The organism is Cupriavidus sp. D384, assembly GCF_001652915.1.
In the GTDB taxonomy this organism is placed as follows: domain Bacteria; phylum Pseudomonadota; class Gammaproteobacteria; order Burkholderiales; family Burkholderiaceae; genus Cupriavidus.
The window spans coordinates 172351-229842 of sequence record NZ_BBQI01000102.1 but is presented as its reverse complement, the minus strand read 5'-3'; the positions used below and the strand labels follow the sequence as shown (position 1 = coordinate 229842).

Genomic DNA, 57492 nt, shown 5'->3' with positions numbered 1-57492 from the left:
GCACAACGCCCCCAAGCCTGGCTCGCCGCCGATGCCCAGCGCGACACTTCCTGGATCGTGCGCCTGACCGCCGCCGACGTGACCAGCTTCGACAACGCCCTGGCGCATGCCAAGGCTGCCGGCAAGGCCCCGCTGGACATGACCCGCGACGACTTTCCGCTCGATGAGGGCGCCCGCCAGGCGCTGGCGCGAGCCGTGGACATCACGCAGGGCCGCTGGGGCATGTGCCTGGTCAAGGGCTTTCCGGTGGACCGCTGGAGCGAGGACGACACCCGCCTGGCCTACTGGGGCATGGGCCTGCATATGGGCGTGGCCCGCACGCAGAACCGCACCAGCGATTTCATGAACGATGTGCGCGACGTGGGCGCGGCCTACAAGACCACCAACGGCCGCGGCTACAACACCAATGCCGGGCTCGACTTCCATACCGATTCGGGCGACATCGTCGGCCTGATCTGCCGCCGCGCCGCCAAGTCGGGCGGCGAAAGCAAGGTGGTCAGTTCGATCGCCCTGCGCGATGCAGTGGCCCAGCGCCGCCCCGACCTGATTCCCGTGCTGCAGCAGCCGTTCTATTACAGCTACCAGGGTGCGCAGGACCCATCGCAGCCGCCCTATTACCCGCTGCCGATCCTGGGCAGCCACCCGTCGGCCTTTGCGTTCCGCATCAACCGCAAGAACGTGGTGGCCGCGCAGCGCGACTTTGACGACGTGCCGCGCCTGACCCAGGCGCAGACCGACGCACTGGACCTGCTCGACACGCTGCTGACCGACCCCGAACTCTGCTTCGCCATGCAGCTCGAACAAGGTGACATGCAGTTGCTGAACAACTACGTGACCGTGCATTCGCGCACCAACTTCGAGGATTACGAGGAATTCGACCGCAAGCGCCATCTGCTGCGCCTGTGGCTGGCCGTGCCCGGATCGCAGCCGCTGCCCGATGACTGGGCTGTCTATTTCACCGACGTGCGCGCCGGTGCCGTGCGTGGCGGCCTGCGGGGCAGCGCGCGCAGTGCCGCATTCGATGCCTTCGAGCAGCGCCAGGCCGCCACGCTGGGCATGCCGCTGATGCCCTGGCCGGCAGGCGCCGGAAATCGGGCCGCCGCCGGCACGGAGGCCGCCACCGCCTGATACCGCAACCAGACGGCCGGCGCCCTCCGGCCGCGACGTACCCCGCACGGCGTCCGCCTGACGAGGCGCCGGCCTCATAAAGAGAAACGGAGACAACCCATGCAACGACGCGACTTTCTGGCGCTGCTGTCCGCAGCGCTGGTGTTGCCCCCCGATCTTCACGCGGCCCCGTCCGTGACCAAGCTGCTGGTCGGCGCCACGCCCGGCGGCGGCACCGATATCGTCGCCCGCTCGCTGGCGGCCGACCTGGAGCAGCGCCTCAAGCATCCGTTCATCGTCGAGAACCGTGGCGGTGCGGCCGGCAATATCGCCGCCGTGGCCGTGGCAAAGGCCGAGCCCGATGGCGGCACGCTGCTGCTCAGCTACACCAGCCATGCCATCAACCCGGCACTGTTCGAGAAGAAGCCGTTCGATCCGATCAAGGACTTCACGCCGATCTCGCTGATTGCCAGTTCCCCGCTGATCCTGGTGGCGCGCCCCGGGCTGGAGGCGAACAACGTGCGCGAGCTGATCGCGCTTGCCAAGGCCAAACCCGGCAAGATCAGCCTGGCCGTGGCCGGCGTGGGCAGCGCCAACCACCTGGCCGGCGAGATGCTCAAGCACGAGGCCGGCATCGATATCGTCAGCGTGCCCTACAAGGGTGCCGGCCCCGCCGTGGCCGACGTGGTGGGCAGCCAGGCCGACCTGCTGCTGGGCAATGTCGCCACCGTGCAGCCGCTGCTGCAGGCCGGCAAGATCAAGGGCCTGGGCGTCAGCAGCCCGCAGCGGCTGCCGGCCTTTCCGAACCTGGCGCCGATTGCCGACGTGATCCCGAATTTCGACTACCGGTCGTGGTACGGCCTGCTTGGCCCGGCTGGCATGGCGCCCGAGACGGTAAAGGAACTGGAGGCCGCCGCCGCAGCGGCCGTGGCCTCGCCGGCCATGCGCAAGCGCCTGACCAGCGAAGGGCTCGACCCGGTTGGCAACAGCGCCGCGCAGTTCACCCAGTTCCTGCAGGGCGAGATCACGCGATGGGCCAAGGTGGTATCGGTGACGCACACGCGCCTGACCTGACGCGGCGCCACAGGCGCTGCCCTACGGCGCCTGTCTGCGGCGCGCAACTGCCCGTACGCAAGCGGGATGCACGCGCTGCCATCGCGGCCGTATGATGGGGGCTTCCGTCGCCCCCGCCCTTGCCGCCATGCCACTCGGGTATCTGCGCAGTCTGACCGCCCACCGCCGCAACCCGGTGTCCAACCGCCGGCTGGCACGGGTGCTCTGTTTCGTGGCGGGCGCCGCCAACGCGGGCGGCTTCCTGGCGGTGCATCAATACACCTCGCACATGTCCGGGGTGGTCTCCTCGATCGCCGATGAACTGGTGCTGCATCGCTACGGCATGGTGCTGAACGGCATTGGCGCGCTGGCGTCGTTTATCGGCGGCGCGGCCTGTTCGGCCATGCTGATCCACTGGGCACGCCGTGCGCGGCTGCGCAGCGAGTACGCCATTCCGCTGCTGTTCGAGGCATTGCTGCTGCTGGGCTTCGGCCTGCTCGGCACGCACCTGGACGACATGGAATGGCTGTTCGTGCCCGCCACGGTGATGCTGCTGTGCTTCATGATGGGGCTGCAGAATGCGCTGATCACCAAGCTGTCGAATGCCGAAATCCGGACCACGCACGTCACCGGCATGGTGACCGACATCGGCATCGAGCTTGGCAAGCTGTGCTACTGGAACGGCCTGGCACGCCCCGGCGCCCGCCCGGGGCCGGGCCCCGTGACGGCCGACCGGCAAAAGCTGCGGCTGCTGGCCGTGCTGGTGGGGCTGTTCTTCCTGGGCGGGCTGGTTGGCGCACAGGCCTTCAGTGCCATCGGCTATTCGGCCACCTTGCCGCTGGCCGCGCTGCTGCTGGTGGTGGCGATCATGCCGGTGGCCGACGACGTGCTGACGCGCGCCCTGCTGCGCGGGCACCGGCACCATCTGGTCAGGCGCGCGCGCCGCTGGGGCGCGCGGCGCCAGTTCATCGGGCCGCCGACACCACCTCGAGACTGATCAGGTTCGACACGTAGCGCCCCGCCTTGCCGTCATTGGGGATCACCAGCCGGGCCAACCCGTTGGTGGTCAGCGGCGTGCCGTTCATCGCATAGGCAACCCAGTGGCCGGGCGGGCCACGGCGCGCCGCATACCATGCACGCCTTCCCGCAAATTGCCTCTGGTCCGTCGTTATGTAATCGTGTATATAGCGATTAACGATGACAGAAGCCGGCCGGAAAGACAACGGGCCGCCACACGGAATCCCAACCAGGAATCGCGATGCAAGCTGCCGCTGCCGCCCTTGATGCCGTCTCCGCTGTAGACCCGAACGACCCCTACTTCACCAAGCACACCCACTATTCCGACTGCATCGAGATCCGGGGCGATCTGCCGGGCGTTCGCCGCTTCGACCGCGACGCGCTGCTGGCCCTGCCGCGCACATCGGCCGGCCCGGCCACGATCGAGTGCTTCACGGGCCGCCATATCCGCGACGTGCACGAGCAGCGCGGCGTGCTGCTGACCGATCTGCTCGACTTGGCCGGCATGAAGGGCCTGCCGCGCGCGCAATGCAAGCAGCTGGTCATCGCGGTGCATGCCGCGGACGGCTATGTGTGCCTGTTCACCTGGCACGAGCTGTACAACTCGCCGATCGGGCGCGGGGCGATGCTGGTGGTGGAGCAGGATGGCGAAGTCCTGCCGGCCCCCGGTGGCGGCGTGCAGTTGACCTCGCTGGAAGACCTGCGGCTGGGGCCGCGCAGTGCCGTGGCGGTCAAGGCCATCGAAGTGCGGCGCTGGGCGGCCGCGCCGCGATAAGGCTGCGGCCGGGAGAAAGCCGGGCCTGCTACAGCGGCTCGGATTGCGCCGTCTCCACGGCGGTGCGGATGCCGGCGGCCAGCCGCATCAGCCGGGGCGCCAGTTCGCGCGCCATTTCCGCGACCGATGCGCGGGTGGACAGGCTGACGTTCAGCACATGCACGGGATAGTGTTCAAGCGCCAGCGGCGCCGAGATCGCCACCACCTCGGGCTGCCAGCTGGCCGCGCACCAGCCGTGCTGGCGCACATGCGCCACTGCCGCCTCGATCTCGGCCCGCAGTGCAGGCCAGTGCGCGGCGCGACCCGGGGCATGCCCCGACGCATGGCCGGAAAACGCCGCCATGCGCGCCACATATTCGGCCTCGGGGGCCGCCGCCAGCCATGCGCGTCCAAGCGACGTCTGCGCCATCGGCACGCGCTGCCCCGCCACCACGCTGCGCAGCGACGCCTTGCGGCCATGGCGGATCGATTCGAGGTACACCATTTCATCGCGGTCGGCCATCGCCAGGCCCACGTTCAGGTGTTCGGCCTGCGCCAGTTCGCGCATCATCGGCGCGGCCAGCTGCAGTACCGTCGACCCGCTGCGCATGGCGTGGGCCAGGCTCAGCACCGGCACGCCCAGCCGGTAGGCACGCAGCGCCGGGTCGTACTGGAGAAATCCCGTGTCGACCAGGCTTTGCGTCAGGCGGCTGACCGTGGAGCGCGCCAGTCCGGTGCGCTCGGCCAGTTCGCCGTTGCCAAGCACTTCCGACCCCGGCCGAAACGCGCGAAGGATCTCGATGCCGCGCTCCAGCGACCGGTTTGCCAGCAGGTTGGCCGGGCGGCCGCGCGCCCGGCGCTGCGCATCCTGCGCATCCACCGGCTCAGCCCGCCTGGCGTGCCAGCCAGTCCAGCAGCAAGGCGTTGACGGCGTCGTGTGCCTCGTATTGGACCCAATGCCCGGCGCCATCGATCACCACGCCCTGGCGATGTGGACGGCCATCGACCAGCGCCGCCAGCACGGCGGCAGGGTCGGCCGTCACATCATGCTCGCCATAGGCGATCAGCACCGGGCGGCCGGCCTGGGCCTGGAACCTGTCCAGTGCAGCGGCCAGCCCCCCTGCGCGCGAAATCTGTTTGCTGCGGAAGCGTGTGTGCCGGCACGACTCGGTGTAGGCCAGCAGCGCCAGCGCATCGATCCTGTCCGGGTCCGCGATCATGAACGCCGCCACGTTGTGGTGCATCGCCTCGGCCAGCGCGGCCGCATCGCCAGCGCGCCGCCAGTCCACCAGGTTGATGGTCTGGCGCCGCACGCCGCCGTGACCGCCCGGCCCCAGCAGCGCCAGGCTGCGCACGTTGGGCAACGCGCTGGCCAGGTACGACGCGGTCAGGCCGCCGAAGGAAAAACCGACCAGGTCGACCGCGCCCTGCACCGGCAGTTGCGCGAAACCGGCGGCCACCGTAGCCACCAGCGTCGACATCTCGCCATCGGCCGGATCGCCCGAGGCGCCAAAGCCCGGCAGGTCGGGGACCCAGACCGTATGCCGCGCGGCCAGCGCCTCGATATTGCGCGCCCAGTGCAGCCAGCTGCCGTGGCCGCCATGCACCAGCAGCACATCTGGTCCCGAGCCGAAGCGGCGCCACACGATGCGGCATCCGCCGACTTCGGTGGTATGGATATGCCCGTGCTGCGTCAGCCCGTGCACGAACCCGGCTGCCTGGCGCACGTCCGTCGTGCCCGACGCTGCCAGGTTGTCGATCGATTCCGCTTCACTGGCGGCCACTTCCGTCATCCTGCGCTCTCCTGTCCGTTACGCGCCGAGCACCGCCACGCCGTCCGCCGCGCGAACCCCCTGGCCCGCCGGCAGCACGAAGACCGGGTTGATCTCGGCTTCCACCAGACGCGGCCCCAATGCGGCCGCCATCCGCGAAAACGCCACGATAGCATCGACCAGCGCATCGACGTCGGCTTTTGGCCGTCCCCGGTAGCCGTCCAGCAGCGGCCAGGTCTTCAGCTCGCGCACCATCGACAGCGCTTCGGCAGGGGTCAGCCCCCCTGACTCGGGCAGCAGCCGCAATGTGGTGTCCTGGAACAGTTCGGCAGTGACACCGCCCATGCCGAGCAGGATCGCCGTGCCCAATGCATCACGATGGGTGCCCAGGATCAGTTCGACGCCACCGCCCACCATTTCCTGCACCACAAAGCGGTCGGGCGCGTGGCCGGTATGGCGGCGCACATCGTCGGTCATCGCCTCCAGCCGGGCGCCGATGGTCTCGGGCGTCACGTTGACAGCCACGCCGCCGACATCGCTCTTGTGCGTGACCGATGCCGACAGGATCTTGAGCACCACGCGCCCGCCAAGCTCGCGCGCCGCCGCTGCGGCGCCCGCCGCGTCATGCACCACCGTCTCGCGCACGCCGGGCACGCCAAAGCGCGCAAACAATTGCTTGGCCGCGTGTTCGTCCAGCGAGCCTGACGGCAGGCTGCCCGGATCGACAGTGGCGTGCGACGCATCGGGCGCCACCGCCGGCCGCTCGCCAGCCGCCAGCATCGCCGCAAAGGCCACCGCGCAGCTTTCGGGCGCGCTGAAGGCGGGCACCCCGCGCTGGTTCAGCACCGCCGCCACCTGCGGTGCATGCGGGCTCACGTACGCCAGCACCGGCTTGTCGCTCTCGGGCAGGCAATCGTTGATGGCGTCGGCCATCAGGCCGGGCATGGCAAGGCCGGACGAGCCGACGATGATCGTCACGGCGTCGTAGCTGGGGCTGTCCAGCAGCGCGCGAATCGCGCCGCGCAGCAGGTCCGGCTGCAGGCCGGCCAGTGTGACGTCGATTGGATTGCGATCCAGCGCGGCGTGATCCCCCTTCTGCAGCGCGCGCAGCCGTTCGGCTGTCCGGGCGTCGGGCGCGGGCGTCTCGAAGCCCGACACCCCCAGGCTGTCGGACACCAATGTGCCGGCCCCGCCGGTGGACGTCAGCACGGCGATACGCCGGCCATGCAGCACGCGCCCCGTGGCAAGCGCCGCCGGAATGTCGATCAGGTCAGAGAACGTCTGCGCGCGGATCACGCCAACCTGGCGGAACAGTGCGTCGTACATGCGGTCGGCGCCGGCCATGGCCCCGGTGTGCGACACCGCCGCGCGGGCACCGGCCTCGGAGCGGCCGATCTTGAATGCCACCACCGGCTTGCCAGCGGCCGCTGCCTTCAACGCCGCCGCGCGGAAGCGCTCGACGTTGCGCACGCTCTCCACGTACAGCGCAATCACGCGCGTGGCCGGATCGTCGGCCAGGTAGTCGATGAAATCGGCCAGTTCCAGATCGGCCTCGTTGCTGGTCGACACCAGCTTGGACAACCCGATGCCGCGCGCCGCGGCCCGCGACAGCAGCGCGCCCAGGATGCCGCCGCTCTGCGACACCACGCCGATGCTGCCCGCCGGGAAATGGTCCATGGCGAGCGCACCGCTGGCCGACAGCGGAATGTTGTCGGTCAGGTTGACCAGCCCGATCGTGTTCGGCCCCAGCAGGCGCATGCTGCCCGCGGCCTCCACCAGCTCGGCCTGGCGCCGGGCGCCCACGTCGCCGGTTTCCGTATAGCCGCTGGCCAGCACGATGGCCGCGCCGGTGCCCCGTTCGGCCAGTTCGCGCACGGCCTGGTGCGCGCGCTCGGCACCCAGCAGCACGATACCCACGTCGGGCACCTGGGGCAGCGAGCCGATATCGGGATAGCAGCGGATGCCGTCGATGGCATCGACCTTCGGATTGACCGGATAGATCTCGCCGGCAAAGCCGTGCCGGGTCAGGTACGACACCGGGCGGCCGGCTGTCTTGTTCGGATCGGCGGACGCGCCAATCACGGCCACGCTGCGCGGTTTGACGAGCCGGGCGATGGCGGAAGGATGTGCTGCCATGATGCTCAACCCTTGTTGGCGGTCTTGGCCAGGAACGCCAGGACCGATTCGCGGTGTTCGCTGCTGGTGTAGCAGATGCCCTGTGCCTGGCTGCCCTGCGCAAACACCTGGTCGGCCGTCAGCTCGAAGGACTGGTTCAGGATCGACTTGCCCAGCCCCAGCGCCGTGGCCGAGCCGTGCGACATCTCCGCCGCCCAGGCCACCGCTTCATCGACCAGCGCTTCGGGCGACGAGCTGAGCCGGTCGGCGATGCCAAGCTGCAGGGCCTCGCCGGCCTCCACCTTGCGGCCGCCGAAGATCAGCTGCTTGGCCTGGGCCAGGCCCACGCGGCGCGGCAGGAAGTACATGCCGCCGCCATCGGGAATCAGGCCGCGATGGATATACGACCACGTGAAGCTGGCTGCCGACGACGCGATCACGAGATCGCAGGCCATCGCCAGATCGGCACCCAGGCCGTTGGCACCGCCGTTGACCGCGGCAATCACGGGCTTGGGCATGTTGTGCAGCAGGGCCACCGAATGATGCACGCGCTGCTGGCGCGTCCAGCCATTGAAGCCGACCTCGCCCGGCGGCGCGTCCATGCGGCGCTGCATCCCGGCCACGTCGCCGCCCGCGCAGAAGCCTTTGCCGCTGCCGGTCAGCACCAGCGCGCGGATCTTGCGGTCGGCGGTCACGCGCTCCAGCGCGTCGATCAGTTCGGTGCGCATGTCGTCGCTGATGGCGTTGCGCTTCTCCGGGCGGTTCAGGGTCAGCACGGCCACGCCATTGCGCACTTCGAGCTGGATCAGGGTGTATTGGGTCATGGTGAATGGGGAGTGATATTCGATGTGACGTTCGGGGGCTCAGTTCAGCGTGATGCGGGCGTCCTTGACGACCTTGCTCCAGCGCGTTTCTTCGCCGTGGACGTAGCGCCCGAACTCGTCCGGCGTGCCCGGGCTGACGATCAGCCCTTCGGCGTCGGCACGCTTGCGGAATGCTTCGGCGGTGACGGCCTTCCTGGCGGCCGCGTTGAGCCGCGCCACCACGGCCGGCGGGGTGCCGGCGGGCGCGAACAGGCCGTACCAGCTTTCCGCCGCGTAACCGGGCACGCCGCTTTCGGCAATCGTCGGCACCTTCGCCAGGTCCGGGCTGGTCGAGCGCTGCGAGGTGGTCACGCCCAGCGCGCGCAGCTTGCCGGCTTCGAGCAGGTTGCCCACGGCCGAGGCGGTGGCGAACATCATGTCCACCTGTCCGCCCAGCAGGTCGGTAATGGCCGGGCCGGCGCCCTTGTACGGGATGTGGTTCAGGTCGACCTTGGCGAGGCTCTTGAACAGTTCGCCGGCCAGATGTGCCGATGTACCGGGGCCTTGCGATGCAAACGAGATGGCGCCCGGCCTGGCCCTGGCGGCGGCGATCACATCGCGCACCGACTTGTACGGGCTGTCGGCGCGCACCACGAGCACGTTCGGAGAACGGCCCACCAGCATCACTGGCGTGAACGCCTTCTCGGTGTCGTAGGGCAGCCTGGGCTGCAGGCTGGGGTTGACGGCATGGGCAAACGTGGCCATCACGAGCGTGTAGCCGTCCGCCGCACTCTTGGCGACGTTGTCCGTGCCGATGATGGTGCCGCCACCGGGCTTGTTGTCGATCACCACGGGCTGGCCGAGGTCCTGCGCCATGGCGACGCCCATCGCGCGGGAAATCAGGTCGGTGCCGCCGCCGGGCGAGAACGGCACGACGATGCGGATGGGCTTGTCAGGATAGGCGGCGTGCGCCGGCGCGGCGGCGGCGTCCAGTGCGGCCATCGCCGCGAAAGGAAAGACCAGCGCGGCCAGGCGGCGCGCGGCGCGGATTGCTGCGGTTGCCAAGGTTGTCTCCTGTCGTTTTCGTATGACAGGAGGTTAGGCCGATGGCCCGGCTGGCGCAGCCGGTTAATTCCGCCACATGGAAATGACGGAAGATCGTCTCCCCGCTCCCGCCGTGCGGTACAGGGGAGACAACCAGCGCCAGGCGACTAGACCGCCGACGCTTCCTTGCCCTGCTTCACCTTGGCATCGAGCACCGGCGGCGCGGTGACGATCGACGTCAGCGCGGGCTCGGCAGGCTTGAGCGCGGCCAGGTCCGGCAGCGGGCGGCGCAGCGACGGAATGGCCGCAAACGCCTGCTCCATCGCGTACGAGACGCCCAGTGTCTCGTGGTCCTTGCGGAAGCCGCCCACGATCTGCAGGCCGAACGGCATGCCCGCGTGATCGCGGCCGCATGGCAGCGACAGCGCCGGATGCGTGGTCAGCGTCACCACGTAGGTCAGCGACAGCCAGCGGTAGTAGTTCTCCTGGCGCACGCCGTTGATCGATTCGGCGTAGAGCGACGTCCACGGGAACGGCGACACCGGCGTGGTCGGCGACAGGATCACGTCGTAGTCGCGATACAGCTGCTGGAACCCCTGCAGGATGCGCGTCTGCTCGGCCTGCGCCCAGGCGCTGTCCACCAGCGACATCCGGGCGCCCATCTCGTAGTTGGCCCGCGTGTTCGGGCCCAGCTTCGACGGATCGCGCTCGTAGGCGTCGCGCATGCCGGCCACGAAGCTCTCCGCACGCAGCACGTCGAAGCAGCGGTGCGCTTCGCCCAGGTCGATATCGATGGCGTCGCAGGTGCGGAACAGGTGGCGCATCGCGGCGATCTTCTCGCGGAACGTGCGGCGGATGCCGTCGTCGACATCGCAGCAGCCAAAGTCCTCGGTGTACGCCACGCGCAGGCTGCCCAGGTCCACCGGCATCGGCGTCAGGAACGACAGCGGATCGAGCGGATAGGTCAGCGGATCGCCCGCCGACACCCCGGCCGACGCGGCCAGTTGCAGGCAGGCATCGGCCACGGTGCGGCCCATCGGCCCCACCACCGAAATCGGCGTCCAGCCCAGCAGCTTGCGCGAACTCGGCACCACGCCCGGCGACGGCCGGAAGCCCACCACGCCGCACTTGGCGGCCGGGATGCGCAGCGAGCCACCGGTGTCGGAGCCCGTGCAGACCGGCAGCAGGTCTGCCGCCAGCGCCGCCGCCGAGCCGCCCGACGACCCGCCCGCATTGAGGTTCGGATTGAACGGATTGCCCGTGGCGCCCCAGACGTCGTTGCGCGAATTGGCGCCAGCGCCCATCTCGGGGATGTTGGTCTTGCCGGCCACGATGGCACCGGCCGCACGCAGGCGCGCCACCAGCACGTTGTCTTCGGCCGGCACATTGTCGCGATACAGCGGCGAGCCATAGGTGGTCAGCAGCCCGGCGGTGGCCTCCAGGTCCTTCACGCCGAGCGGCAGGCCGTGCAGCAGGCCCAGCGGCTTGCCATCCAGCACGGCACGTTCGGCCGCGCGGGCCTCGTCGCGGGCGCGGTCGAAGCAGGTGGCCGTCACTGCGTTCAGGAACGGGTTCACCTGTTCGATCTGCGCGATGCAGGCATCCAGCAACTCGACCGGCGAGATTTCCTTGCTGCCGATCATGCGCCGCAACTCGGTGGCGGGGCGCGCCACCAGCGTCTTCTGTGCTTCGTTCACTGCTGTCTCCAGAGACCTTCTCAATCGGCCGTAATATTCGCACGCTGCGCCGTGGCGCGCATCAGCGGCAGTTCCTTGCTGATCAGTGCCGACACCGCCGCGCCGTTGCCGTCCAGCGGTTCGAAGCCGGCGTTGGTCAGCGCCTTGCGGGTGTCGGGATCGGCCATCACTTCGGCCAGCGCCTTTTCCAGCTTCTGCTTGACGTCGGCCGGCAGGCCGCGCGGCGCCACCAGCGCCAGCCAGGTATCGGCATCGATGCCGGGATAGCCGGCCTCTGCGGCCGTGGGCACGTCAGGCAGCAGCGTGGAGCGCTTGGCCGTGGTCACGGCGATGGCCTTGACCTTGCCCGACTTCACCTGCGGGATCGCGGCGGCCACGGTATCCACCGTGAACGGGATCTGTCCGCCGATCAGGTCGGTCATGGCCGGTGCGCTGCCCTTGTACGGCACATGCAGCAGCTTCACGCCGGCCAGGTTGAACAGCATCTCGCCCGCAAACTGGGCCGTGGTGCCGCTGCCGAACGATCCGTACGTCAGCTTGCCCGGCTGCGCCTTGGCGGCGGCCACGAGCTGCTTCAGGTTGCTGACGGGCTGGTCCTTGTTGGCAAGCAGGATCAGGCCGGTGCGGCCCGCAAACCCGATCGGCTCGAAGCTCTTCACGGGGTCGTACGGCAGCTTGGCGTGGATGGCCGGGTTCACCGTGAACGTGGTGCCCGAACTGGCCAGCAGCGTATAGCCGTCCGGCGCGGCCTTGGCAACGTAGCTGGCGCCGACGATGGTGCCGGCACCCGGGCGATTGTCGACCACCACGGTCTGGCCAAGCTTGTCGCCAAGCTTCTTGCCGACCAGGCGGCCGATCACGTCGGTGGCACCACCCGGCGGGAATGGAATCACAAGCTGGATCGGCTTGGACGGAAAGGTGTCCGCAAACGCCAGCGAGGCACCGGCTGCGAGGCTGCACGCGACAGCGGCGTGGGCGATTCGGGAAGGCAAACGGGTCATGATGAAGCTCCGCAACGATGCAATCGAAAGATTCGGATTCGGGTCAGGGGACAAGTCAGGCGGCCAGCGCCGCCCCGCGCTCGGCAAAGCGCGCGTATTCCTCGGGGGGCACGAACAGGCCGCCGGTGGTCCACACCAGATGGGTGGCATTGACCATCGCGCCATCGAGCTTGTGCTGCGCCAGGTAGGCGCGGCCGGCTTCGGTGCCGGTCAGCATGGCCGGGCCGCTGAAGCCCGCGGCGGCCGACGGCTCGATACGCAGGCCTTCGGCCTCACGTACGCGATGGAGATTGGCGAACAGCGTGTCGTCGGCCACGGTGCAGACGCCGGCCAGCAGCGGGCGCATGGCCTGCGCGGCCAGTTCCGACGCCTGCGGCACGGCCAGCCCGTCGGCCTCGGTCCGGTTGGTCAGGCCCACGTCGTACACCGACGCGCCCGGCGCCAGCATTTCCACCAGGAAGCACGGCGACTGCGTGGGCTCCACAAACACCGGATGCACGTGCGGGCCATAGAGCTGGCGCAGGCCGAACGCGATGCCGGCCGGCGCACCGCCCACGCCGCAGGGCAGGTAGACGAACAGCGGGTGCGCGGCATCGACCCGTACGTCCGCATCGGCCAGTTGGTCGTGCAGGTGCAGCGCGGCGGCGCTGTAGCCCAGCATCAGCGACAGCGACCGCTCATCGTCGACAAAATAACTGTACGGGTCGGCATCGGCCTCGCACCGGCCAGCCGCCACGGCGGCCGCGTAGTCGCCCGTATGCTCGACCACGGCCACGCCGCGCGCCCGCAGGCGGGCCTTCTTCCATTCCTTGGCATCGGCCGACATATGGACGGCGGCCCGGAATCCCAGCGCCGACGCCATCACGCCGATGCTCAAGCCGAGGTTGCCGGTGGAACCCACGGCCACCTGGTAGCGGCCGAACAGCTCGCGCGCCGGGGCTTCGGCCAGCACGCCGTAGTCGGCGTCGCGCGTCACCAGGCCGTGCTCCAGCGCCAGCGATTCGGCAAACTCCAGCACTTCGTGAATACCGCCGCGCGCCTTGATGGAGCCCGCTACGGGCAGGCTGTGATCGGCCTTGATCCAGAGCGCGCCGGCCGAGGAAGGCATATCCAGCGCACGCTGCATGGCGGGGGCAGGCAGCAGATCCGATTCGATCCGGCCCGCGCTGCCCTGCAGTTCGGGAAACAGCCGCGCCAGCAGTGGCGCGAACCTGTCAAAGCGCGCCCGGGCGGCCTTCACATCAGCTAGACTAATGCCGCACCCGTCCACGACGGTCGTTACGGCGGCTGCGTCGCTGCGGTCGGGGTTGCCCCAGAAGACCGGGCGAGCGGCCTGCAGATCGGCGAGCAGTTGTTGCGGCAGTGCGGAAAAATCGGTCGGCATGAAGCAATGGAAGCGGGATGTGGTGACCCCATTCTTGTCCCATTACACCGTCGTGACAAACCATTTGTACTGATCCAAGCATTAGCCTGACTAATGGCAAATACGCTTTCTGCATCATTATTGGGCTGGCTGCGCTGTTTTGAGGCGGCGGCCCGACATTGCAACTTCACACAGGCCGCGGCAGAGCTGTGCGTCACGCAGGGCGCGGTCAGCCAGCAGGTCAAGCAACTGGAGCAGTGGCTGGACCGGCCGCTGTTTCTGCGCACGCCGCGTGCGCTGGTGCTGACGCCGGAAGGCGAGCGCCTGCGCTTTGTGCTGCGCGAGTCGTTCCAGGCCATCGAAGGCACGCTGACCCAGTTGCGCAAGCCGCGCGACAAGCAGCCCATTGCACTGTCGTGCTCGCCGTCGTTCGCAATGGTCTGGCTCACGCCCCGGCTGGGCGGATTCTTTCGCCAGCATCCGGATATCGGCCTGCGTGTCTACGGCGAATTCCACGCGCTCGACCGCTCGCGCATGCTGCGCGATGGCACCGAGGCCGCCGTGCGTTTCGACCCAGGCGGCTATCCGGACCTGAAGGCGCACCAGTTCCTGGAGGAATGGCTGATCCCGGTGGCAAGCCCGGCGTATCTGGAGGCGCACCCCGCGCTGCAATCGCCCGCTGGCCTGCGGGCCAGCATGCTGCTGCACGATGTGAGCCCATGGGATGGGGCCGGCGAGTTCGAGGAGTGGCAATGCTGGCTGCGCCATGCCGGCCTGACGCTGCCCGATGAATCGGACGGCCAGCGTTTCAACCTGTCGCAACTTGCCATCAATGCCGCGCTGGCCGGACAAGGCGTCGCCATGGGACGCTCCGCGCTGGTGCTGGAAGACCTGGAATCTGGCCGCCTGGTGGACCTGTGGGGCATCCATGCACGCAGCCAGGCGTCGTATCACTTTGTCTGCGCGCACGGCCAGACCGCCCAGGTGGCCGAGGTGGAAGCCTGGCTCGTGGCCGAAGGCGCGGCATTCGATGCCGCGCGCCGGCGTGTGCTGGGAATCGGCTAGCGCGGGGCTCAGGCCTGCAGCGTATCGATACGGATTTCCGATTGCAGCGTGCGATGCACCGGGCATTTGTCGGCAATACTCATCAGCGACGCACGCTGGTCGGCCGACAGTTCGCCGCTGATCGCAATACGCCGCTCGATACGGTCCACCATGCCCACCTGGGTTTCGCACGTGGCGCAGTCCTTCGCGTGGATCTTTTCGTGCCGCAGCTGCACCGCCACGTGTTCCAGCGGCAATGCCTTGCGCTCGGCATACATGCGCATCGTCATCGACGTGCACGCGCCCAGCGCCGACAGCAATAGCTCATAGGGATTCGGGCCGGCATCGTCGCCACCCAGTGCGGCGGGCTCATCGGCAACGAACTCATGGCCGCCCACGCGCACGGTCTGCTGGTACCGGCCACGATGGCGCTCCGCCACCACCACTACGCCCGGTTCGGGAATTTCGGCCTGCACGTCCTCGGTCAGCGTTGGCAGGTAGTGCTGCGACCAGGCCGCGATCATGCTCGCCGCATAGGCCGCACCGGCGCGGTTCTGCAGCAGGTGGTCGGCGCCTTCCAGCGCCACGTAGCTCTTGGGCTGCGCGGCGGCCTCGAAGATCGCCAGGCCGTTCTCGACTTCCACCGTATCGTCAATTGGCGACTGCAGCACCAGCAAGGGCTTGCCAAGCCTGGCGACCTCATCGAGCAGCGCATGGCTGGACACATCGTCGATGAACTGCCGCGCGATGCGGAAGGGCCGCCCCGCCAGCTTCACCTCAAGCTCGCCTTCGGCGCGGATGCGCTCGACGTTGTCGCCCAGCAAACCCAGCACGTGTCGCGGATCGCTGGGCGCGGCGATGGTCACCACGGCCCGCAGTTCGGGCAGGCGACGGGCCACGCCCAGCACGGCGGCACCGCCCAGGCTATGCCCGATCAGCAGCGTGGGCGCCTGGCCGCGCGTACGCATATACATCGCCACGGCTTCCAGGTCGGCCAGGTTCGACGAGAAATTGGTACTGGCGAAATCGCCCTCGCTGGCGCCGATGCCAGTGAAGTCGAAGCGCAGCACGGCGATGCCCTGGGCCGTCAGAGCCCGCGCGATGCGCGTGGCCGCCAGACTGTCCTTGCCACACGTAAAGCAGTGCGCAAACAGCGCGTGCGCGCGCACCGGGCCATCGGGCCACTCCATCCGGCCCGACAGCGTACCGCCCTGGCTGCCGGGAATCTCGATCTTTTCGACGCTCATCACCGCCCCCTGGAAACGCATTGTGCGAACTCCCGAAGCATAGTCCACGCGACGGCTTCCCGTATGGGACACGCCCCGGCGCAGGGGCCCGCGGCTTGCGGCTCAGGCCATGTCGATCAACGCCGGGTCCATGTAGCGCTCGGCGTAGGTGCGATGAATGCCGGCCGCGATAAACAGGTCGAACAGTTCGGCATCGATATGGTGCTCATTGCGCAGCCGGGTCATGATGCCCACGGCCTCGGACAGCGTCTTGGCCTTCTTGTACGGACGATCTGCCGCCGTCAGGGCTTCGAAAATATCCGCAATGCCCATCATCCTGGCCAGCGGGCTCATCTGATCGCGCTTGAGGCCACGGGGGTAGCCGGTGCCATCCATCTTTTCGTGGTGACCGCCCGCGATCTCGGGCACGTCGCGCAGGTGTTTGGGAAATGGCAGCCGCGACAGCATGATCTGCGTCTGCACGATATGGTCCTCGATCTTGAAGCGTTCTTCCGCCGTCAGCGTGCCACGCGATATCGTCAGGTTGTGCAGCTCTCCACGATCGTAGAGGTACTCGGGCGTGCGAAGCCGGAAGCCCCAGGGGTTGATGTCGTCGATATGGTCTCGCGCGGCACGTTCGATCCGGTGATCGGGCCGGTCGGCCAGCAGTGGTTCCATGACGGGCAGCGGCGCGGCGGGCACATTGTGCCGGCGTGCAAGCTCCTCGTGCGAGATCCCGAGCCGGTCGTCCAGCGTGCGGCGCCAGGTGCGCGTGGCGATCTGCCTCAGGCGCGCCTGGTGCGCGGCATCCATCTGCTCGCCGCCCACGTTGCACGCGGCCACGAATGCGAACTCCTCGTCGAGTTCATGCAGCAATGCGTCGCGCCGCTCGCGCGCGGCCTGCGGGTTCTCGCCATCGGCCACGGCCTGCAGGCAGGCAATTTCCGCATCGCGCTTGAGCACCTCGAAACGCATGCGCACTTCGTGGATGCGGTCGTGCAGCGTTTCCAGCTTGGTCGCCTTGTCGATGACGTAGTCGGGCGTCGTGACCTTGCCGCAATCATGCAGCCAGGCGGCCACGTGCAGCGCCTCCCATTGCGTATCGGTCAGGTCGAACGACTGGTAAGGCCCGTCGGTGGCCTCGCAGGCGGCCCGCGCCAACAGCTTGGCCAGTTCCGGCACCCGCGCGCAGTGGCCGCCGGTGTGCGGGCTCTTGGCATCGATGGCGCCGGCCAGCAGGCGGATAAACGCATCGAACAGGTCGCGCTGCGCGGTGGTGAGTTCACCCACCTCCAGCGCGCCGGCCGACAGGCTTGCCATTGTGCTGGCAAACGCCAGCTGCGAGGCTTCGATCGGCGTATCGCGCAGTACCAGCACGACGCCCAGCAGCGCCTGCTGGCGGTTGATCAGCGGAATGACGGCGGCGTGTACCGGCGCGGCCCCCGACAGGACATCGAGCCGCGCGGCGCCCACGTCGGCAGACGTCAGATGGCCGGCGTGCGCCTTGCCTTCGCGCACGGCCGTACGTACCAGGGGCAAGGTATCGAGCGTCAGCGTCTCGTTCATCGTGGTCACCTCGGCCCCACTGCGGTCGAAGCCCACGGCCGGACTCAGGCCCTCGTCACTGGCCGTCATGTACAGCGCACCGGCCTGCCCGCCAGCGGCACTGAGCGTTTCCTGCAGCAGCAGCGGCAGGAGCCGGTCGAGGCGATGCTCGGCCGATACGGCCCGCATGACGTGCAGCATGCGCTGGATGGTGCCGCGCATCTGGTCCATCGTCACGGCCAGCGCGTGCACCTCGGCAATATTCGAGCGCACCGATACCGGACGCACGAAATCGAAGCGCCGTACGGCGTCGGCCTCGCCGGCCAGCAATTGCAGCGGCCGCGCCACGCTGCGTGCCACCAGCCAGGTGACCGGCAACGCCAGCAGCAGCACCAGCCCGGTCAGGGCCATGCCCAGCGCGGCCTGCTGACGGGCGTCGTGCAGCAGTTCCGCCTGCGGGATGGCCGACACCAGCACCAGCGAATCGGGGTCCTTGAGGTTGAGGCGATCGGCCGACGTGTACCAGTCTTCGCCATCGGCACGCACCAGCGCCATGCCATGTGTCCCCGCCGACGAGTCGGGCGGGGTCGCCACGCCGGCGGCCAGCCGCGTGAAGACGGCCAGGCCGTAGTCTTCGGGCCGGCCCGCCGGATTCATGCTCAGCGAGTCGGGAGCGGCAACGGATTCGGGCGGCTTGCGGTTGATCGCCACCAGCACGCCCTTCTGGTCCAGCAAGGCCAGCACCGCCCGCGGCGTCAGTGTTTCGTGGTTCAGCAGTTGTCCTAGTGCGTCCAGGCGGAAGTCGCCGCCGACAACTGCCTGGCGATTGGCAGTACGCACGGCCAGCGTGGCGCCGGACTCACGGTCTGAATAGAACATGTACGGATCGGTGCGCACCACCTTGCCGGAGGCCATGGCCTCGGTGTACCAGGGCCGCGTGCGTGCGTCGAAGCGGGCGGCAAGCTCGGCGGCGGGGGCCTCGCCGATGGGATGCAGGTCGGCTGCCATATAGTAGTAGCGACCCACCGCACGGCCGGTGTCATGGTCGACACTTTGCACCAGGAATGCCGCGTTTGCGGGCGCCTTGTAGGCGGCGCGCTCGCCTTCGTCGCGCAGCGGACGCATATAGAAGAAGCTGCCGTCGGCATAGCCAAGATACAGCGCCTGCAGGATTGGCGAGCTTTCCAGCGCGTCGCGCATCAGCGCCATGCGCTGCCTGCGCTGCGCCAGCGTCGTGGCATCGGCCAGCGAACTGTGGCTGAGCAGCCTGACCGCCATCTGGGCGGGTTGCAGCAGGTTCTCGACTTCCTCCAGGCTTTCGCGGCTGACGCGCTGCGTGGTGTCCGTCACCGACCGCTCCAGCGCGGCCTTGGTCATCACGTAGTTGATGCCGCAGACCAGCGCCCCCACCAGCAGCACCAGCGAGCCGAACCACGTCCAGATATGGAGATGGAGCGGCACGCTCCGTCGCACTGCCGTTGCCATACAGCCCTCCCGATGTGGGGTGCTTCGTGAAATGACAGTTCAGCGTCCGTCGAATCTGCGGGCCAGGCCCTTGCGCTGGAAGGCATCGACGATGAAATCGACAAACACGCGCGTCTTGGGCGGCAGCAGCTTGCGGTTGGGATAGTAAAGCGCAAGAGGGCCGTTGTCAGCACACCACCCGGGCAGCAGGCGCACCAGCGCACCGCGTTCCAGCCACGGCGCGGCATGGGGCATCGGCAGCAACGCCACGCCCAGCCCCTGCATCGCGGCGTGGGCCATGGCTTCCGGGTCATCGAAGATCATGCGGGTGCGCGGCTCGGCCAGGGCTTCCTCGCCGATCTGGTTGCGCAGGTTCCACAGCCGCAGGCGCCCGGTCGAGGACGACCGGCGCACGATGCCATCGAACGCGGACAGGTCGGCCGGATGCTTCGGCGGCGCCCGCCCTTCCAGGTAGGCCGGCGATGCCACCGCCACCACGTACGTACGCGCCAGTTCGCGCGCCACCACGCCTTCGGTCAGTTCGATGCCGCCACCGATGGCCGCATCAAAGCCGCCGGCAATCAAATCCACGCTCCGGTTGTCGAAGTGCCAGTCAGGAACGATGGCCGGATACATCGCCAGAAACTCGCCAAGCAGCGGCACCAGGTATTCGCGCCCGAAGGCGACGCCCATGCTGACTCTCAGCACGCCGGCCGGCCGGCCGTCTTCCTGGGCGGCGCTGGCAAACGCATCGCGCAGCGTGGCATAGGGATCGGACACCTGCCGGAAAAACTGCTCGCCGCCCATGGTCAGCGTGAGCTTGCGAGTGCTGCGCTGGAACAGCCGCAACCCGAGATGGTCCTCAAGCCGGGCGACGTTCTTGCTGATCGCCGCCGGCGTCAGCCCAAGCCGGCGGGCCGCAGCCGAAAAGCTGCCCGTCTCGGCACTCTGGATAAACGATTCAAGCAGGTTCAGGGCGTCCATGCCCACAAGCTTATACCAACGGTTGAAAAAGTTGATCTGAATTTGTGACTACCGGTAGGGGATCGCAAAAACCATACTTCGCTCACCAACCCCTCACCTGAAAGGAAACCGATCATGACCTCGCTCTCGAACAAAGTAGCCTTCGTTACCGGTGGTGCACGCGGCATCGGCGCCGCCGTGGTACGCCGCCTGGCGCGGGACGGCGCCGCCGTCGCCTTTACCTACCAGAGCTCCGGCGCCGCCGCGCAGGCACTGGTGGAATCGATCCAGGCAGCAGGCGGCCGCGCCAAGGCGTACCGCGCAGACGCTGCCGACGCCGCCGCGCTCACCAGCGCCATCAACGACGCCGCCATCCATTTCGGCCGGATCGACATTCTGGTGAACAACGCCGGCGTGCTGTTCCTGGGCCCGGTAGAAGATTTCTCGCTGGACGACTTCGACAAGACGCTCGCCGTGAACGTACGCGCCGTGTTTGTCGCCAGCAAGGCCGTGCTGTCGCATATGGGCGAAGGCGGCCGCATCATCAACATCGGCAGCACCAACGCCGACCGCATGCCGTTCGCGGGCGGTGCCGCCTACGCGATGAGCAAGTCGGCCCTGAAGGGCCTGGTGCAAGGCATGGCGCGCGACCTCGGGCCGAAGGGCATCACGGTCAACAACGTGCAGCCCGGCCCGGTCAACACCGACATGAACCCGGAGAACTCGGAATTCGCCACATCCCTGCACGGCCTGATGGCCCTGCCGCGCCATGGCCAGCCCGACGAAATCGCCAGCATGGTTGCCTACCTGGCGGGTCCGGAAGCGAGCTTCGTGACCGGTGCCAGCCTGAACGTGGACGGCGGTTTCGCAGCGTAATACCGGAAGCCTCCGGGCGTGACGGCAGCATCCGCCCGGGCCATGCCAGCCCCTTCCCCCCATCCGGGCAAGGGGCTGGCTGTCGTCATGCGGCCGGCTGGTTGATGCCTCAAACCGGCCGCAGACGAACCATGCTCCCATGAACACTCGGCACCGATAAGACGCGTGGCGCCACAAAGTTGCGAACAACAAGCGGTGTGAGACAATCGCAGGCGTTTTCCGGGCGATTTCCCGGCATACCTTCCAAGCGCCCCGTACATGTCCAGTACCACCCAGCACACTCCGGCCACCACCGAGGGCATCGATCCCTGGTCGCATCTCGACGAAGCGGGCACCGGCCTGAACGTCAACGACTTCCTGACGACCATGCTGAGCCAGCTGGTGACGGCCCTGCGCAGCAGCGTGACCGAGCCCTATGCGACACAATTCGACCTGACCGTACCGGAATGGCGCATCCTGGCGCTACTGGCGCACGGCGAGCCGATGTCGTTCGCCGAACTGGTCAAGCAGTCGACTTCGGACAAGGCCCTGGTCAGCCGCACGCTGCGACTGCTCGAAGACCGTGGCCTGGTCACGCTGGAATCGGAAGGCACGACGCCCCGCAAGCGCCTGTCCTGCAAGATCAGCGATGCCGGCGCCGCGCTTCACGCGCAGGTGATCCCGCTGGCGCGGCGCGGCCAGGCTTCGGTGATCCGCCTGCTGACGCCCGAGGAGCGGCTGGGACTCTATACCGGCCTGCGCAAGCTGCATGGAATCTGCACCGGCGCCGGCAAGGAATAGGCACCGCCGCAACAATGGCAAGAGGCCGTCAACGGCGCCTGATGGCGAGTTCGAGCACGCGGTCCAGCTTGGCGTCCATCGACGTCAGTTGCGTCTCCAGCTTGCTCAACCGCTCGTCGGTTCGATCGACTCGCGCCTCCAGGCGGTCCATTCGTTTGCCCATCGCATCGAACTGGCCGTTGAAGCGCTTGTCCATCTCGTCGAAACGCACATTCACCCGCTTGTCCAGCTCGTCGATACTTCGCGTCACGGCGACCGGCTTGTCGGCCATCGACGCGTTGATCGTTGTCATGATGTAGAGCACGAACATCACCCCTGCCCCCACCATGGCGAGGACGGGCGCCCAGTCCGCCATGCCGTGGCGCCCTGGGCGCGGCCCTCTTGCGTAGCCGGATGCTCCGGGCCGGCCAGGTTGCGGCTTCGCATCGATTGCGTCGTTGGCGCAGTGCTGTGCCGTTGCGGCAGTTCGAAAAATCCTCATGATTGACCCCTGAACAAGGTTAGCTGTCTGTGGTCCGCTCTTCCGTGGGCGGACTTCATCACACGGGACCACCATACCGCAGCGGGCATCCAAGCGAAATCGTATTTGTCTCATCGCGCCCGAAATCAGATTGCTCTCATACGGCACATCGGCCACCCGATGCGGATCGGTGACGCTCGCCTGGTTTGCCATGGTGCAAATTACAAACACCGGTAAGTCGGCGCTGCCGGTTGCCAGATCGATTGCCGGCCAGCCGTCAAACGTCGTGCAGGGGCCGCTGGTATGAAACCTGCGCCAGCAGATTTCCGCATCCGCACCCAGCCAGGAGACGCCATGGCCGCCTATGACCCCAACGACATCAATCCATCCAACGCCCAGCAGAAACTGCAGGCCGATACCCGGCAAATGGCCAAGGATCTGGATGACCTGCTAGCGCAGTTGCCGAACCTGACCGGCGAAGCGATCGAGACTGCCAAGCAGACCTTCCTGGCAAAGGCAGCCCAGGGATCGGACAAGCTGGCATCGATCAAGGCATCGGTCACCGACAGCATGTCGCGCGGGCAGGAATGCGTGACCGAATACACGCACCGCGAGCCGGTCAAGGCGCTGGGCATGGCCCTGGGCCTCGGCATCCTGCTGGGCGCGCTGCTGTGCCGGCCGATGCGCCACGGTGACCGCTACGACGACTGACGCGGTTGACGCGGCTGACGCGGCTGACGCGGCTGACGCAACGGCATGACGCCAGGCTGCATCAGGCAGCCAGGGCGTCCTGTACCGGCGCGCCGGGCAAGGCGGCGCGCAGGATTTCCGCGAGCCGCTCCACCTCGGGCGGCATCGTTGCCGACGCCCGCACCATGGCCAGCGACATCGATGGCAACGCGGGCAGGCCGCACTCCCCGGCCTGCAGCGCGCGCACGCCTGCGGGCAACCCGTAGCGCGAGCGCACGGTCAGCCCAAGCCCGGCTGCGGCCGCCGCCCATAATCCTCCAAGATTCGGGCTGGAGAACGTTACCCGCCAGGGGATACCGGCGCGATCCAGCGCCGCCATGGCAGCCGAATGGAACTGGCAGGGGCGATCAAAGGCCACCAACGGCAACGGCTCGCCATCGCCCGGTTGCCAAGGGACCCACGCGGCACCCGTGGCGGCCCCTACCCAGCACATTGGCACCTCGTCGATGCGCTCGACGAACCGGTGTCCCATTGCATAGCCGGCAATGTCGTCCGACGCCGCGGGATGCATGTCGGCCCACACCAGCGCAAGATCGCAGCGTCCCGTGTCGATCCGTTCCAGCAGGTCGGCATTGCGTGACACCACCGCCTCGATGCGCACTTTCGGGTGCGCCCGGGCGAAGCGGCCTAGTACCTCGGGCAGCAATCCTTCGCCAAATTCCTCCTGCAGACCGAGACGTATGCCGCCCGCCAGGTCGACGCCACGCACCGCACTGACCGCTTCGTCGTTCAGCTCCACCAGACGACGTGCATAGCGCAGCATCGCCTCGCCCGCGGCCGTGAGCGCCAGCCCGCGCCCGGCCTTGCGGAACAGCGGGGTGCCCGCCTGCTCTTCAAGCTTCCGGATCTGGGCGCTGATGGCCGACGTGGAGCGGCCTACGCGGTCCGCGGCGCGGGCAAAACTGCCCAGTTCCATGCCAGCCAGCAGGCTACGCAGCGCCGCCAGATCGAGATTGGTTCGGGACATCGCAACCATCCTGTTTTATCGAACGAATCGTGAAATATTTTCCGATTTTCAGGATGAATTCTCGGTGACAGACTGGTCCGCGTCAAACAGCTCTGGAATCACCTGTCCGCCATGTCTTCGCACACTGCTCCAATTTCCGTAGCGCCGGCCCGGCGCCTGGCCCCGTCTCATCGCTGGAAAGTACTGGGCGTTGGCGTGGCGGCCAACGCCAGCGTACTGGCCGCCGTGAGCGGCATCCCGACAACGGCCGTCTGGATGCGCACCGGCTACCATCTGGACACCGCCCAAGTCGGCCTGGCCGTCGGCGCGCTCGGCCTGGGCACCGCGTTGTCCGAACTGCCCTGGGGCCTGGCTGCCGACCGATGGGGCGATCGGCCCGTGCTGCTGGGCGGACTGGCCGCCACCAGTGCGGCGTTGCTGGCGATGGCTATCTGGCTGACACCAGCCATCGGATCGGCCGCGCATATCCCTTCGCTGTCATGGCTGGTACTGGCAATGACACTGGTCGGCCTGGTCGGCGGCAGCGTCAACGGCGCCAGCGGCCGCGCGGTCATGCGCTGGTTCCATGAGGGCGAGCGCGGACTTGCCATGAGCATCCGCCAGACAGCGGTGCCGATGGGCGGCGGCATTGGCGCGCTGACCCTGCCATGGCTGGCATCCACCTTCGGCTTTGCCTGGGCCTTTGGCTGGGTCGCGCTGCTGTGCGGCGTCTCTGCCGTTCTCACCTGGTGCTGGCTCCATGAACCGCCCGATTTGCAGACGACGGCCGCGGCCCGGTTGCGCAGCCCGAATCCGCTTGGCCGGGCAAGCATCTGGCGCATCGTGCTGGCTATCGGCCTGCTTTGCGTGCCGCAATTCGCGGTGCTGACCTTCGCATCGATCTTCCTGCATGACTACGCGCATGCTGGGCTTGGCGCGATCACGGCCACGCTGGTCACCATCCAGGCCGGTGCAATGGTCACGCGTGTCTGGAGCGGTCGCTGGACGGATCGGCACGGCAATCGCCGCACCTATCTGCGCGGCTGCACGCTGATGACCGTGACGGCCTTCCTGCTGCTGGCAGCCTGCGTGCAGGGCAGCTCGGCAGACGCCCGGCTGATGGCCCTGGTGCCCGTGATGCTGGCGCTCGCCGGTATCGCGGTTTCCGCATGGCACGGCGTGGGTTACACCGAACTGGCTGCCATGGCCGGGGCCGACCGCGCAGGCACCGCGCTGGGCATGGCCAACACCGTGGTGTTCTTCGGATTCTTCGTTACGCCGCTTGTCCTGCCGCACTGGCTGGCGGTGACGTCGTGGTCAGTGGTCTGGGCGACGACGGCCCTGGTGGCGCTGGGCGTCTGGCCGCTGTTTCCGCCTGCGGCCAGGCGCCAGGCGAACCGGCCATGAAACCCGCCCACATACTGATAGATCAGAATCTACACGGTCACCATTCGAAGGCACTAAAGACATATTCACCAAAATCCTCACTATGCTTTCCCGTGAACTTTGATTCAATGGATTGCAGCGGCCAGTCGTGAGAGACGGCAGACGGTGGCACGCACAACAACAAGGAGCGATCGCCATGCGTGTGCCACGCAAGCGTGTACCACCATCACGGCACCGACGCTGCTGTGCCTGTCTTCTGATGCTGCTGGCAGGCACCGCGCTGGCGGCCGAAGACACGGGGCCGGTGAAGCAGGATGCTCCGCGCGGCGCCGCGATGGCAAGTCAGTGCACGCAAGCCGACCGGTGTCCGCTGTTCGATGATGTGTACGCCGCCACGCCAGCGTTCCGCCATGCGTTGTCACTGAGCCTGCGCCATGGCGGCGAGCAGGTGCCGGAGTGGGTCAAGGACAAACTGCCCGGCGGCAAGGCACGCAGTGACACACCCCCTGCGGTAACGGCGTCGGCCATGCTGCCGCTGCGGATCGACGAGCGGCCCTACCTGCTCGGCCGGATGACTGATCCGGAAAACCCCGCTCACCGGGTTGCCACGCTGTACGACACGCAGCGAGGCATCGCCACCGTGCACTACGTCGGCAAGGATGGCGATCCGCGCCTGCTTGGCGACGACACCGAGATCCTGCGCAAGGTGATGACCGACTACCTGAATGCCGATTCGCCCTTCGCGCGGTCGCTGGCACGCCCCGATGTTGCCCTGCCCATCCCGGTGAGCAGCCAATGACCGGCGGCCACAAGACCCTGTTCCATGTGCTCTGCACGGCCATGGCGGCAACGCCGCTCCTGGCTCGCGCGCTCGGCCCCGGCACCCTCAACACGACGGTCGTCAACGACGGATCGACTGGCGACCAGACGATTGTCGGCAACACCACGGTGACAACCTCCGGCACTACAGCCGCCACCTCGGTGACGGCCGGTACGCTGACGCTGGACCCCAATGCACCCGGGTCTGCGGCCGCTCCGATCAGTATCCAGTCAGTCGACGGGGTTGGCCTCTTCGCGAATTCCAGCGGCGCCGCAGCAAACATCGTTTCGTTGCCGGGCGTCACGGTAGCCACCTCCGGATCGGGCACCGGGGCGGTCGCGTACGGCACGGCGGCCAGCATCACCGCCAGCGGCCTGAACATCCTGAACACAGGCACCGGAAGCAGCGGCGGCTTTGGCGCAGTGGCCGAGAGCGGCGGGCGTATCACCCTCACCGACAGTACCGTGAGCGTTACCCAGCCCAGTGCCATTGCCCTGGGCACGTCCGGCGCGGGCAGCAGCCTCACGCTGCAAGGCAACAACACGATTTCGTCCAGCGGCGCGCGCTCGGTCGGACTCTACGCGAACAACGGCGGCACGTTCACGCTGCCGGCCGGCACGCAGATAAACATGAACGGGCAAGCCAGTACCGGCATCGTGCTCGAAGCCTCGCCGCAGGCAGACACCGCCATCGGCAACGGCTTGTCAATCCACCTGACCGGCTCGGGCGGCAACGGTAGTGCCGGGGTGGTGGCATTCGGCGGATCTACCGCGACATTCCGTGGCCTGACCATCGACGGTGCCGACGCCAGCTCCGGCGTGGTGGCATATGCCGGCGATCCGCGCTCCACCGGCGCCGCCAACGCCGGCACCAGTTCAAGTGTCACGCTGGCGGATTCGGTCATCACGATCAACCGTGCAGGCAGCACCACCATGACCGTCAGCGCGTCGCCAGGTGCAGCCCTGGTCAGTAATACCGGCACCGCGTCAACCCTGGGCAGTGTCATTAGCTCCACGCCGGCCGGGCTGCGCGCGTCGCCCAGCAACAACGGGTCGCTTCAGTCCCAAAGCACGATCAACGCAACCAACACCACCATCAACATGAATGCGTCGGGCGGCTATGGCGTGTATGCCGGCGCGCGAACGATTTCAGGGCTGAACAGCATCAACCTGACCGGCAGCACGGTCAACGCCCCGGCTGCAGCCAGCTTCGCACTGGGTGCGGACCAGAACGGATTCGTGAGCGCTACGAACTCCACCGTCACCGCCGCGGGCTCAGGCGCCCTCTATCTCGTGACTGGCCAGACCGTGACGGGCGGCGTCGGCCCCACCATCGCGCTGACAGACACAAAAGTCACGACCACCGGCAGCACGCTGGGCATCTACACGCAGAATTACTCGGAAACGCTCACCAATCGCGTCATCGTGACGGGCGGCGAAATCACCGCGCCCAACGGCCGCGCCATCTACGCGTTCGGCGGCCCCACCACCATCACCGCCGACCGGACATCGATAACGGGCGGCACCCAGTTGCTGCGCGCGGTCGCGCCCAACCCCACCCCGCCCGGCACGCCGCCGCCGCAGGCAACGCTGGTCGATATCACGGCCCAGAACGGCAGCGTGCTGGCGGGAGACGCCGTCGTCGATGACGCCGCCACCGCCAACCTGGCGCTGGCCACGGCGTCGCGCTGGTCTGGCGCGTCGCTGGGGGCGACCAATGTCAGCGTCGACGGCACCAGCACGTGGTCTGTCACCGGCGATTCCAACGTCCGGCAGCAGGTGGCGAACGCTGGCACCGTGGCATTCACGGCACCCACCGGCGGCACGTTCAAGACGCTGACCACACGCAATTACGTGGGCAACGGTGGCGTGCTGGGCGTCAATACCGCACTCGGTACCGACGGCTCTCCATCGGACAAGCTCGTCATCGATGGCGGCACGGCGTCCGGCACGTCTGGTTTGCGAGTCACCAACGCCGGCGGCCAGGGGGCGCTGACCCACAGCAACGGGATTCTGGTGGTGGACGTCGTCAACGGCGGCACTACCGGAGCCAGCGCGTTCACGCAGTCTGGCCGTGCCGTCGCCGGCGTCTACGAATACCGCCTGTTCCGTGGCGCCGCCGATGGCACGAACCCTGACGCCTGGTATCTGCGCAGCGAGCGGGCCGATCCGCCAACGCCGCCCACACCCCCCCCGGCGCCCAATCCCGATGTGATCGTGCCGCTGTTCCGGCCCGAGGTGGGCGCCTACCTGGCCAACCAGCGGCTCGCGGCGGGGTTCCTCGTGCACAGCCTGCACGACCGGCTGGGCGAGCCGCAATGGACCGAGCAACAAACCTTCGGGGACGACGACCAGAAACGGGGGGCGGGCTGGGTGCGCCTTGTCGGCAAGGACATCGGCTCGCGCACCAGCAACGGCACCTTCGATGCACAGAGCACGGCATGGATGCTCCAGCTTGGCGGGGACGTCGCACAGTGGTCGCTTTTCCGGGGCGACGACCGCCTGCACCTGGGTGGCATGCTCGGGTACAACTGGGGATCGAGCACGGGGCGCGCCGCCGGCAACCCGTTCAAGGCAGACAGCGATGTGCAAGGCGTGAACGTCGGCGTCTACGGCACGTGGTTCCAGAACGACAAGTCCCGCCTGGGCTGGTACACCGACCTGTGGATGCAGTTCGGCTGGTTCAACAACCACGTCAACGGCGAACTGCTGCAGCAGGCCAGCTACAACTCGAAGGTGCTCGCGCTGTCCGCCGAGACCGGCTATGCCTGGCTGCCCAGCCACACCCGGGATTGGGTGGTCGAACCGCAGGCGCAGGTCATCTACGTCCGCGGCTACCAGGGCACCTTTACCGAACCCTCGGGCACGCAGGTTGGCGGCGCGGATTCGGATGGCATCATCACCCGGCTGGGCGTGCGGCTGCATCGCACCTGGATCGACGACAAGGGCCACCGTTACCAGCCCTACCTGACGCTCAACTGGTGGCACGACAGCGTCGACAACAATGTCGCGCTGAACGGCGTGTCGATGGGCGATCTCTATCCGAGCAACCGCTACGAGGTCAAGCTGGGGCTCGACGTCCAGGGACGCAAGGGCTGGACTGGCTGGAGCAACGTCGGATGGCAGTGGGGATCGCAGGCCTATCACGCATTCATCGGGCGCCTGGGAGTCAAATACACGTGGTAACAGGCCGGCAGGCGGGAGGCTGGCACACCAAACGCGATCCGGCCTGATGCACGCACGTTAGCGCATGTCACTGACGGCTGACCGGATCTCCTGCCTGAGCCACACGGCCGCGGCATCGGCCTGCGTACGCCGGTTGTGAATCAGCTCGATGTCGAATGCGGTATCGGCAAGCTGCTCGGGCAGTTCATGGATCTGCACCTCGGGGGACGCCAGTCTCAGTGCCACCCGCCTGGCAACGGTCGCCACCAGATCGCTGTGCGCCACCGCCAGCGGCAGTGCCACGATATGCGAGAACGTGGCTGCGACACGCCGTTGCTGGCCCAGCTTGTCCAGCCTGCCGTCGATGACCCCGCGCCGCGATCCACTATCGCCCGGAGCAAACAGCGCATGAGGCAGCTGCAGATAGGTGTTCAGGTCGATGCCGCGGCGCCGGCCACGCGTACCTAGCTGTGGATGCGAACGGCTGGCGATGCAGACAAAGTCTTCCTCGTACAGCCTGGTCTGCACCATGCGCTTCGGTGCGGCGAGGTGTCCGCCAATCGCGACGTCCACCACGCCCTGATCGAGTTGCTCGTAGAGGGCAGCGCGGTCAAGCGCCATGATCCGCAGATCGATGTCCGGCGCCTGCCGCCTGAGCCGGCCGATCACATGCGGCAGCAGGACGATGTCGGCGTAGTCGGTGGCCGCGATGGTAAAACTTCGCCCGGCCGGCGCGGCCGGGTCGAACGCCACCGACTGGCCCACGGCCTGGCGAACGTGGTCGAGCGCAGACGAAATCCCCGGCATCAGCGCGTGCGCCAGCTCCGTGGGCTGCATTCCGGCATGGGTGCGCACAAACAGATCGTCGCCAAACAGCGCCCGCAGCCGGGTCAGCGCATTGCTCACCGACGGCTGGGCGCGGTTCAGGCGCTTGCCGGCCAGCGTGACGCTGCGCGTCTGATACAGCGCCTCGAATGCCACAAGAAGGTTCAGGTCGATCCGGGATAGATTCATTTCATCAATTTAACGGATATCGAATATCCATTTCAAGAATCCCGCGCCGGTCGTTACGATGGACCCTCTTCTTTCCCATTCGCCCCTCCTGCGGACAGCGCCAAATGCAAACCGTACTTGTCACCGGCATCGAGCCATTCGATGGCGAAACCCTGAATCCTTCATGGGAAGCGGCCCGCGCCATCGACGCGCGCGTGATTGGCGGCGCCCGTGTGGTGGCGCGCCAGCTGCCCTGCGTCATCGCCGATGTCCGGCAGGCACTATTGCGCGCCGTCGCGGAGGTCGATCCCGTCGTCGTCCTGTGCCTGGGACAAGCGGGCGGACGCAGCGACGTATCGATCGAACGGGTGGCAATCAACGTCGTGGACGCGCGCATTCCCGACAACGCCGGCCGGCAACCCGTCGACGAACCCGTGATCCCCGGCGGCCCCGTCGCCTATTTCTCCGCGCTCCCGATCAAGGCACTGGTCAGGCGCTTGCGCGCGTCGGGCATCCCCGCATCGGTCTCGCAGTCCGCAGGCACGTACAACTGCAACGCCATCTTCTATTCGCTGCTGCATTGCATCGCAACCGAACGGCCGGCGCTGCGCGGTGGCTTCATCCACGTGCCGTACCTGCCGCAGATGGCCGCTGCGCACCCTGGCGCCCCGAGCATGGATGTTGGCACGCTGATCGCCGCCGTCGAGGTCATGGTAGCCACCGCACTGGAAGTGTCCGTCGATCTCAAGGAAATCGGGGGCGCCACGCACTAGCCGCATAACGGCATGCGAAATCGGTCGTTACCGGTCGCGAGAATTGCTGCACGATGTCTTTCGTGCTCATTCCCCGAGAGACCCGAAGGACAACTGCATGCCATTTCAAGAATCCATCGCGCCCGCTGCCGATGCCGACGCGGCAGCGGCACCCCGGCCGCCGGCGGCTGAACCACTGGCTCCGGCCCCGGATGTAGCCGTGCTGCGCCAGCGCGCCCAGGCACTGCTGCCCGCCATCGCGCAAGATGCCGCGCAGCGGGAAGGCCGCCGCAAACTGCCTTTCGACTTTGCCCGCCAGGTAGCCAATGCCGGCCTGCTGACCTTCCGCATCCCGAAGGCGTATGGTGGCCCCGGTGGCAGCATGCGCGACGCGATCCGCTTTGTGCAGGAACTGGCCGCCGTCGATGCCAATCTGGCCCAGGCATTGCGGCCCAACTTCGGTCTCATCGAAGGGCTGCTCGCGGGTCAGGACAATGAAGCCGAGCGCAAGCGCTGGTTTGATCGGCTGCTGGCGGGCCACATCGTCGGTAACGGCGGCGTGGAGCGCGGCGGCAAGCATGGCGCCATTCAGGCCACTATCGTGCGCCACGCCGATCACTACGTGGTCAACGGCACCAAGTACTACAGTACCGGCGCGCTCTATGCCGACTGGATCAGCTCCATTGCCGTGGACGAGGCTGGCAAGGAAACGCACTTCGCGGTGCCTCGCGAGCGGGCCGGCATGACGTTGGTCGATGATTTCGACACCATCGGCCAGCGCTTGACTGCCAGCGGCACCACGCAATTCACGAACATGCGGGTCGAGGCGGACGAGCTACGCGCCAGCCATCTTCCGCGCGACCGCCGCAATCCGGTGTCGCCGGTATTCCAGCTGTTTCTGGCCGCCACGGAAGCCGGCATCGCACGCAACGCCCTGAACGATGCGGTCTGGTTCGCGCGCAACAAAGCCCGGCCGATCAAGCACAGTTCGGCGGAGCGATCGGTGGACGATCCCTACGTGCAGGAAACGATTGGCCAGATTGCCGCGCAGGTGTTTGCGGCCGAAGCCGCCACGCTGCGCGCCGCGGACTCCATAGACGCCGCGTGGGCGGACAACCTGAGCAACGCGTCGCTGACGCAGGCATCCACCGACGTCGCCCAGGCGCAGTACTTCGCCGTGGCGGCCGCGCTCAAGAGCGCCGAGCTGGCGTTCGATGTCGGCGGGGCATCCACCTGCGACCGCCAGTACAACCTTGACCGGCACTGGCGCAATGCCCGCACGGTAGCCAATCACAATCCGCGTCAATGGAAGGCCGCGGCCGTCGGGGCATGGCTGCTGAAGGACGAACCGCCGCCTACCACCGGCCTGTTCTGAGGAACTGCCGCCGTGCCCCGATGGGCACAGCGGCGTCGCTACCGGCGGTGATCGAAGCGGCGGGCCAGCCGCTCGCCCGCGAACTGCACCGCCGTGACCAGGACCACCAGGATTCCGATCACGTTGAACATCACGGCCGTTTCATAGCGCTCGTAGCCATAGCGGATCGCCAGGTCGCCGAGTCCCCCCGCCCCCACCGCACCGGCCATGGCCGATGACCCGATCATCGCAATCACGGTCACCGTAGCGCCTCCGATCAAAGCCGGCAGCGCCTCCGGCAAGAGCACGTGCCGCACGATATGCCAGCGTCGGCAGCCCATTGCGCGCGCCGCTTCGATCAGCCCGGCGTCGGTCTCGTTAAGCGCCACCTGCGACACCCGTGCGAAGAACGGTATCAGGTGTGCGCTGAGCGGTACCACGGCGGCCCACGTACCCATCGTGGTACCCACAATCAGCCGCGTGACCGGCAGCATGGCTACCAGCAGGATGATGAACGGGATGGAGCGGAACATGTTCACCAGCACCGACAGCACGCGATTCGTGCGCGGTCTCGGTGCCAGCCCGCCAGGCGCGGTGACCGTCAGCACAATGGCCAATGCCATGCCGACCACGAACACCACAAGGCAGGCGCTGCCCGTCATCAGCAGGGTTTCGCCGAACGCTTTCAGGTATTTTTCAGCCATTGGCAACACGGTGGGCTACCTCCACAGGATGAACGCTTGCCGGCAGACGCTTGCGCAGGGGCCGCAGCAGCGACAAGGTGGCTTCGGCCTGTGGTGTGGCAAACACGCGCCACACTGGTCCCTGTTCCTGCACCAGGCCATTGTCCAGCACCAGCACGCGGTCGCACGCCTCCTCGATCACGGCCATGTCGTGCGTGATCAGCACCACGGTCAGGCCAAGCTGCCGGTTGATGCCGCGCAGCAGCGCGAGGATCTGTTCGGTTGTTTCGGGATCGAGCGCCGAAGTCGCTTCGTCGCACAACAGAATCTCCGGACGATGCACCAGCGCACGTGCAATGCCCACGCGCTGCTTCTGTCCGCCCGACAGCATCGCCGGATAGGCCTGCGCCTTGTCGGCAAGCCCCACCGTTGCCAGCAGATCACTGACGCGGGCTTCGATCTCGGCACGCCGCACGCCGGCCACGCGCAGCGGCAGGGCCACGTTGTCGAAGACCGTCTTGGCGGACATCAGGTTGAAGTGCTGGAAAATCATGCCGATGCGCCGGCGCAGCCTGACCAGCCCTTGCTCGTCGAGGCGGCCGATGTCGGTGTCGTCTATCCACACATGGCCCCGATCGGGCCGCTCCAGCATGTTGATGCTACGCAGCAGCGTGGATTTTCCCGCGCCGCTGCGGCCGATGATGCCGAACACCTCGCCCCGTTCGATCGTGAACGACACATCCGCCAGTGCAGGCGACGCCGCGCCCGGATAGGTCTTGCCAACCTGCTCGAACACGATGTGCGGGTCACGTGCCGGCAATTGCGAGATCGTGTGCATGCGATAGCCCCTTGCCGTCGGCTCTCAGAACGCCGGAATCACCGACCCCTGATACTTTGTCAGGATGAACTTGCGCACCGCCTCCGACTGGTACGACTTGACCAGCTGCGGCACCCACGGTGCGTTCCTGTCTTTCTCCCGCACGGCAATCACGTTGACGTAGGGGTTGTTCTCGCGCCTTTCCACCGCAATGCCATCGCGCGTGGCGATCAGGCCCGCCTGGTATGCGAACGTGTTGACGATGGCCGCCGCATCGACATCGGGCAACGCGCGCGGCAGTACCACCGACGCGCTTTCGATGAACTCGAGCTTGCGCGGGTTGGCCGTGATATCGGCCAGAGACACCGTACCCGTGTACGGGTCGAATCCGTCCTTCAGCTTGATCAACCCATGGTCACGCAGAATGACCAGGGCGCGGGTCTGGTTGCTCGGATCGTTCGGAATGCCGATGCGGGCGCCGTTGGGCAGCGCTTCCAGCGACTTCACCTTGCGCGAGTAGAAAGCGATCGGCGAGATCAGCGTGTCGCCCACGTTGGCGATCTTGTAGCCACGCTGCCGGATCTGGTCGCGCAGGAACGGGATGTGCTGGAACGAATTGGCGTCGAGGTCACCGTTGTTCAGCGCCTCGTTCGGGCTGGCGGTGCCGGTGATGATCACCGTTTCAACCTTCAGGCCGTTTCTGGCGGCTTCGCGCGTGACGACCTCCCAGATTTCCTCGTCCACACCGCCCCGCACGCCCACCTTCAGCGTCTTGCCGCCCGCTGTCTGGGCGTAGGCCGATGCAATCGGCAAGGTCAGCGCCAGAGCCAGCGCGGCGATGACACCAAAGGCGGAGCGTCGTTTCATGATGACAGGTGCGAGAGTTTGGGAAGCACCAGTCTATGAAGCCCTTCGCCCCCGGTCCAAGAAGTAATCCGAGATAGCAAATGCGGACTACGCCGCCGCGCGTGCGGGCGCCCTGCCTGCCGGGCGGGCCAGTCCCATGTGCTCGCGCAGGGTGCCGCCCTCGTAGTCCGTGCGAAACAGCCCCCGGCGCTGCAGGATGGGCACCACGCCATCCACGAAGTCCTGCACGCCATCGGGCAGCACATCGGGCATCAGGTTGAAGCCGTCGGCGGCACCGTTGCGGAACCAGTGCTCGATATCATCGGCGATCTGCTCGGGCGTGCCGGCAATGACACGATGCCCGCCCCCACCCGCCAGCTCGCGGATCAACGCACGCACCGTCAGGTGCTGGCGCCGTGCCAGCGCGATCGTCGCGTGGAAGAACGTGTGGTTGCCATTGGCCGGCAGCGCAAGACCGTCCGGCAATGGCGCATCGAGCGACAGCTGGTCGGCGGCAATGCCCAGCGTGCCAGCCAGCCGGTTGAGGCTGTAGTCCCACGGTATCAGGTCGACCAGCGCGTCGCGCCGCTGGCGTGCCTGGGTCTCGGTGGCCCCGATGATCGTTGTCAGGCCCGGCAGGACCTTGATCGCCGCCGGGCCCCGGCCCAGCGATTCGGCACGCTGGTTCAGGGCCGCGCGGTATTCGCGCGACTCTTCCAGCGATTGCGACGCCGAAAAAACGGCCTCGGCATGCCGCGCAGCCAGTTCGCGCCCGTCGTTCGACCCACCGGCCTGGAACAGCACCGGATGCCCTTGTGGCGGGCGCGGCAGGTTCAGCGGCCCCTGTACATCGAAGAACGCCCCGTGATGGACAATCGGCTGCAGTTTTTCGGTGTCCACGAAGCGGCCCGAATCACGGTCGCCCACAAACGCGTCGTCGTGCCAGCTATCCCATAAGGCCTTGACGATGCTGGTGAACTCGTCGGCGCGCGCGTAGCGTTGCGCATGGTCCGGCGGCGCGGCACGACCGAAATTGCGCGCCGAACCGGCGTCGGCCGTCGTCACGACGTTCCAGCCGGCACGTCCGCCGCTGACATGATCCAGCGTGGCAAAGCGCCGCGCGATGTTGTAGGGCTCGTTGTAGCTCGTCGAAGCCGTTGCCACCACTCCGATATGGCTTGTTGCCGCCGCCACGCAGGCCAGCAGCACGGTGGGCTCCAGCGCGGTGATGGGCCGGAAGTTGACCTGGTCGGCGATGGACGCATTGTCGGCCAGGAAGATCGCGTCGAACTTGCCGGCCTCAGCGATCTGCGCCAGCCGGACATAGTGCTGCACGTCGACAAAGGCGCGTGGATCACTACCGGGCAGGCGCCAGGCCGACGGCACGAAGCCCGAGTGAAGCGCGTTGAGATTCAGGTGAAGCCGGGCGGGCGGCAAGGCATGGGTCATGGTGGCGAGACGCGGGTGCGCGTTGGCAATACGGTTCAGCCGCTGAGCATAGGCAGGAAACCCGGGAACGCGAACGAACGAAAGCCGATATCGATATGCCCTGCTGCGTGCCGTTCCGCGGCTGGCCGTCGAAAAAAAAACCGGGGCGATTGCCCCGGTCTTCCTTGCTGCCCTGCCAGCCCTGCTCAATTCGCCATGGAATCGTTCAGGCGGTTATCGTTGTTCGACTGGCCTTCCTCGTCCGGCCAGTTGCGGCCCACCATCCACTCGTAGAGCGTCGGCAGCACGATCAGGGTCAGCAGCGTGGCCGTGATCAGGCCCCCGATGATGACGATGGCCAGCGGACGCTGCGTTTCCGAGCCGATGGCACGCGAGATCGCCATCGGGAACAGGCCCAGCATCGCCAGCATGGCCGTCATCAACACCGTGCGCAGACGGTCCATCGAGCCGGTCAGCACGGCCTGGCGCACCGGCATGCCTTCCTGCCGCAGCTGGTTGAAGTAGGTCACCATCACCACCCCGTTCAGCACCGCCTGACCAAACAGCGCGATAAAGCCGATGGCCGCCGAGACCGACAGCGGAATGCCTGTCAGGAACAGCGCGAACACACCGCCAATCAGCGCAAACGGGATGTTCGAGATGATCAGCGCGGCGCTCTTGAACGACTGGAAGGCGTTGAACAGCAGCAGGAAGATCAGCAGCACCGACAGCGGCACCACGATCGACAGCCGCGCCATGGCACGTTCCTGGTTCTCGAACTCGCCAGACCAGCTGATCTTGACGTCCTCTGCGTTCACATTTTTCTTCACCAGCGCCTGCATGTCCTTCACCACGCTGCCCATGTCGCGGTCGTGGATGAAGATGCCGATCGACGTGGTGCGCTGGCCGTTCTCGCGGCTGATGTTCATTGCGCCGGACGCCGCCCGGAACGTCACCAGTTGCGACAGCGGCACCTGCGCCCCGTCGGCCGTCTGCATGAAGATGTTCGGCAGGTTCGGCAGTTCGCGCTCGCCCGGCTTCAGGCGTACCACCACGCTGAAGTGCTTCTCGCCTTCCCACAGTTCGGTGGCGGCCTTGCCGGCCAGCGCGCTTTCCATCAGGTCCTGCACGTCGGCCACGTTGATGCCGTAGCGGGCGGCCTGGGCGCGGTCGAATTCCAGCACGTACTGCGGCAGTTCGCCATCGCGGTCGATAAACGCGCGCATCACGCCCTGGACGGACTGCACGTTCGCCAGGATCTGGTCGGCCACCTTCTTGTTGTGTTCAAGGCTGTCGCTCTGCACCTTGATCACGATCTGGCCCTTGATCTGCGAGATGCTTTCCAGGATGTTGTCGCGCACCGGCTGCGAGAAGTTCGGCTCGATGCCCGGCAACTGGCGCAGGTTGTGGTTGATCTCGTTGATGATCTTGCGCTTGTCGAAACCCGCGCGCCATTGCTTGTCGGCCTTCAGGTCGACCAGGATTTCGACGGTGTTGATCAGCTTCGGATCGGTACCGTCGTCGGGGCGGCCCACCTTGGAAATCGTGGTGTTCACTTCGGGGGTCTTGCGGATCACGGTGCGCAGGATACGGGCCTGGTCGCGCGCCTCGTCCAGCGACACCGACGCCGGCAGGTCGAAGCTGACCCACATCGAGCCTTCGTCCAGCTCGGGCAGGAATTCGCTGCCCAGGAACTTGCCCACGCCCACGGTTGCCACCAGCAGGCCCAGTGCAATGCCCACCACCGTCTTCTTGTTGTCCAGCGCCCAGGCCAGCATCGGCTCGTAGATGCGCTTGCAGTAGCGCACCACGAAGTTGTCCTCGTGGGCGATGTTCTTGGTCAGCAGCAGGTGGCACAGCAGCGGCACCACGGTCAGCGACAGGATCAGCGAGCCGATCAGCGCACCCGTCACGGTGTATGCCATCGGCGCGAAGATCTTGCCCTCGTGGCGCTGGAGCGTAAAGATCGGGATGTGCGCCGCGATGATGATGATCATCGAGAACACGGTTGGCCGGCCCACTTCGGTGGTGGCCTGCAGGATCGCGTAGAGCCGCGCCTTGTTGTCCTTGATCTGCTGTTCCTTGAGCTCGCCCAGCCGCTTGAAGATGTTCTCGACGACGATCACCGCGCCGTCGACGATGATCCCGAAGTCCATCGCGCCCAGCGACAGCAGGTTGGCCGGAATGCCCACCCACGTCAGGCCGATGAACGTCGACAGCAGCGACAGCGGGATCACCAGCGCCACGATGGCCGCCGCGCGCACATTGGCCAGGAACAGGTAGAGCACGGCCAGCACCAGCAGCGCGCCCTCCACCAGGTTGCCGAACACCGTATGCAGCGTCTTGTCGATCAGCGTGGACCGGTCGTAGTACGGCACGATCTTCACGCCCTTGGGCAGGATCTGCGTGTCCAGCAACTCGATCTTCTGCTTCAGCGCCTCAAGCACCACCGACGGGTTCTCGCCCTTGCGCATCACCACGATGCCCGAGACGATGTCGTCCTCGTTGTCCTGGCCCATCAGGCCCTGCGGCGGCGCCGAGCCGACCTTTACCTCGGCAATGTCCTTGACCAGGATCGGCGTGCCGTTGTTCTCGGCCACCACCACGTTGGCGATATCCGCGGACGAGCGGAAGCTGCCCAGCGAACGCAGCAGGTACTGCTGGCGGCCATGGGCCACCGCGCCGCCGCCGGCATTCGAGTTGCCGCGCTGCAGCGCCGTGAACAGCTGCGACAGCGAGATCTTGGCGTCGCGCATGCGGCCCAGGTTGGGGTTCACCTCATACTGCTTGATCGAACCGCCAATCGTCACCAGGTCGGCCACGCCCGGCACCTGGCGCAGGTTCTTTTCCACCACCCAGTCCTGCAGCGTGCGCAGTTCCTGCGCCGTATAGCCCTTGCCGGTCAGGCGGAAGCGGAAGATCTCGCCGATGGCGGTAGACAGCGGCGCCAGTTCCGGCTGCACGCCGTCGGGCAGGTCCACGCTGCGCAGCCGTTCGATGATCTGCTGGCGCGCGGTAATGTCGGTGGCCTTGTCATTGAAGGTCACCATCATGAACGACAGGCCGAACTGGGTATGCGAGAACACGCGCACCGAGTTGGGCGTGCCGGCCAGTGCCGTTTCGATCGGAATGGTGACCTGGCGCTCCACTTCCTCGGCGGCGCGGCCCGGGTACAGCGTAATGATGTTGACCTGGATGTCCGAGACGTCCGGGAAGGCCTCGATCGGCAGGTTCTTGAAGGCGGCCAGGCCGCCCGCGACGAAGATGATCAGGCCGAGCCAGACGAACAGCTTCTGGTGCAGCGCAAAATGAACGATACGTTGGATCATCGGGCCGCCCTTATTGCTTGGCGGTCGCGCGCGCGGCATTCACCGCGGTGGCGTCGCGCAGGATGTCCTGCAGATACAGGTTGCCGTCCGTGATGACCACGTCGCCGGCCTTCAGGCCAGACACCACCTCGGTCGTGCCCGGCAGCGAGACACCCAGCTTGACCTCGCGGCGCTCGAACACGAACGGCGTGGCCGACGTGCGCACGAACACGTAATTCTTGTTGTCGGCCAGGAACACGGCCTTGGACGGCACCGAGATGCCCTGGAACGACGCGGCCTGGAGCCTGGCCGTGACGAACATCTCGGCCTTCAGGCGGCGGTCGGCGTTGGGCACCGCCAGGCGCACCTTCACGCTGCGCGAGGCCGGATCGACGTAGTCGGCGATCTTCACCACGGTGCCCGTGAACGTTTCACCGGGATAGGCGGCGCTGACCAGCTGGACGTTGATACCGGGCTTGAACAGGCCCAGGTCGGCCTCGGTGGCGTCGAGCTGCGCCCACAGCGTGCTCGGATCGGTGATCAGGAACAGCGGCGCGTTGGGCTGCTGGTCGGGACGCACTTCCATGCCCGGATTGATATTGCGCTCCACCACCAGGCCGTCGATCGGGCTGCGCAGCGCAAAGCGCTGGTTCACGGCATCGCCGCCGCCAGCGCCATACATGCGCAGCGCGGCCTGGGTGCGCGCCAGGTCGGCGGCAGCGCGGGCGTTGTCGGCCTGCGACTGCTCCAGGTCCTTCTGGGCGATCACGCCCGCCTGGTACAGCTCGCGCTGGCGGGCCAGGGCCTTGGCGGCCACGGCGCTGTCGGCGGCCGCCTTGCGGGCGTCGGCCTGCGCCACGCCGTAGTCGGGCGACGTCAGCATGGCCAGCGCCTGACCGGCCTTCACCGCAGTGCCCGGCTGCACCAAGATTTCCATCACGCGGCCCACGAACGGCGTGGCCACGCGCACGGTCTTGTCCTCGTTCCAGACCAGGCGGCCCGGCATGCTCAGCATGCGGTCGCCGCCACTTTGCACGGGCTGGCCGACAACGCCCGGCAGGGCCTTCACGCTGGCCGGATACGTGATCGTCTGGCCGGTGATCTTCGGCTCGTCATCGTTTTCCGGGACTTCCTTCTTGCCACAGCCGGCCAATGCCAGCGCGCACAGCGACACCACGGCGGCCATGCGGAAACGGCCGGAGAGAGACGGGAAATTAAGGGCGCGACGCATCGGAACGAACCTGGGGAAGCTTGTTGATATCGGATTGAGTGGATTGAAGCGCGGTCAGGTATGCCGACAATGCCTTGGCATAGTTGCCCTGTGCCTCCACGGCATCCACACGGGTCTGGCGCAGCGCGCGGCGCGCATCGAGCAGGTCCAGCACGCCGCTGGCCCCCTTCGAATAGGCGAATTCCGCGCTGTTGGCAACGCTTTCGGCGGCCGGCAGCACCGATTCACGCATCTGCTGCAGCGACGCCCGGGCAGCATCCAGCTGCGCACGCAGCCTGCCGATCTCGTTCTGGGCCTCGAGCAGGATACGGTTGCGGTCATCCAGCGCAGCGTAGTAGTCAACCTCGGCACGGCGCGCCTCGCCACCGAAGCTGTGGCGCACGAACAGCGGAATCGACACGAAGGCGCCATAGCTGTTGCCGCTGCCGGTGGTATTGGCCTCCGAGACCGGATAGTGCTCGTACTGCACACCGACGGTCACGTCGGGCACGCGGCCGGCACGGGCCAGGTCGCGCTGCGACGCCGCGGCGGCCAGCCGCGCTTCGGCGGCCGTCACGTCGGGGCGGCGCTGCAGCACCTCGGGGTCGAACGGCGGCACCGTCGCATCGGGAGCCGGCCAGTCCGCCACCAGGCGGTTGTCCATCAGCGTGCCGGGCACGCCCATCGCGGCGGCCAGGGCCGCCTTGTCACTGATGTGGTCGGCAATGGCGGCGCGCAGGTCGCTCTGGGCGCGCAGCGTTTCAAGCTGGAGCTTGGTCACGTCGGCGCGCGATACATCGCCCGCCTTGAGCCGTGTCTCGTTGGCCTGCTGGGTGCGCCCGTAGAGCCCGACCGTCTCGGTCAGCACCTCCACGCGGTTCTGGCTGACCGCGGCTTCGTACCAGGCCTGGTCCACGGCGCCCAGTTGCTGGGCCACCACCGCCTGGGTCTGTTCGCCAGCGGCGGCGCTGGCCTTGCGGGCGGCCTCGGTACGCAGGTTGCCCTTGTTGGCGGTCTCGATGACCTGGTCCACGCGAACCGTGGAGTCCACCGTCTTGCTGCGCAGATTGCCGGCGCCCACGCCAAGGTGCGGGTTGATGTTCGCCACGCCCAGGCTCAGCACCGGGTTGGGCCGCTGGGAAGCAATCTGGATATCGGCCTGGCTGGCCTCTTCATTCCGGCGGGCGGCAATGATGTCGCGATTGCAGCGCAGCGCGTCAAGCCGCGCCTGCGCCAAAGTGAGGGCAGCCTTGGCCGGCGGTGGCACGCAGGGGCCGTCGGGCGGCATCGGCTCGCTGGCGGCGTGACCAGCGCTGGCCACCAGGGCAAGCAGCGTTGCCGCGGCGGCACGGGAAACAGGAAAATGCACGATCAGTCTGGCTCAAGTCGACTTTCAGTCTGCAGTAAACGACCGTGCCACCCGAATGGTGCACCGGGCAAGTGACTTTTATTGTTCTTGCTTGCCCGAATGGCGCCCCTTTATTCCTTATGCCGGACAGCGCACGATCTCCCATGCGCATTTGACAGCATCTTGATTACAAGCGGCTTTCATCCTGCCGACAAATTTCGGCATTTGCGTCGAACCCACCGGTCAGGGAAAACACCGATTGGCGTGTCGCAAACGTAAATGACCGTGTGGGATGTTTTTCCGTTAAAACATTAATCGAATATTAACTGGCTGCGGCTTCCACGATTCTTTGCGCACGCTCTAGCACCGGCCGGTCGACCATTTTCCCGTCGACGGCAATCGCTGCCCCCTGGGCGGCGGCAGCCTGCTCCACCACGCGCCGGGCCCAAGACACTTCGGCAGCGGAAGGCGCCAGCGCCTCATGCACGCCGGCTATCTGGTTCGGGTGAATCAGCAGCTTGGCGCCAAATCCGAAGCGGCGTCCACGCAACGTATCGGCGGCCAGAGCCTGGGCGTCGCCGATGGCGGTGCACACGCCATCCACCGGCGCGGGCAGGCCGGCGGCTCGGGAGTGAAGCACCAGCGCACTGCGGCAGGCATGCAGCGGCAGGTCGTCATCCACCACATCGAGATCGAACATCAGGTCGATGCTGCCAAATAGCAGACGCGTGACGCCGGGCGCACGCGCCACATCGGGGAGATCGACAAAACCGGCAGCGGTTTCCAGCAAGGCATGGCACGGGGTATCCGGCAGCACGGCGCGCAGGGCCGCCAGCGACGCCTTGTCAGCCTTCGGCAGGACAATGGCCTGCACGGCCTGCATCTGGCAAAACGCCAGATCGTCGGCAAAGTACGCCGTATCGGCGCCATTCACGCGGAGCAGCAGCGCCACGCCAGCCGAGTCGGCCTGCGCCTGCAGTGAGCGCCATACGGCAGTCATCCCGTTGCGCGCTTCGGTCTTGGCATCCGGCGCGACGGCGTCTTCCAGGTCGACGATCACGGCGTCGGCACCCGCCGCAATTGCCTTGCCAATACGTTCCGGGCGCGACGCCGGCACAAACAGATAGCTGCGCGGGACGCGCGCACGGGCAGGGGTTGTGCTCATGCCGCCTCCTCAGACCACGCCGTCGGCGTGCAGGCTGGCGATCTGCGCCGCGCTGCAGCCCACTTCGGCCAGGATGGCGTCGGTGTGCTGGCCGACGCCCGGCACGGCGTCCATCCGCGCGTCGGTCATGCCCGGCGGCAGCAGCGCCGGAATCGGGCCGGCCGGGGTATCCACCTGGCGCCAGCGGTCGCGGGCGGCCAGTTGCGGGTGATGCCACACATCGGCCATGGTGTTGACGCTGGCATTGGCGATCTTCGCTTCTTCCAGGCGCGCCACCACCTCGGTGGCGCTGAGCCGGCCGAAGGCTTCGACGATGCGGGCCCGCAACTGGGCGCGGTTGGCGCTGCGCAGGCTGTTCGTGGCAAACGCGGCCTGCGTGGCCAGTTCGGGTTCCTGCAGCACCACCTTGCAGAACACCGCCCATTCGCGCTCGTTCTGCAGGCCCAGCATCACGGTCTTGCCGTCGCCGGTCGGGAACGGCCCGTAGGGATAGATCGTCGCGTGTGCGGCACCGGCGCGCGGCGGCGGCTCGGCGCCTTCGAACGCGTAGTACATCGGGAAGCTCATCCATTCGACCATCGATTCAAGCATCGACACGTCGATGCGCTTGCCGCGCCCGGTCTGGCCGCGCTCGATCAGCGCCGCCAGCACGTTGCTGTAGGCGTACATGCCGGCGGCGATGTCCGCCACCGAGGCTCCGGCCTTGACCCCCTCGTCGGGCGTGCCGGTCACGGACACGAAGCCCGATTCGCTCTGCACCAGCAGGTCGTAGGCCTTCTTGTCGCGGTAAGGGCCGTCGCCACCGTAGCCCGAGATATCGCAGACGATCAGGCGCGGATAGCGCTTCGACAGCGTTTCATGGTCGAGCCCCAGCCGCGCGGATGCCCCCGGCGCCAGGTTCTGCACCAGCACGTCGGTCTTTTCCAGCAGGGCCTCCAGCACCGGCGCGGCGCCCGGCGCCTTGACGTCCAGCGTCAGGCTTTCCTTCGAGCGGTTGGTCCAGACGAAGTGCGACGACTGCCCGCGCACCCGGGTGTCATACGCGCGTGCGAAATCGCCAGGGCCCGGGCGTTCGATCTTGATGACGCGGGCGCCCAGGTCGGCCAGCTGGCGGGTGCAGAACGGCGCGGCGATGGCCTGTTCGAGCGAGACGACGGTGATGCCTTCAAGCGGTCTGGACATGGCAGTGTCGGGGGCGAAAGATGCGCATGGCGCGATGCCGACAATCTACCCGCGGCCGCCAGCCATGTGAAATAGGGATTGCGGAAGGCACCATAAGTAGAATCAATACCCTGGAGTTTTCATATCTGATAAGCCGAGGGGGGAGACCCGTCATCATGGACATCCGCGCCATGCGCTATTTCGTGGCCATCGTCGACCACGGCAGCCTGACCCGTGCCGCCGAGGTGGTGTGCGTGGCACAGCCCGCGTTGTCGCAGCAACTGGCCGCGCTGGAAGACGAGTTCGGCGTGCCGCTGGTACATCGTGGCGCCAAGGGCGTGCGCCCCACGGAAGCCGGCAAGACGCTCTACCGGCATGTGCGCAATATCCTGCGCCAGATCGAGATTGCCGGGGCCGACGTGCGCGTGGCCGGCACCGAGGTCTCGGGCACCGTAGCCATCGGACTGCCCACCACGGCCGCCGCCGCCTTCGGCATGGCCTTGGTGCGTGCGGTGCGAGAGCGCTATCCGCAGGTACGGCTGCAGCTGTTCGAGAGCATGAGCGGCTATATCTCCGAATTGCTGAACCAGAACCGGCTCGACTTTGCCATCCTGTTCCGCGATACACCGTCGCGCGCCGTGGAGCCCGAGCCGCTGGCCAGCGAACCGCTGTACCTGATCGGCGCGCCGCCCGGCCCGGCGCCACGCGGCAAGGCCGCCGAGACGGTGGCGCTCAAGGCGCTCGACGGCATCCCGCTGGTGCTGCCCAGCGGATCGCAGGGCCTGCGCGAGGTGGTGGAGCGGCGCTTTGCCCAGGCCGGGATCGACCTGAACGTGGTGGCCGACCTGGATTCGCTGCCGTTCCTGCTGGCCGCCGCCCGCGAGGGGCTGGCCTGCACGATCCTGCCGGCCTCATCGCTCGACGAAAGCGACGCCGCCGTGCCGCGCCGGCGCATCGTGCCGGAGCTGCGGCGCACGCTGTCGCTGTGCTGGCCGCGCGCCCTGCCAAGGTCCAACGCGGCAGAGGCCGTGGCCGACGTGCTGCGCGAGATCGTCAAGGAAAGAATTGCAGAAGGCGGTTCACTGGCGCCACCAGCATTGCAAACCCGCTAGCGGCCGATCCGGGCCCGGCCCGCGCTTGCCACGCGCCGGTTCCTCCCGCATCATCGCCACATCCCTCGTCGTTCGTCGCCTACCCAGTCAGCCATGGCAACTGCCAGCTACGAGTTCAAGCCGCATGAACGGCCGTCGATGCCGGGGTCGCCCGCCACGCCTGACCACCCCACGCCAAGGCGCGTGGCGTATTTCTGCGTAGGGGTGCTGATCGGGCTGACCGGCGGCTTCGGCAACGCGCTGGTGGTGGCCAACCTCAACAACATCCAGGGGGTGTTCGGCCTGTACAGCGACGAGGCCGCGTGGTTGTCCACGGTCTATGTCATGACCAATGTCTGCATGTCGATGCTGGTGATCAAGTTCCGCCAGCAGTACGGCCTGCAGCGCTTCACCAAGGTCTTCCTGCTGTCCTACGCGCTGGTCACCGCCGCGCACCTGCTGACCCATTCGTTCGCCACCGCCCTGCTGGCCCGCGCCGCCAATGGCATCGCCGCCAGCGGCATGTCCACGCTGGCGCTCTACTACATCATCCAGTCGCTGCCGGCGCGGCATCGCATGCGCGCCGTGGTGATCGGCTTCGGCGTGCCGCAGCTGGCCACGCCGCTGGCGCGCACGTTTTCCACGGGCATGCTGGAGGCCGGCAACTGGCAGACGCTCTACCAGTTCGAATTTGGCCTGTCGCTGCTGTCGCTGGTGACGGTGGCCCTGCTGCCGCTGCCGCCCAGCGAACGGATCAAGGCGTTCGAGCCGCTCGACTTCGTCACCTTCGCGCTGTTTGCGCCCGGCATGGCGCTGCTGTGCGCGGTGCTGGGCCAGGGCCGCATCCTGTGGTGGACCGAGGCGCCGTGGCTCGGCTACGCGCTGTGCGGCGCGGTAATCCTGATCGCGGCTGCGCTGTGGATCGAGCACAACCGCGTGAATCCGCTGCTCAACACGCGCTGGCTGGGCAGCATGGCGATCATCCGCTTTGCGGTGGTGGCAACCTCGGTGCGCATCCTGCTGTCCGAGCAACCGTATGGCGCGGTGGGCCTGCTGACGGCGCTGGGCATGGGCAACGACCAGCTGATCTCGCTCTATATCGTCGTGTCGATGGCCACCGTGGCCGGCATCGCGGCCAGCGCGCTGACCCTGAACCCGCAGAACCTGGGGCGGCCGATCCGCATTTCGCTGATCCTGATCGCGATCGGCGCGTTCGTCGACGCCGGCGCGACGAACCTGACGCGCCCGCAGAACATGTACTTCACGCAGTCGTTGATCGCGTTTGCCGCGGTCTACTTCCTGGGGCCAACGCTGCTGATCGGCATGGGCAGTGCACTGCAGCGCGGCATGAGCCATTTCGTCAGCTTTTCGGCGCTGTTCAGCATCACCCAGTCGCTGGGCGGGCTGGCCGGATCGGCGCTGCTGGGCACGTTCCAGACCTGGCGCGAGAAATTCCATTCGCATGCACTGGTGCAGGGCATCAGCCTGTCCGATCCGCTCGACGCCGCGCGCCTGCAATTGCTGGGCAACGTCTACAGCCGCGTGCTGGCCGACCCGGTGCTGCGCCAGACCGAAGGCGCCATGGCGCTGGCGCAGCAGGTGACGCGCGAAGCCAACGTGCTGGCGTTCAACGATGTGTTCCTGGTGATCGGCATCCTGTCCACGGTCACGTTCGTCTGGCTGCTGGCGCTATACCTGAACAGGGTGGTGCCGGGCCATGTTCCCGAGAAGAAGCCACCGCCACCGTCGTCATCCACGGAGACAGGCACTTGACCCCGCCGCCAGAATCGCCCGCATCGCCCAACTCGCCCGGGCCATCCGATCGCCCCCCCGCCCCGCCGCCCGCCGGCAAGCCCGAGCGGCTCGAGGACCCGGTGGAGGTCGAGACCGCGCCCAAGGGCTGGGCGCCGCCGCGCGGGTCGCGCCGGTTGACGGCGCTGATCGTCGTCGTGGCGCTGGTGAGCGTGCTGATCATCCTGTACGCCTGGGGCCTGCCGCCGTTCTCGCCAGCAATCCAGAGCACGGACAACGCCTATGTGCGCGGCCAGACCACGATCATCAGCCCGCAGGTGAGCGGCTACGTGACCGAAGTGCAGGTACATGACTTCGATCTGGTCAAGACCGGCCAGGTGCTGCTGCGCATCGACGACCGCATCTACCGGCAGCGCGTGGCACAGGCGCGCGCATCGCTGAACACGCAGATCGCCAATCTCGCCAACGCCGACCAGACGCAGCGCGCCCGCGAGGCCACGGTGAAATCTCAACTTGCCAACGCCGACAACGCCCGCGCCCAGCTGTTGCGCGCCCAGGCCGACATGAAGCGCGTGGACGAACTGGTGGCCGATGGCTCGGTATCGCTGCGCGAGCGCGACCAGACCCGCGCGGCGCTGCGCCAGGCCGAAGCCGCGGTCGAGCAGTCGCGCGCCGCAGTGGAAATCGCCCGGCAGGATGTGCAAGCCATCATCGTGGGCCGCGATGGGCTCAAGGCCGCTGTGGAACAGGCGCGTGCCGCCCTGCAGCTGGCCGAGATCGACCTGTCCAACACCATCGTCAACGCACCGCAGGACGGCCGTCTCAGCCAGATCGGCGCAAGGCTGGGCCAGTACGTGACATCGGGCACGCAGCTGATGTTCCTGGTGCCGCCGCAGCGCTGGGTCATCGCCAACTACAAGGAAGCCCAGACCGCCCGCATGGCTCCGGGCCAGCGGGCCACGTTCCGCGTGGATGCGCTGGACAACGCACGCCTGACCGGCCGCGTGGAGCGCCTGTCGCCAGCGGCGGGCTCCGAATTCGCGGTGATCGTCGCGGACAACGCCACGGGCAACTTCGTCAAGGTGGCGCAGCGCATCTCGGTGCGCATCGCCATCGACCCCGACCAGCCGATGGCCGAACGTCTGCGCCCGGGCATGTCGGTGCAGGCCGAAGTCGACACCAGCACCAACCGGCCGGCGACGCAATGACACACCGGATCGGCATTCCGTCCTGCATGGCGCTGCGCCTCACGCGCCGCGCCATGCTGCCCGCCATCGCCGTGCTGCTGGCCGGATGCATGGGACCGCGCCCGCCCGTGCCGGAGCCCGTCGCGCCGCCGGCCGCCTGGCGCGTGGACCCGGGCCCCACCGTCGCCATCGAGCGCGAATGGTGGCAGACCTACGGCGACCCGGCGCTGACCGCGCTGGTGACCCAGGCGTTGGGGCAGAACGACGATATCGCCATCGCCATCACGCGCGTCCGCCAGGCCGATGCCCAGGCGCGCATCGCACGCGCCGACCTGTTCCCGACACTGGACTTCACGGCCAGCGGCACGCGCGCCCGCGCCATCAATGCGTTTGGCACGGCGGGCACGCTCAATACCGGGCAGCTTGCGTTCGATGCCACGTACGAGGTGGATCTGTTCGGGCGCATCCGCGACGCGGTGGGCGCCGCACGCAACAGCCTGCTGGCCAGCGAGGCGGCGCGCGATACCGCCATCCTGTCCGTGTCGGCAGCCGCGGCGCGGGGCTATATCACCCTGAGGGCGCTCGATGCCCAGCTCGACGTGGTGCGCCAGACGCTGACCTCGCGCGCCGATGCGCTGCGGCTGGCGCGCGATCGCGCCCGGGCCGGCTATACGTCCCAGCTCGAATACGAACAGGCACGTGCCGAGTATGAATCGACCGCCCAGGCGGTGCCCCAGGCCGAGCTGGCCGTGGCACGGCAGGAAAACGCGCTGGGCGTGCTGGTCGGCAATCCCGATGCGGCCACCATCGCGCGCGGCCTGCCGCTGCGGGCACTGCAGCAACCGCCCGTACCGGCTGGCCTGCCGTCCGAACTGCTGCGGCGGCGTCCCGACATCGCACATGCCGAATACACGCTGGCGGCCACCGACGCCAGCCTGTCCGCCGCACGCAAGGCCTATCTGCCGCGCATCCCGCTGACCGCCTCGGGCGGGCTGGTCTATGTCACCGGGCTGGTCAATCCGATCCGGATCTGGACCCTTGGCGGCAGCGTGCTGGCGCCACTGTTCGAAGGCGGGCGTATCGTGGCCGGCGCCGACGCCGCTGCCGCCCAGCGCGACGAGGCCGCCTACGCGTACCGCCGCGTGGCGCTGACGGCCTTCCGCGAGGTCAACGACAACCTGGCCGCCGTACAGAAACTGGGCGAACAGGAAGCACGGCTGCGCGATCAGCGCGACGCGCTGGCCGCCGCCCTGCGCCATGCCACCAACCGATATCGGGCCGGCTACTCGCCCTATCTGGAACAGCTGGATGCCCAGCGGCAGCTTTTCAGCGCCGAACTGAACCTGATTCAGGCCCACGCGGATCGGCTCAATGCCAGCGTGGCGCTGTACCAGGCGATGGGCGGCGGCTGGCAGCCGGCCCGCGAGCCAGGCGCCACGCTGCAGCCAGCCGGGGCGGGCCAATAAGAAAAGCTTATGGCGCCAGTCGCCGATTGAATTTCTCCTGCGTGCGGCCCTGGGCTAGAGTGAGCGCCACTACGCCCGGCAAGATTCCATAACACCGGCCGGGCCGCACTCATCAGGAGACAGCATGACCCGTACCCTTCGCGCCATGGCCGGCCTGGCGCTGGCGGCAGCCGCCATCGGCCACGCCCAGGCAGATACCTATCCGTCGAAACCGATCCAGATGATCGTGCCGCAGGCGCCCGGCGGCTCCAACGACATCGTCGCGCGGCTGGTGGCAGCCGACCTCTCGCAGCGGATCGGCCAGCAGGTGGTGGTGGAAAACCGTCCCGGCGCCGGCGGCAATATCGGCACGCAGACCGCCGCGCGCGCCACGCCCGACGGCTATACGCTGCTGATGACCATCAGCAGCACGCAGGCCATCAACCCGTCGCTCTACCGGAGCGTGCCGTTCGATCCGGTCAAGGATTTCGAGCCGATCTCGCTGGTTGCCACCGTGCCCAACGTCCTGGTGGTGAATCCGGCCTTCCCGGCCAAGTCAATGTCGGAACTGATTGCGATGGCCAAGGCCAAGCCCGACTTCTACCGCTATGGTTCGGCCGGCAATGGCACGCTGAACCACCTGCTGGGCGAAATGCTGAACACGACGGCCGGCATCAAGCTGGAACACGTGCCGTACAAGGGCGTGGCGCCCGCACTGAACGACGTGCTGGGCAACCAGGTGCCGATGGCGTTCGCAAGCCTGCCGTCGGTGCTGTCGCACATCAAGGCCGGCAAGGTGCGCGCACTGGGCGTCAGCTCGGCCAAGCGATCGCCGTTCGCGCCCGATATCCCGGCCATCGGCGAAACCGTGCCCGGCTACAGCGGCGATCTGTGGGTCGGACTGTTCGCGGTGCGCGGCACGCCGAAGGACGTCGTGCAGAAGCTGTCCACGGCCATGCAGGCCGCGCTGGCCGACAAGTCGCTGCGCGACAAGCTGGCCGCGCAGGGTGCCGAAACGCTGGGCGGCACGCCCCAGCAGCTGGCCACCACGCTGCGCACCGATATCGACAAGTGGGCGAAGATCGTCAAGCAGTCGGGCGCACAGGTGGACTGATCCCACCCCGCAGTCAGGGCGGGGCACCGATCCCCGCCCGGCGCGACCGGCTTCGCGTCGGTAATTTCCCTAATGTCTGCTCCATGTCCGCGTATCATCGGGGCTCGCCTGATCCGTACCCGCCCCTGATTCGCCATGCCTGACCATTCGTTGCTGTCCGCCCTGCTCATCTTCGGACTTGGAGGGCTACTCGGCGGCGTTGGCGGCCTGTTCGGCATCGGCGGCGGCCTGATCGCCATTCCCGCCCTCGGCCTGCTGTACGGCATGGACCAGCAGCTGGCGCAAGGCACCTCGCTGGTCATGATCGCGCCCAATGTCGTGATCGGCTTCTGGCAATACCGCAAGCGCGCCGATATCGATCTCAGGACCGCCGTCGTCCTTGGCCTGTCGGCCATGCTGTCCACCTATCTTTCCGCAAGACTTGCCACGTCGATCGACGCCGCGCTGCTGCGCCGCATCTTCGCCGTGTTCATGATCGGGCTGGCCCTCTACTTCCTCTGGCGACTACTGCCCGGCCGCGCCGCGACACACCAGCAGGCACGCGTATCCGCATCCTGGATTCCTGCGGTGGGCGTGGTCGGCGGTGCGTTTTCCGGATTCTTCAGCGTCGGCGGCGGCGTGGTGGCCGCCCCAGCCCTGGTCGGCCTGTTCGGCATGCGCCAGGCCGCCGCCCAGGGGCTGGCCCTGGCCCTGGTCACGCCCGGCGCCGTGGTCGCCCTGCTCACCTACGCGCACGCCGGTCATGTGGACTGGTACAGCGGCATCCCGCTGTCGCTCGGCGGCATGCTGACAATCTCCTGGGGCGTGGCCCTGGCCCACCGCATGCCCGAACGGCGCCTGCGCGCGGCATTCGCGGTATGCCTGATTGCAACGGCGGTGGTGATGCTGGTGCGGGGGTAGGCACGCTGCCATGCCGCAACATTCCGTTGCCCGCAGCCCTCAACCGGCCTTGCGGAACACCAGGCTGAAGTTGTTGGCCGGCATGGCAACCGGTTCTGCGCAGGTCAGGCCCTGTGCCGCGCCCAGTGCGATCACGGCTTCCATGTCGCGCACGCCCCATTCGGCATCGGCCACGCGCAGTTGCCGGTCGAATGCCTCGTTGCTCGGTGCGGTATGCGCGCCGTTGCGGCGGTACGGACCATAGAGATACAGCACGCCGCCCGGGGACAGGCGGCGGCCGGCGCCGGCGAACAGGGCCTCTGCAGCACCCCATGGCGCGATGTGGATCATGTTGATGCAGACGATGGCATCCACCGCGTCGATGCCCCAGGGCTCCTGCCTGACGTCGATGGCCAGGGGCGGCAGCACGTTTGCAGTCTTGTCGTGAGCCGTCCAGGCCGCGATCGATTCGCGGTGCGTGGCATCGGGGTCGCTGGGTTGCCAGGTCAGCCCGGGCAGCGCGGCCGCGAAGTAGACCGCATGCTGGCCGGTACCGCTGGCGATCTCGAGCACCGTGCCGGTTTTCGGCAGGGCGTCGCGCAAGACGGCCAGGATGGGCGCGCGGTTGCGGTCGGTGGCGGGCGCCATGCGGCGCGCGGTCAGGTCTGCGGCGGGCTGTGTCATGGGGATTCCTGTGAGCGTGCGCCGGGCGATGCGCCTGGCGCCAGCCCACAGGGTAGCAGGCCTGCCCTGCCTGCGTGGTCAGACAGGGCCGGAAAGGTCCGATGCGTGCGTTACGCGCGCCGGTTCAGCCGCACCGCCGACGGCGTGGCCGTCAGGTAGCCGACGGCCGCACCGAAACGGTCCTTGTAGTTGGCGCGCACCAGCGGGTCCAGCGTGCCCTTCACCTTGTCATGGAGGCCCTTTTCCCAGTCGCCGGCGTGCTGGAAGTTGCTCATGATGTAGGTCCAGCCGTGGATCTCGTCCACCGCGTGCAGCCCGGTGGATTCCGCACCGGCCGGGCACGACAGCACGCGCGACAGCTGCTTCGTATCGACGTTGTACGCCCACAGGAAGTTGTTCACGTGCGTGTTGCTGTCTTCGCCGATGAACAGCGTGCGCAGCGTCTCGGAGAACTTGAGGTTGTCCGGCGTGGCCACCTTGTCCGGGTTGGCGTAGTTGCCCAGCGCGTCCTGCGCCTTCCTCGGGCCGCCGCCAAGGTCTTCCGAAACCAGCGCCGGCACGGCCGCCATATCGACCGGCACCCATTCGCTGTCGATGCGGGCACCCGCCTGGTCAGACTGCGCGCCGCGCAGGTTCAGCTCGTAGACCGCGCCCGAGTACGGGCCTTCCACGCGGATATCGCCCGCATTGGCGGCATTGCCGGCCAGCATGCTGGTCTCGATGCGCGAAATGGCCGAATATGCCTTCTTGTCGGCGATATTGACGGTGGTGCCTTCCATCTTGGTGAAGCCCAGGCTGCCACCCACCAGCGCGGCGTAGCGGTGGGTTTCCAGGAACGCGGCGGCCTTTTCCTGCCCCGGCTTGAGCCTGACCCAGTTCGGCTTGCCGTCCAACAGGATGCGGGTGTAGCTCGCATCCTCCGGGTCCTTGAACTGCACGTCCATGATGTCCGTGACCTTGATGCCGCCATCCACGAGCTTGCGGATCTCGTCGCTGCTGGCGCTGCCCAGCGGAATCCACGACAACGTGGCCGCGCCCGGGCCGGTGCCAGACGTCTGGTGCCACTTGCCCACATACAGCTTGCCCGCCGACAGGTCGCGCGGACGGTCGGCGACGAACATGAACAGGCCGCCGTTGGTGGCATCGTCGCCCATCAGCACCGTGCGCTCGTCGGGCATGACCTGCACCAGTTCGTGCGAGATGCGGCCCAGGCAGTAGTGCTTGCGGATCGACCCTGTGCCGTCGGGGTTCACGGTCACCTCCGGCAGGTGGCCGTAATGGTAGGGATTGGCGCGTCCGGCATCGCCATACAGGTGCTGGCTGAAGCCGCGCAGTTTCTTGTCGCTGCTGGCCCTGGCCGCGTCGGGCTCGTATTCCTCGCTCGACAGGTGCGTGTTCCACGGCGACAGGCTCGCGCCGCAGGTGATCCACAGCCCGTTCACGCCAGACGTGTCCACGTTGTGATAGCTCACCAGGCTCAGCTTGCCGGTCCTGGGGTCCTGGTCCAGCGTCAGCACGGCGATGGGCGACGGCAGCATGCCGTGCATCTCGGCGTCGGCCTGGTCGCGCGTGGTGTACTCGAACTGCACCACCGCGAACACCGTGTTGCCCTTGACGCCGCGCCCCCTGGCGTTGCGCAGCGTCAGCAGCGAGCTGCCGTCGGGGGCATCGGAATAGAAATGGCGCGTCTTGCCCGGCACCGAGGTGTCCATGATCGGCCGGTTCTGGATGTCGTAGTAGCCGCCCGCCAGCACCTTGCCGCCCTTGCCGTCAGGCACCAGGTCGCCGGTGACGAAGAACGGCTGGTAGGCCAGCGTGTAGTCCTGCACGGTGCCATCGGCATACGACACCTTCAGCGACGAACCCACCGTCGTGGTGGCCATCGCCGCGGCGTTGTCCAGCGTGGGCGCGGCCATGCCGGTGAACGTGGCCGACGCGAAGGCGGCGGCCTTGCGGCGGGGCGCGGCGGCAAAGGCGGCTTCCATGGCGGACATGCCGCCCGCCAGGGTGGCGGCAGCCGCGCCGAGCGGCAGCATCGGGGCGCCGCCCAGGATTTTCAGGGCACGGCGACGGGCATTGACGGTCTGGTCGGACATGGGATTCAGTGGGCTCTGGTGGGTGTCTGATGGGTGTCTGGTAGTTCTTATGAATGGCGCGCTGTGGCAGGAACGGCATCTGCCCCGTCCGGATGGTAAGGCGCTTTCATGACAGGTATTTGACGGTCAGCAAACCGTCACACAATCGGTGCCGCGACGGGCTGCGCTACACTCGCCCCTCCTGCCTGCCGATTGCCAGACCTGCCTTGCCCACCTTCACGCTAGCCGCCCCCGTTCACGCCGAGATCGAGATACGCAAAAGCCGCTTTATTGCGTTGGCGGTGCCGGTGCCCGATCGCGAGGCGGCGATGGCCGTGATTGCGGACCTGCGGGCCCGGCACCCTGCGGCCACGCACGTCTGCTGGGCCTTGCTGGCCGGCGGCCAGTCGGGCATGTCCGACGACGGCGAGCCATCCGGCACGGCGGGCCGGCCCATCCTTGAGGTATTGCGCCACCACGACCTGGATGGCGTGCTGGCCGCCGTGGTGCGCTATTACGGCGGGGTCAAGCTTGGCGCCGGTGGCCTGGTGCGGGCCTATACCGACGCCATCGCGGTCGCGCTCAAGGATGCGGCACGCATCGAGCGCATCGCCTATGCCACGCTGACCGTGCTGGTCGACTACCCGGACGAACCGCGCGTGCGCCGCTGGATCGAGCAGTCGGCCGATGCGGGCTGCACGCTGGCCGAGACCCGCTACGGTGCGCTGGCCACCCTGGTGATCCGCCTGCCTGCCGCGCTGCGCGAACAGGCCCAGGCGGCCCTGCGCGATGCCACCCATGGCCGCGCCGGGTTTCCGGCACACCAGGACTAGCCGCATGGCCGAGTCGCAATACGGCATGCCAGCCGACCTCCTCGATGACAACCGGGAATTCACGGCGCAGGTGCTGCCCGGCCAGATGCGCTTTGCCGCGCCCGCGTCGCTCAGCCTGCTCGAAAGCGCCCTGCTCGATGGCCTGAGCCTGCCCAGTTCCTGCCGCAATGGCACCTGCCGCGCCTGCATGAGCAAGCTGCACGCGGGCACCGTTCGCTATCGGATCGAATGGCCCGGCCTGAGTCTTGACGAAAAGGATGACGGGTTCATCCTGCCGTGCGTGGCATGCCCGACCAGCGATGTGGTGTTCGAGCCGGTTGGCGCGGACTGACTGCGCCGCGACCACGCGCGCCACCGGCGCGGCTTAATCGCGCTGGCGTCCGTTCACCGAAAAGAAGCGAAGCGCGATCTTGAGGGCATCAGGCCCGCCCGGGTCCGAGAACGCCTGTCCGGGCGCACCGCCGCTCCACGCGTGGCGCAGCCCTTCCACCTTGACCACACGTAGATAGGGGCGGGGTCCGGCCTGCCAGTCGAACACGTCCACGGCACGCCGCGTGCCACGCCGCACACGCCTGGCGGGCAGTGCCACGGGCGCCGGGCTGCCCGGCGGCAGCAACTCCAGCCACATCGCCGCCGTGGAGGTGGCATTGTCATAGGACACCACGCTGTCTTCGTCGCCGTGCAGCAACAGCAGCGGCGGCGGACGGCGCCCGGCCAGCGCCAGGCGGGCCGCCACGGCGTCGGGCACCCGTTCGCCGCGCATGGCCTTGGGTGCCTGCGTGGCATTGATGGCGCTATAGGGGGCGGCGCCCGAATGGGAACCGATGGCCGCGAAACGATCCGGATAGCGCAGGCCCAGCATCATCGCCATGGCGCCGCCAGCCGACAGGCCGAACGCGCAGACACGGTGCGCCAGAATGGCGTAGCGCTGGCTGACATGCTCGATCATCGACATCAGCAGCGCGGTTTCCGAAGCACCGCGCGCCGCGGGCCGGAACCAGCTCCAGCAGCGCTGGGCGTTGGCCTGCACCGATTGCTCGGGCATCAGCACGACCCAGCGCGCATCGCGCGCCACCGTAGCTACGCGGGCGCACGCGGCAAAACTGGCGGCATCCTGCCCGCAGCCGTGCAGCAGGACCAGCAATGGCGCCGGCCGGGACGCGCTGACGCCGGGCGGGACGAACACCCGGTAACGGCGCTGCCCCATGCTGCCGATCCCCAGGCTGAAACCCCACAGGCCTTCCTCCCAGGACCCGCCGCCCTTGCTGACCGGTGCGCGCGCTGGCGTGACCACACCGGTCAACGCCTGCCGGGCCACCTTGCCCACCGCGCGCCCCATGGCCTTGCTCACGGCCTGGCTCTGCTGCCTGGCCGCGCGCATCATCGGGTCGGTCACGGTTTTCGTGACCGTGCGGCTGAACTGGCGTGCGCTGCGCGTCGCCTGTTTGCTTAGCGTTGCCCACAACTTCGTGCCGCCAGTGCGCCGTTTCATGCCGCATCGCCCTTTCGTTTCCGCTGCTGCGTGGTCAGATCTCCGCTGCGATGATGCACGAGTCTACGGGGCGAATATGTCAGATTGTCACGAATCCACGCGTCGGAATGCGCCAGGCCGCAGACGCCCCGCTTGCCGCCTTGTCACAGGCCGCCCGCGTCATGCACGGCGCGGCTGTCCGCCGGCGCCTCGTCGCGCTCGTGCAGGCCGTAGTCACGCAGTACCTGCGCCACGCGCAGCCGGTAGTTGGCGAACACGCCGCCGCGCCCGGCGGCCTGGGCCTGGCGATGGTCGAGCGTATTGCGCCACGCCATCACGGCGGCTTCGTCGCGGAAGAACGACAGCGACAGCAGCTTGCCGGGGGTCGTCAGGCTCTGGAAGCGCTCCACCGAGATAAAGCCGTCGATGGCTTCCAGCGTCGGTTTCAGATGGGCGGCGATATCCAGATAGGTGTCCTGGCGCCCGGGCGCGGGCTCGACTTCGAAAATGACGGCAATCATCGGGGGCTCCTTGTCATGGTTCATGGTTGTGCGGAGAACTGCGGAATGCGTGCATTGACCGATGGCCGATAGCGTACGCGATCGGCCAGGCGCGCCGGCCGTATACCACGCGACAGCAGCGCCTGTACGGTGCTGGCGGCCAGCACCTGGGCCAGCGCATCGCCGGGGCAGCCATGGCGCCCGGCGCCGAATGTCCACGGGCGGGCGGCCGCCGCAGCGCCGTCG

Annotated in this window: 47 protein-coding genes and 2 pseudogenes (2 of these 49 cut by a window edge); 21 read left to right on the top strand and 28 right to left on the bottom strand. The window is 67.5% G+C overall.

Features of this window, described 5'->3' with window-relative positions; genetic code table 11:
• The 4 genes and pseudogenes from A9J21_RS27065 to A9J21_RS27050 form a co-directional block, all read left to right on the top strand.
• Nucleotides 1-1128, top strand: partial view of a TauD/TfdA family dioxygenase gene (locus A9J21_RS27065; protein ID WP_066741119.1) — the 3' portion only. Its footprint begins 6 nt before the window's first position; only the last 1128 of its 1134 coding nucleotides appear in the window; the start codon falls outside the window, past its left edge; its stop codon occupies nucleotides 1126-1128.
• A 99-nt stretch (nucleotides 1129-1227) separates the two neighbouring features.
• Nucleotides 1228-2181 (top strand): tripartite tricarboxylate transporter substrate binding protein, encoded by a 954-nt coding sequence (locus A9J21_RS27060; protein WP_066741117.1) that lies wholly within the window; start codon nucleotides 1228-1230, stop codon nucleotides 2179-2181.
• Nucleotides 2182-2308: 127 nt separating this feature from the next.
• A pseudogene (locus tag A9J21_RS27055) lies at nucleotides 2309-3109 on the top strand (YoaK family protein); the annotation flags it as partial.
• Between the two features lie 309 nt (nucleotides 3110-3418).
• Nucleotides 3419-3952, top strand: a complete 534-nt coding sequence (locus tag A9J21_RS27050; RefSeq protein ID WP_066741113.1) for a hypothetical protein — start codon at nucleotides 3419-3421, stop codon at nucleotides 3950-3952.
• A gap of 28 nt (nucleotides 3953-3980) precedes the next feature.
• On the opposite strand, the gene A9J21_RS27045 is transcribed toward A9J21_RS27050, so the two are convergent.
• The 8 genes from A9J21_RS27045 to A9J21_RS27010 form a co-directional block, all read right to left on the bottom strand.
• A complete protein-coding gene (locus A9J21_RS27045) occupies nucleotides 3981-4811 on the bottom strand; it encodes an IclR family transcriptional regulator (protein ID WP_066741112.1) in 831 nt (276 codons plus the stop codon).
• Between the two features lie 4 nt (nucleotides 4812-4815).
• The gene (locus A9J21_RS27040; protein ID WP_082926631.1) at nucleotides 4816-5724 is read right to left on the bottom strand and encodes an alpha/beta fold hydrolase; all 909 of its coding nucleotides are present in this window, start codon (nucleotides 5722-5724) and stop codon (nucleotides 4816-4818) included.
• An 18-nt stretch (nucleotides 5725-5742) separates the two neighbouring features.
• A complete protein-coding gene (locus A9J21_RS27035) occupies nucleotides 5743-7839 on the bottom strand; it encodes an acetate--CoA ligase family protein (RefSeq protein ID WP_066741246.1) in 2097 nt (698 codons plus the stop codon).
• A gap of 5 nt (nucleotides 7840-7844) precedes the next feature.
• Nucleotides 7845-8642, bottom strand: a complete 798-nt coding sequence (locus A9J21_RS27030) for an enoyl-CoA hydratase/isomerase family protein (protein ID WP_066741111.1) — start codon at nucleotides 8640-8642, stop codon at nucleotides 7845-7847.
• Nucleotides 8643-8681: 39 nt separating this feature from the next.
• A complete protein-coding gene (locus tag A9J21_RS27025) occupies nucleotides 8682-9623 on the bottom strand; it encodes a tripartite tricarboxylate transporter substrate binding protein (protein WP_066741244.1) in 942 nt (313 codons plus the stop codon).
• Nucleotides 9624-9832: 209 nt separating this feature from the next.
• Nucleotides 9833-11308 (bottom strand): amidase, encoded by a 1476-nt coding sequence (locus A9J21_RS27020; protein ID WP_066741243.1) that lies wholly within the window; start codon nucleotides 11306-11308, stop codon nucleotides 9833-9835.
• Nucleotides 11309-11382: 74 nt separating this feature from the next.
• On the bottom strand, nucleotides 11383-12363 hold the full coding sequence (locus A9J21_RS27015) for a tripartite tricarboxylate transporter substrate binding protein (RefSeq protein ID WP_066741110.1): 981 nt from the start codon (nucleotides 12361-12363) through the stop codon (nucleotides 11383-11385).
• A gap of 55 nt (nucleotides 12364-12418) precedes the next feature.
• Nucleotides 12419-13747 carry a D-serine ammonia-lyase gene (locus tag A9J21_RS27010; RefSeq protein WP_066741108.1) on the bottom strand — a complete coding sequence of 443 codons (1329 nt, stop codon included), beginning with the start codon at nucleotides 13745-13747 and terminating at the stop codon, nucleotides 12419-12421.
• Between the two features lie 93 nt (nucleotides 13748-13840).
• Here A9J21_RS27010 and A9J21_RS27005 point away from each other — a divergent pair, with 93 nt between their 5' ends.
• Entirely contained in the window at nucleotides 13841-14791 is a 951-nt protein-coding gene (locus tag A9J21_RS27005) for a LysR family transcriptional regulator (RefSeq protein WP_066741105.1), read from the top strand.
• 8 nt (nucleotides 14792-14799) lie between these two features.
• Here the strand turns inward: A9J21_RS27005 and A9J21_RS27000 are convergent, their stop codons facing one another.
• From A9J21_RS27000 to A9J21_RS26990, 3 genes are all read right to left on the bottom strand, one after another.
• Nucleotides 14800-16038, bottom strand: coding sequence for a bifunctional alpha/beta hydrolase/OsmC family protein (locus tag A9J21_RS27000; RefSeq protein WP_231907056.1), 1239 nt, complete (start codon nucleotides 16036-16038; stop codon nucleotides 14800-14802).
• An 81-nt stretch (nucleotides 16039-16119) separates the two neighbouring features.
• Nucleotides 16120-19026 (bottom strand): HD domain-containing phosphohydrolase, encoded by a 2907-nt coding sequence (locus A9J21_RS26995; protein ID WP_066741098.1) that lies wholly within the window; start codon nucleotides 19024-19026, stop codon nucleotides 16120-16122.
• A 39-nt stretch (nucleotides 19027-19065) separates the two neighbouring features.
• The gene (locus A9J21_RS26990; RefSeq protein WP_066741096.1) at nucleotides 19066-19989 is read right to left on the bottom strand and encodes a LysR family transcriptional regulator; all 924 of its coding nucleotides are present in this window, start codon (nucleotides 19987-19989) and stop codon (nucleotides 19066-19068) included.
• Between the two features lie 114 nt (nucleotides 19990-20103).
• On the opposite strand from A9J21_RS26990, the gene A9J21_RS26985 reads away from it, so the two are divergent.
• On the top strand, nucleotides 20104-20844 hold the full coding sequence (locus A9J21_RS26985; RefSeq protein ID WP_404851417.1) for an SDR family oxidoreductase: 741 nt from the start codon (nucleotides 20104-20106) through the stop codon (nucleotides 20842-20844).
• A gap of 258 nt (nucleotides 20845-21102) precedes the next feature.
• Nucleotides 21103-21624 carry a MarR family winged helix-turn-helix transcriptional regulator gene (locus A9J21_RS26980; RefSeq protein WP_066741093.1) on the top strand — a complete coding sequence of 174 codons (522 nt, stop codon included), beginning with the start codon at nucleotides 21103-21105 and terminating at the stop codon, nucleotides 21622-21624.
• A gap of 28 nt (nucleotides 21625-21652) precedes the next feature.
• Here the strand turns inward: A9J21_RS26980 and A9J21_RS26975 are convergent, their stop codons facing one another.
• Nucleotides 21653-21979 (bottom strand): hypothetical protein, encoded by a 327-nt coding sequence (locus A9J21_RS26975; RefSeq protein WP_066741092.1) that lies wholly within the window; start codon nucleotides 21977-21979, stop codon nucleotides 21653-21655.
• Between the two features lie 459 nt (nucleotides 21980-22438).
• Between A9J21_RS26975 and A9J21_RS26970 the strand changes: the two genes are divergently transcribed.
• On the top strand, nucleotides 22439-22795 hold the full coding sequence (locus A9J21_RS26970; RefSeq protein ID WP_066741091.1) for a DUF883 family protein: 357 nt from the start codon (nucleotides 22439-22441) through the stop codon (nucleotides 22793-22795).
• A gap of 61 nt (nucleotides 22796-22856) precedes the next feature.
• Here the strand turns inward: A9J21_RS26970 and A9J21_RS26965 are convergent, their stop codons facing one another.
• Entirely contained in the window at nucleotides 22857-23810 is a 954-nt protein-coding gene (locus A9J21_RS26965) for a LysR substrate-binding domain-containing protein (protein ID WP_066741090.1), read from the bottom strand.
• Nucleotides 23811-23912: 102 nt separating this feature from the next.
• Between A9J21_RS26965 and A9J21_RS26960 the strand changes: the two genes are divergently transcribed.
• The 3 genes from A9J21_RS26960 (at nucleotide 23913) to A9J21_RS26950 (ending at nucleotide 29171) form a co-directional block, all read left to right on the top strand.
• Nucleotides 23913-25187, top strand: coding sequence for an MFS transporter (locus A9J21_RS26960; protein ID WP_066741087.1), 1275 nt, complete (start codon nucleotides 23913-23915; stop codon nucleotides 25185-25187).
• 238 nt (nucleotides 25188-25425) lie between these two features.
• Complete coding sequence (locus A9J21_RS26955; RefSeq protein ID WP_066741085.1) at nucleotides 25426-25965, top strand: hypothetical protein; 540 nt, start codon at nucleotides 25426-25428, stop codon at nucleotides 25963-25965.
• A complete protein-coding gene (locus tag A9J21_RS26950; RefSeq protein WP_066741083.1) occupies nucleotides 25962-29171 on the top strand; it encodes an autotransporter outer membrane beta-barrel domain-containing protein in 3210 nt (1069 codons plus the stop codon). The genes A9J21_RS26955 and A9J21_RS26950 overlap by 4 nt, the downstream gene beginning before the upstream one ends.
• Nucleotides 29172-29228: 57 nt before the next feature.
• Here A9J21_RS26950 and A9J21_RS26945 read toward each other — a convergent pair whose 3' ends face one another.
• Complete coding sequence (locus A9J21_RS26945) at nucleotides 29229-30164, bottom strand: LysR family transcriptional regulator (protein ID WP_066741080.1); 936 nt, start codon at nucleotides 30162-30164, stop codon at nucleotides 29229-29231.
• A gap of 104 nt (nucleotides 30165-30268) precedes the next feature.
• On the opposite strand from A9J21_RS26945, the gene pcp reads away from it, so the two are divergent.
• Both pcp and A9J21_RS26935 read left to right on the top strand, forming a co-directional pair.
• A complete protein-coding gene (pcp, locus tag A9J21_RS26940; RefSeq protein ID WP_066741078.1) occupies nucleotides 30269-30916 on the top strand; it encodes a pyroglutamyl-peptidase I in 648 nt (215 codons plus the stop codon).
• Between the two features lie 97 nt (nucleotides 30917-31013).
• Nucleotides 31014-32270, top strand: coding sequence for an acyl-CoA dehydrogenase family protein (locus tag A9J21_RS26935; RefSeq protein WP_082926629.1), 1257 nt, complete (start codon nucleotides 31014-31016; stop codon nucleotides 32268-32270).
• 38 nt (nucleotides 32271-32308) lie between these two features.
• On the opposite strand, the gene A9J21_RS26930 is transcribed toward A9J21_RS26935, so the two are convergent.
• The 9 genes and pseudogenes from A9J21_RS26930 to A9J21_RS26890 form a co-directional block, all read right to left on the bottom strand.
• Entirely contained in the window at nucleotides 32309-32953 is a 645-nt protein-coding gene (locus tag A9J21_RS26930) for a methionine ABC transporter permease (protein ID WP_066741076.1), read from the bottom strand.
• Between the two features lie 31 nt (nucleotides 32954-32984).
• Nucleotides 32985-33770, bottom strand: a pseudogene (locus A9J21_RS26925) (methionine ABC transporter ATP-binding protein); the annotation flags it as partial.
• Nucleotides 33771-33794: 24 nt separating this feature from the next.
• Nucleotides 33795-34616 carry a MetQ/NlpA family ABC transporter substrate-binding protein gene (locus tag A9J21_RS26920; RefSeq protein WP_066741072.1) on the bottom strand — a complete coding sequence of 274 codons (822 nt, stop codon included), beginning with the start codon at nucleotides 34614-34616 and terminating at the stop codon, nucleotides 33795-33797.
• Between the two features lie 87 nt (nucleotides 34617-34703).
• Nucleotides 34704-36044: an LLM class flavin-dependent oxidoreductase gene (locus A9J21_RS26915; RefSeq protein WP_066741069.1), complete on the bottom strand. Its 1341-nt coding sequence runs from the start codon at nucleotides 36042-36044 to the stop codon at nucleotides 34704-34706.
• A 185-nt stretch (nucleotides 36045-36229) separates the two neighbouring features.
• The gene (locus tag A9J21_RS26910) at nucleotides 36230-39352 is read right to left on the bottom strand and encodes an efflux RND transporter permease subunit (protein WP_066741239.1); all 3123 of its coding nucleotides are present in this window, start codon (nucleotides 39350-39352) and stop codon (nucleotides 36230-36232) included.
• Nucleotides 39353-39362: 10 nt separating this feature from the next.
• Nucleotides 39363-40562, bottom strand: coding sequence for an efflux RND transporter periplasmic adaptor subunit (locus tag A9J21_RS26905; RefSeq protein ID WP_066741068.1), 1200 nt, complete (start codon nucleotides 40560-40562; stop codon nucleotides 39363-39365).
• Entirely contained in the window at nucleotides 40546-41910 is a 1365-nt protein-coding gene (locus A9J21_RS26900; protein ID WP_066741066.1) for a TolC family protein, read from the bottom strand. The genes A9J21_RS26905 and A9J21_RS26900 overlap by 17 nt, the downstream gene beginning before the upstream one ends.
• Nucleotides 41911-42211: 301 nt before the next feature.
• Nucleotides 42212-43054 carry a CoA ester lyase gene (locus A9J21_RS26895; RefSeq protein ID WP_066741065.1) on the bottom strand — a complete coding sequence of 281 codons (843 nt, stop codon included), beginning with the start codon at nucleotides 43052-43054 and terminating at the stop codon, nucleotides 42212-42214.
• A gap of 9 nt (nucleotides 43055-43063) precedes the next feature.
• Nucleotides 43064-44236, bottom strand: a complete 1173-nt coding sequence (locus A9J21_RS26890) for a CaiB/BaiF CoA-transferase family protein (RefSeq protein ID WP_066741060.1) — start codon at nucleotides 44234-44236, stop codon at nucleotides 43064-43066.
• Between the two features lie 155 nt (nucleotides 44237-44391).
• On the opposite strand from A9J21_RS26890, the gene A9J21_RS26885 reads away from it, so the two are divergent.
• The 6 genes from A9J21_RS26885 (at nucleotide 44392) to A9J21_RS26860 (ending at nucleotide 51704) form a co-directional block, all read left to right on the top strand.
• A complete protein-coding gene (locus tag A9J21_RS26885) occupies nucleotides 44392-45327 on the top strand; it encodes a LysR substrate-binding domain-containing protein (protein ID WP_066741058.1) in 936 nt (311 codons plus the stop codon).
• A gap of 93 nt (nucleotides 45328-45420) precedes the next feature.
• A complete protein-coding gene (locus tag A9J21_RS26880) occupies nucleotides 45421-47079 on the top strand; it encodes an MFS transporter (RefSeq protein ID WP_066741056.1) in 1659 nt (552 codons plus the stop codon).
• The gene (locus tag A9J21_RS26875) at nucleotides 47076-48266 is read left to right on the top strand and encodes an HlyD family secretion protein (RefSeq protein WP_082926628.1); all 1191 of its coding nucleotides are present in this window, start codon (nucleotides 47076-47078) and stop codon (nucleotides 48264-48266) included. Before A9J21_RS26880 ends, A9J21_RS26875 begins: the two co-directional genes overlap by 4 nt.
• A complete protein-coding gene (locus A9J21_RS26870; protein WP_231907055.1) occupies nucleotides 48263-49711 on the top strand; it encodes an efflux transporter outer membrane subunit in 1449 nt (482 codons plus the stop codon). The genes A9J21_RS26875 and A9J21_RS26870 overlap by 4 nt, the downstream gene beginning before the upstream one ends.
• Nucleotides 49712-49835: 124 nt before the next feature.
• The gene (locus A9J21_RS26865; protein ID WP_066741054.1) at nucleotides 49836-50804 is read left to right on the top strand and encodes a tripartite tricarboxylate transporter substrate binding protein; all 969 of its coding nucleotides are present in this window, start codon (nucleotides 49836-49838) and stop codon (nucleotides 50802-50804) included.
• A gap of 135 nt (nucleotides 50805-50939) precedes the next feature.
• Complete coding sequence (locus tag A9J21_RS26860) at nucleotides 50940-51704, top strand: sulfite exporter TauE/SafE family protein (protein ID WP_066741053.1); 765 nt, start codon at nucleotides 50940-50942, stop codon at nucleotides 51702-51704.
• Between the two features lie 39 nt (nucleotides 51705-51743).
• Here the strand turns inward: A9J21_RS26860 and A9J21_RS26855 are convergent, their stop codons facing one another.
• Both A9J21_RS26855 and A9J21_RS26850 read right to left on the bottom strand, forming a co-directional pair.
• Nucleotides 51744-52367 carry a DUF938 domain-containing protein gene (locus A9J21_RS26855; protein ID WP_066741051.1) on the bottom strand — a complete coding sequence of 208 codons (624 nt, stop codon included), beginning with the start codon at nucleotides 52365-52367 and terminating at the stop codon, nucleotides 51744-51746.
• Nucleotides 52368-52477: 110 nt separating this feature from the next.
• Nucleotides 52478-54463: a PhoX family phosphatase gene (locus tag A9J21_RS26850; protein ID WP_066741049.1), complete on the bottom strand. Its 1986-nt coding sequence runs from the start codon at nucleotides 54461-54463 to the stop codon at nucleotides 52478-52480.
• A 206-nt stretch (nucleotides 54464-54669) separates the two neighbouring features.
• Between A9J21_RS26850 and A9J21_RS26845 the strand changes: the two genes are divergently transcribed.
• A complete protein-coding gene (locus tag A9J21_RS26845; RefSeq protein ID WP_066741047.1) occupies nucleotides 54670-55275 on the top strand; it encodes a YigZ family protein in 606 nt (201 codons plus the stop codon).
• A gap of 4 nt (nucleotides 55276-55279) precedes the next feature.
• On the top strand, nucleotides 55280-55606 hold the full coding sequence (locus A9J21_RS26840) for a 2Fe-2S iron-sulfur cluster-binding protein (protein ID WP_231907054.1): 327 nt from the start codon (nucleotides 55280-55282) through the stop codon (nucleotides 55604-55606).
• Between the two features lie 33 nt (nucleotides 55607-55639).
• Here A9J21_RS26840 and A9J21_RS26835 read toward each other — a convergent pair whose 3' ends face one another.
• The 3 genes from A9J21_RS26835 to A9J21_RS26825 all read right to left on the bottom strand — a co-directional run.
• The gene (locus tag A9J21_RS26835; protein WP_066741045.1) at nucleotides 55640-56767 is read right to left on the bottom strand and encodes a PHB depolymerase family esterase; all 1128 of its coding nucleotides are present in this window, start codon (nucleotides 56765-56767) and stop codon (nucleotides 55640-55642) included.
• 143 nt (nucleotides 56768-56910) lie between these two features.
• On the bottom strand, nucleotides 56911-57267 hold the full coding sequence (locus tag A9J21_RS26830; protein WP_066741229.1) for an antibiotic biosynthesis monooxygenase: 357 nt from the start codon (nucleotides 57265-57267) through the stop codon (nucleotides 56911-56913).
• 20 nt (nucleotides 57268-57287) lie between these two features.
• Nucleotides 57288-57492: the 3' portion of a cytochrome P450 gene (locus tag A9J21_RS26825; RefSeq protein WP_231907053.1), read on the bottom strand. It continues 1001 nt past the right edge of the window; 205 of the gene's 1206 nt are visible here — the last part of the coding sequence; the start codon falls outside the window, past its right edge — the gene reads right to left on this strand; the stop codon is at nucleotides 57288-57290.

Excerpts from the sequence above, each read along its gene's own strand:
- A9J21_RS27060 (WP_066741117.1), top strand. The coding sequence starts at position 1,228 with ATGCAACGACGCGACTTTCTGGCGCTGCTGTCCGCAGCGCTGGTGTTG.
- A9J21_RS27050 (WP_066741113.1), top strand. The coding sequence starts at position 3,419 with ATGCAAGCTGCCGCTGCCGCCCTTGATGCCGTCTCCGCTGTAGACCCG.
- A9J21_RS27040 (WP_082926631.1), bottom strand. The coding sequence starts at position 5,724 with ATGACGGAAGTGGCCGCCAGTGAAGCGGAATCGATCGACAACCTGGCA.
- A9J21_RS27035 (WP_066741246.1), bottom strand. The coding sequence starts at position 7,839 with ATGGCAGCACATCCTTCCGCCATCGCCCGGCTCGTCAAACCGCGCAGC.
- A9J21_RS27030 (WP_066741111.1), bottom strand. The coding sequence starts at position 8,642 with ATGACCCAATACACCCTGATCCAGCTCGAAGTGCGCAATGGCGTGGCC.
- A9J21_RS27025 (WP_066741244.1), bottom strand. The coding sequence starts at position 9,623 with ATGGCCGCACTGGACGCCGCCGCCGCGCCGGCGCACGCCGCCTATCCT.
- A9J21_RS27020 (WP_066741243.1), bottom strand. The coding sequence starts at position 11,308 with ATGATCGGCAGCAAGGAAATCTCGCCGGTCGAGTTGCTGGATGCCTGC.
- A9J21_RS27015 (WP_066741110.1), bottom strand. The coding sequence starts at position 12,363 with ATGACCCGTTTGCCTTCCCGAATCGCCCACGCCGCTGTCGCGTGCAGC.
- A9J21_RS27010 (WP_066741108.1), bottom strand. The coding sequence starts at position 13,747 with ATGCCGACCGATTTTTCCGCACTGCCGCAACAACTGCTCGCCGATCTG.
- A9J21_RS27005 (WP_066741105.1), top strand. The coding sequence starts at position 13,841 with ATGGCAAATACGCTTTCTGCATCATTATTGGGCTGGCTGCGCTGTTTT.
- A9J21_RS27000 (WP_231907056.1), bottom strand. The coding sequence starts at position 16,038 with ATGCGTTTCCAGGGGGCGGTGATGAGCGTCGAAAAGATCGAGATTCCC.
- A9J21_RS26995 (WP_066741098.1), bottom strand. The coding sequence starts at position 19,026 with ATGGCAACGGCAGTGCGACGGAGCGTGCCGCTCCATCTCCATATCTGG.
- A9J21_RS26990 (WP_066741096.1), bottom strand. The coding sequence starts at position 19,989 with ATGGACGCCCTGAACCTGCTTGAATCGTTTATCCAGAGTGCCGAGACG.
- A9J21_RS26985 (WP_404851417.1), top strand. The coding sequence starts at position 20,104 with ATGACCTCGCTCTCGAACAAAGTAGCCTTCGTTACCGGTGGTGCACGC.
- A9J21_RS26980 (WP_066741093.1), top strand. The coding sequence starts at position 21,103 with ATGTCCAGTACCACCCAGCACACTCCGGCCACCACCGAGGGCATCGAT.
- A9J21_RS26975 (WP_066741092.1), bottom strand. The coding sequence starts at position 21,979 with ATGGCGGACTGGGCGCCCGTCCTCGCCATGGTGGGGGCAGGGGTGATG.
- A9J21_RS26970 (WP_066741091.1), top strand. The coding sequence starts at position 22,439 with ATGGCCGCCTATGACCCCAACGACATCAATCCATCCAACGCCCAGCAG.
- A9J21_RS26965 (WP_066741090.1), bottom strand. The coding sequence starts at position 23,810 with ATGGTTGCGATGTCCCGAACCAATCTCGATCTGGCGGCGCTGCGTAGC.
- A9J21_RS26960 (WP_066741087.1), top strand. The coding sequence starts at position 23,913 with ATGTCTTCGCACACTGCTCCAATTTCCGTAGCGCCGGCCCGGCGCCTG.
- A9J21_RS26955 (WP_066741085.1), top strand. The coding sequence starts at position 25,426 with ATGCTGCTGGCAGGCACCGCGCTGGCGGCCGAAGACACGGGGCCGGTG.
- A9J21_RS26950 (WP_066741083.1), top strand. The coding sequence starts at position 25,962 with ATGACCGGCGGCCACAAGACCCTGTTCCATGTGCTCTGCACGGCCATG.
- A9J21_RS26945 (WP_066741080.1), bottom strand. The coding sequence starts at position 30,164 with ATGAATCTATCCCGGATCGACCTGAACCTTCTTGTGGCATTCGAGGCG.
- pcp (WP_066741078.1), top strand. The coding sequence starts at position 30,269 with ATGCAAACCGTACTTGTCACCGGCATCGAGCCATTCGATGGCGAAACC.
- A9J21_RS26935 (WP_082926629.1), top strand. The coding sequence starts at position 31,014 with ATGCCATTTCAAGAATCCATCGCGCCCGCTGCCGATGCCGACGCGGCA.
- A9J21_RS26930 (WP_066741076.1), bottom strand. The coding sequence starts at position 32,953 with ATGGCTGAAAAATACCTGAAAGCGTTCGGCGAAACCCTGCTGATGACG.
- A9J21_RS26920 (WP_066741072.1), bottom strand. The coding sequence starts at position 34,616 with ATGAAACGACGCTCCGCCTTTGGTGTCATCGCCGCGCTGGCTCTGGCG.
- A9J21_RS26915 (WP_066741069.1), bottom strand. The coding sequence starts at position 36,044 with ATGACCCATGCCTTGCCGCCCGCCCGGCTTCACCTGAATCTCAACGCG.
- A9J21_RS26910 (WP_066741239.1), bottom strand. The coding sequence starts at position 39,352 with ATGATCCAACGTATCGTTCATTTTGCGCTGCACCAGAAGCTGTTCGTC.
- A9J21_RS26905 (WP_066741068.1), bottom strand. The coding sequence starts at position 40,562 with ATGCGTCGCGCCCTTAATTTCCCGTCTCTCTCCGGCCGTTTCCGCATG.
- A9J21_RS26895 (WP_066741065.1), bottom strand. The coding sequence starts at position 43,054 with ATGAGCACAACCCCTGCCCGTGCGCGCGTCCCGCGCAGCTATCTGTTT.
- A9J21_RS26890 (WP_066741060.1), bottom strand. The coding sequence starts at position 44,236 with ATGTCCAGACCGCTTGAAGGCATCACCGTCGTCTCGCTCGAACAGGCC.
- A9J21_RS26885 (WP_066741058.1), top strand. The coding sequence starts at position 44,392 with ATGGACATCCGCGCCATGCGCTATTTCGTGGCCATCGTCGACCACGGC.
- A9J21_RS26880 (WP_066741056.1), top strand. The coding sequence starts at position 45,421 with ATGGCAACTGCCAGCTACGAGTTCAAGCCGCATGAACGGCCGTCGATG.
- A9J21_RS26870 (WP_231907055.1), top strand. The coding sequence starts at position 48,263 with ATGACACACCGGATCGGCATTCCGTCCTGCATGGCGCTGCGCCTCACG.
- A9J21_RS26865 (WP_066741054.1), top strand. The coding sequence starts at position 49,836 with ATGACCCGTACCCTTCGCGCCATGGCCGGCCTGGCGCTGGCGGCAGCC.
- A9J21_RS26860 (WP_066741053.1), top strand. The coding sequence starts at position 50,940 with ATGCCTGACCATTCGTTGCTGTCCGCCCTGCTCATCTTCGGACTTGGA.
- A9J21_RS26855 (WP_066741051.1), bottom strand. The coding sequence starts at position 52,367 with ATGACACAGCCCGCCGCAGACCTGACCGCGCGCCGCATGGCGCCCGCC.
- A9J21_RS26850 (WP_066741049.1), bottom strand. The coding sequence starts at position 54,463 with ATGTCCGACCAGACCGTCAATGCCCGTCGCCGTGCCCTGAAAATCCTG.
- A9J21_RS26840 (WP_231907054.1), top strand. The coding sequence starts at position 55,280 with ATGGCCGAGTCGCAATACGGCATGCCAGCCGACCTCCTCGATGACAAC.
- A9J21_RS26835 (WP_066741045.1), bottom strand. The coding sequence starts at position 56,767 with ATGAAACGGCGCACTGGCGGCACGAAGTTGTGGGCAACGCTAAGCAAA.
- A9J21_RS26830 (WP_066741229.1), bottom strand. The coding sequence starts at position 57,267 with ATGATTGCCGTCATTTTCGAAGTCGAGCCCGCGCCCGGGCGCCAGGAC.